Raw genomic sequence first — 42,651 nt, 5'->3', positions numbered from 1 at the left:
TCTGCGCTCGCCATGTCGGTGGCTCTAGTGGCTTCGGGTACTGCAGCGCTCTCGCTGGCATCCGTGAATGTCGCGGAAGCTGCCGTTGTGAGCCGTATCGACGTTCGCGGCAATACGCGTGTTGATGCGCAGTCCATTCGCGACAATATCGACATTCGTCCGGGTAAGGCCTTCACCAGCGCTGATATTGATGCTGCGGTGAAGCGTCTTTTCGCCATGGGCCTGTTTTCGGATGTTCGCATCAATCAGTCCGGCAGCACGCTCGTCGTGACCGTGAACGAACGTTCCGTGGTCAATAATGTCCTGTTCCAGGGCAACAAGAAGATCAAGGATCCTGATCTGACGCGCGCCGTCCAGCTGAAGCCGCGTTCGCCTTACGATGCGGCGACGATGGAATCGGACAAGGAAGCCATCAAGGCTGCCTATGCACATATCGGACGCAGCGATGCGACCGTGAATGCACGCACCGTCGATCTCGGTCAGGGTCGCGTCAACGTTGTCTATGAAGTCAACGAAGGCTCGCGCACCAAGATTTCCAATATCGAATTCGTCGGCAATCAGGCCTATAGCGGCCGTCGTCTGCGCGATGTCATCTCCACCAAGCGTTCGAACCCGCTGTCGTGGCTGACCCGTAATGACGTTTACGACGAAGGCCGTTTGCAGGCTGACGAAGAAACGCTGCGTCGCTTCTATTACAATCGCGGCTACGCGGATTTCCGCGTTGTTTCGTCGAATGCGGTTCTTGATCCGTCGACCAATGAATACACGATCACCATCACGGTCGATGAAGGTCAGCGTTATACCTTTGGTGATGTGAGCGTTGAAAGCACCGTTGATGGCGTTGATACCAACGCGCTCGGCGGTCTCGTGAAGACCCGTTCGGGTCGCGCTTATAGCGCCAAGGAAGTTGAAGATTCCGTTCTGGCTGTGACCGAAAGCGTTGCCGGTAGCGGTTATGCTTTTGCCAAGGTTGAGCCGCGCGGCGATCGTAACTTCGAAAACCGCACGATCTCGGTCGTTTACAGTGTCGATCAGGGTCCGCGCGCTTACATTCAGCGCATTGAAATCCGCGGCAACGACAAGACGCGCGACTACGTGATTCGTCGTGAGTTCGACATGAACGAAGGCGATGCCTTCAATCAGGTCATGGTGCAGCGCGCCAAGCGTCGTCTTGAAGCTCTGGATTTCTTCCAGACGGTCAATATCTCGACCGCTCCGGGCTCCGAGCCGGATCAGGTGATCCTGGTTGTCGACGTTGTGGAAAAGTCTACCGGTGAATTCTCCATCGGCGGCGGCTACACCACCGGCGGTGAAACGCCGGGTGCGTCGGTCGAAGGTGCGATCACCGAGCGTAACTTCCTCGGTCGCGGCCAGTATATCCGTCTTAGCGCCGGTGCCGGTCAGGACGATATGCGCAATTACGGCCTGTCCTTCACCGAGCCTTACTTCCTCGGCTATCGTATCTCCGCAGGTTTCGACGTGTTCCGTCGCAGCTATCGCGTGAACGACGACTACGATGTCGAGCAGACCGGTGGTACGATTCGTTTCGGCCTTCCGATCACCGAGAACTTCTCGGTTGGTCTCGCCTACAACCTGGTTCAGGAAAAGTATGACCTGTTCCGTGACAACATCGATAATTACTACGCTCCGGCTCTGGTCGAAGCAGCCGAAAACAGCCCATGGCTGCGTTCGTCTGTCAGCTACTCGCTGACGTATAATTCCATCGATGACCTGAAGAACCCGCATGACGGCCTCTATGGCAAGTTCACGCAGGAATTCGCGGGCCTTGGTGGCGATGCGAAGTTCATGAAGACGACCTTCAAGGGTAACTACTACAAGACGCTTGCTCAGGAAGCCGACATTGTCGGTATGCTGGGTGTCGGTGGTGGTTATATCCATGAATTTGGTAGCGACGGCGTCCGTATCTTCGATCTGTTCAAGAACAATTCGGACATCATTCGCGGCTTCAAGTTCAACGGTATTGGTCGTTACCAGGATTCGGCTAGCGGCCAGCGTTACTGGCTCGGTGGTACGACCTACATCAACGGTACGGCTGAAGTTCAGTTCCCGATGCCTGTTGTTCCTGAGAGCCTCGGCATTCGCGGTGCATTCTTCGCGGATGCGGCGATGCTCTACGGTGGTGCAGACGAACTGGGCGGCTCGCCGGTTTTGGGCGACGACAAGAAGCTTCGCGCTTCGGTCGGCCTCAGCCTGATGTGGGCTTCGCCGTTCGGTCCGCTGCGCTTTGACTATGCATTCCCGGTCGCGAAGGCTGATACCGATAAGGTTCAGAACTTCAACTTCGGTGTTTCGACCAAGTTCTAACCGATTTGCCTTTCCCCGGGGCGGCTACGCCCCGGGAGAGAAAGTGTACTGATGGCAGATCCTGTCTTTTTCTCGCCTTCTCGTGAACTCACGATTGGCGATGTGGCTGATTTCACCGGTGCAAGACTTCGTGACCCGAAGCTTGCACCGCGTTCTGTTGAGCGCCTGGCTTCCATGAAGGATGCCGGAGAGGGTTCGCTTATCTTCGTGGAAGGTAAAAAGAACGCCGAGGCGCTGGCCGGAATCAAGGCTGCTGGTGTTCTTTGCAAGGAAGACATTGCGCCAAGCGTGCCTTCGCATATGGCTGCGCTGATTACCCGCAACCCGCATCGCGATTTTTCGGCTGTCGGACGCATGTTGTTTCCAACGTCGGCCAAGCTGGAAAGCTGGTTTGGCGAAACTGGTATTTCCCCACAAGCATTCATTCATCCGTCGGCACATATCGAAGATGGCGCAACGATTGAAGCGGGTGCGGTGATCGGTAAGGGCGTAACCGTTGGTTCGGGCACCTTGATCGCTGCTACGGCTGTGATTGGTGAAAACTGCCAGATTGGACGCGACAGCTATGTTGCGCCGGGTGTGACCGTCCAATGCTCTTTCATCGGCAATCGCGTTTTGCTGCATCCGGGCGTGCGCATCGGCCAGGACGGTTTTGGCTATGTGCCCGGTGCTGCCGGTCTTGAAAAAGTCCCGCAAATCGGCCGTGTCATTATTCAGGACAATGTGGAGATCGGCGCCAATACGACGGTTGATCGTGGAGCGCTGACCGACACGGTGATCGGCGAGGGCTCCAAGATCGATAACCTTGTCCAGATTGCGCATAATGTGCGCGTCGGTCGGTTCTGTCTTATTGCCGCGCATTGCGGTATTTCCGGAAGCTGTGTGATCGGTGACGGGACCATGCTCGGTGGTCGCGTCGGTATTGCGGATCACCTTATTATCGGCTCGGGCGTGCAAATTGCAGCTGGGAGCGGCGTTATGAACGATATACCCGATGGAGAACGTTGGGGTGGTCTTCCCGCACGTCCTATCAAGCAGTGGTTCCGCGATATCGCGAACATTCGCAGCATCGGGCAATCAAGAAAGGAGCAATCCTCAGATGAGTGATACGGAACAGACGAAACTCGAAGCAGCAGATATTCAAGAACTTCTGGCCGTGCTTCCGCACCGTTATCCTTTTCTGCTGATCGATCGCGTCGTTAATATCAATGGCGATCTGTCGGCAACCGGCATCAAGAACGTCACGATCAATGAGCCGCATTTTACTGGACATTTTCCGGAAAAGCCGATCATGCCGGGCGTATTGATCATTGAGGCCATGGCGCAGACCGCCGGTGCAATCTCGCTGCTTCAGCGCAAGACTGGCCGCCCCGGCGTTGTCTATTTCATGACCATCGACAATGCGAAGTTCCGCCGTCCGGTCATTCCGGGTGACCGTCTGCTTCTGCATGTCAAAAAAGTGAAACAGCGCGCCAATATTTCGAAGTATGAATGCGTGGCTGAAGTTGATGGTGTGAAAGTTGCCGAAGCAGAAGTTGCGGCAATGATTAATGCCGGTGAAGAAAGCCAGTGAGCATTACAATGAAAGAAACAATCATTCACCCCACCGCTCTTGTTGAGCCGGGCGTGGAACTGGGCCAGGGTGTGTCTGTCGGGCCTTTCTGTCATATTCAATCGGGCGCCGTCATTGGCGACAATTCCGTTCTGATGAGCCATGTGGTTGTCACGGGCGGAACCACGCTTGGCGCGGGTGCGAAGGTCTATCCGCATGCTGTTCTCGGTTGCGATCCGCAGAACGGCAAGCACAAGGGTGGCCCAACGACACTCACGGTCGGCGCGAATTGCCTCATCCGTGAAGGCGTCACCATGCATCGCGGCTCGGACAGCGCGCGCGGCTATACTTCGGTGGGCAGCGATTGCACCTTCCTCGCTTATGCGCATGTGGCGCATGATTGCGATGTTGGCGATCACGTCACCTTCTCGAACAATGTCATGATCGGCGGTCACACGACCATCGAACACCACGCCATTCTGGGCGGCGGTGCGGCCGTGCATCAGTTCGTGCGTGTCGGCCATCATGCATTTGTCGGCGGTATGGCTGGCGTTGTGGGTGATGTTATTCCTTATGGCATGGTCATTGGCAATCACGCGCATCTGGGCGGCCTCAATATTGTCGGCATGAAGCGTTCCGGCATGCAGCGCGCGGAAATCCACATGCTGCGTCATGCCGTGCGCATGCTGTTCGATCGTACCAAGCCGGTTCGTGATCGCGCTGCCGACGTGCTGGCGGCGTTTCCTGAATCTCAGGCTGTTGCCGATATGATTACTTTCATCAGTGTCGACGCGAAACGCGCCTATACAACGCCACCACTCGACGCGGCTCATGGCGGAGTCGGGCATGACAGCGACGAAAGCTGAATCTTTGGCGCGTCCGCCCCTTGAGGGCGGGCGTGTCGGTATTATTGCGGGCAACGGCCTGTTGCCCATTGCGGTGGCCGAGGCGCTTCAGAGCGCCGGTACCCCCCCATTCATCGTCCCCCTGCGTGAAGAAGCCGACCGGGTGCTCTACAATTACGAGCATCAGGAAATTTCAATGGTCGAATTCGCAAAGCTGATTCGGTCCATGAAGGCTGCTGGCGTTTCGCAAGTCGTTCTCGCTGGCGGGGTGCGCAACAGGCCGCATCTTGGCGATTTGAAGCTCGATTGGCCGACATTGCGGGGCATTCCCTATGTGCTGCGGGCACTGGGGCAGGGTGACGACGCTTTGCTGCGCGCCTTTATAGGCCTGCTCGAATCATTCGGCTTCAAGGTCGTGGGCGCGCATGAAGTTGTGCCAGATCTTCTGTCTCCTTCGCCTGCTCGTATTCTCACCAAAGTTGCGCCCGATGCGCGCGAAACTGCGAATATGAAGCTGGCTATGGAGTCCGCTTTGCGGCTTGGCGATCTCGACGTCGGACAGGGTGCTGTTGCAACGGGCGGTCGTGTTGTGGCGCTGGAAGGCGCGGAAGGTACCGATCTGATGATCGAGCGCGTTCGTGAGCTGCGTGAAGCCGGGCGTATTCCCAAGCGTGGCGGGGTCCTTGTGAAAATGGCCAAACCTCGTCAGGATGAGCGGGCGGATTTGCCTGCCATCGGCATTTCCACTGTGCTGAATGCCAAACGTGCCGGTCTTGCAGGAATTGCAGTTGAGGCGGGGCGCACATTTATCCTAGGTTTCGGCGAAACCATTGCGGCTGCAAATGAAAGCGGTCTCTTCATAGAGACGATCAGTCGGGACAAAAAGGACGCTTAAGCTTGAGTAACACCAGCCGGCCATTGAAAATAGCAATCGTGGCCGGTGAAGAATCCGGCGATCTTCTCGGTGCGGATTTGATCGACGCTTTGCGTCAACAGACCGACAGGCTGGTCGATCTTGTCGGTGTCGGTGGCGACCACCTAGCTGCTCGTGGCCTTAAAACCTTCTTCGACCCTCATGAAATTGCTCTCATGGGGCTTGGCGCGGTCATCAAGAACCTGCCGGGACTGGTGTTGCGCATCCGACAGACGGCACGGCAGATCGTGGCGGAAAAGCCGGATTGCGTTTTGCTCATCGACAGTCCGGATTTCACTCATCGCGTGGCAAAGAAGATCAGAGCCGCCGCTCCGTCCATTCCGATTGTCAAATATATAGCTCCCAGCGTCTGGGCCTGGCGTCCGCAGCGTGCACGCGCCATGCGCGCCTATATCGACCATGTGCTCACGGTATTGCCGTTCGAGGTTGATGTGATGGAGCGGCTGAATGGCCCTCAGTCAACCTATGTCGGGCATCGTCTGTCGAGTTATGCGCCTATCCTCGATACGCGTGCTGCACAGCTGGCGCTTGAACCGCAGCGGTCTGAAGCCGGCAAACATACATTGCTTTTGCTGCCCGGTTCGCGTCGCACGGAAATCCAGATGCTGATGGAACCCTTCGGCAAGACAGTCGAAGAGCTTTCGTCGCGAGTTGAAAAGCTTGAGGTTATTCTGCCTACCTTGCCGCGTATCGAGGCAATGGTGCGTGAACTTTCGCGAGACTGGACAGTTAAGCCGTTGATCGTCGTCGGTGACGAAGAGAAATGGAAGGCTTTTGCGCGGGCCGATGCTGCGCTTGCCGCTTCCGGCACTGTTTCGCTGGAACTGGCGCTGTCACGCATTCCAAGCGTGCTTTCCTACAAGGCGGACTGGTTTGCGCGAAAATTTCTGGTGCCCAAGATCACGATCTGGAGCGCAGCGCTTCCTAACATCATCGCTGATGAACCGGTGGTGCCGGAGTTTTTCAATGAATTTGTCCGTCCGGGGATGTTGGCCCGCAATGTGGAGCGTTTGATGCGCCCCGGTTCGGCACGTCAGGCGCAGCTGGACGGCTTTGACGCGGTTGCTTCGGTCATGTCAACAGAGCGGCCTTCCGGCGAGATTGGAGCACGGGTTCTGCTTGATGTTATCGAAAGCGGTCGCAAGGGCTGAACGGTTTCGTCAATACGGGAACCGCTACGGATAAAAAGAAACCCCGGTCGCCATTGGCAACCGGGGTTTTGTTTTCAGCGTTTGTCGCGCTTATTTGCGCTTTGCAACCGGCACGTAGTCGCGTTCTGTGGCGCCCGTGTAGAGCTGGCGCGGACGGCCGATCTTCTGCTGCGGATCTTCGATCATTTCCTTCCACTGTGCGACCCAGCCGACGGTGCGGGCGAGTGCAAAGAGAACCGTGAACATTTCGGTCGGGAAGCCGAGAGCCTTCAGCGTGATACCGGAGTAGAAGTCGATATTCGGATAGAGCTTCTTCTCGATGAAATACTCGTCGGTCAGAGCGATCTTTTCCAGTTCCATTGCAACGTCGAGCAACGGATCGTCCTTGATGCCCAGTTCGCCCAGAACTTCATGGCAGGTCTTCTGCATGATCTTGGCGCGCGGATCGTAGTTCTTGTAAACGCGGTGACCGAAGCCCATCAGGCGGAACGGATCGTTCTTGTCCTTGGCGCGTGCGACGAACTCCGGAATGCGATCCACAGAGCCGATTTCAGCCAGCATGTTGAGCGCTGCTTCGTTCGCACCGCCATGGGCAGGGCCCCAGAGGCAGGCAACGCCAGCTGCGATGCAGGCGAATGGGTTGGCGCCCGACGAACCGGCAAGACGTACGGTCGATGTCGAAGCATTCTGCTCGTGATCGGCGTGCAGGATGAAGATGCGGTCCATGGCGCGGGCCAGAACCGGATTGACCTTGTAATCCTCGCAAGGAACGCCAAAGCACATGTGCAGGAAGTTCGATGCGAAATCGAGATCGTTCTTCGGGTACATGAACGGCTGGCCGATATGGTACTTATAAGCCATTGCAGCGAGCGTCGGCACCTTGGCGATCAGGCGGATCGAAGCGACCATGCGCTGATGTGGATCGGTAATGTCGGTCGAGTCGTGGTAGAAGGCGGACATGGCGCCAACACAGCCAACCATGACAGCCATTGGATGCGCGTCGCGGCGGAAGCCGGTGAAGAAGCGCGTCATCTGTTCGTGGATCATCGTGTGACGGGTCACGCGATAGTCGAAATCGGCCTTCTGGGTTGCCGTCGGCAGTTCACCGTAAAGCAGCAGGTAGCAGGTTTCGAGGAAGTCGCCGTGCTCGGCAAGCTGGTCAATCGGATAGCCGCGATAGAGCAGGGTGCCTTCGTCGCCATCGATATAGGTGATCTTGGACTCGCACGATGCGGTCGAGGTGAAACCTGGATCGTAAGTGAACGCATGCGAATTCTTGTAAAGCGGACCGATATCGACGACGTCCGGCCCGACAGTGCCTTGTCGCACAGGCAGATCGAACGTATTGCCGTCGAGAGTAAAGCTGGCTGTCTTAGCTGACATCATGTTTCCTTTCATGTCCACTTTGCCGCCTTAGGCGGCAGTATTGCATTCGCTGCTATAACTTGTCTCGTATCTCTTGGCGGGCACCCCAAAACAGCGGGATGCCCGATTTTTAACGCATTACGGCTACGATTTTGATCGCCAAACTATCCCAAACCGTCCGTGATGCAATGCGAAATTTGAACTATTTAAGCGAGTTATGTCACGTCAGCGTGAATGATAGCACCTTAACCGATTTGATCGCGAATACGGCCCAAAGACTCTTCACGACCCAGTACAAAAAGCACATCAAAGACGCCCGGTGAGGTAGCGCGACCGGTCAGGGCAGCACGCAGCGGTTGCGCAATCTTGCCCAGTTTCAGTCCGGTTTTTTCTGCATGGGCGCGAACCACCGCATCCAGTGATTCAATGACCCAATCTCCGGCAGCTTCCAGATCGGGCAGCACGGATTTCAAAACGGCGCGGCCCTCTTCGTTAAGCAGCGAGGCGGCCTTTTCGTCCAGATCGAGCGGGCGGGCTGCAAAGATGAACTTCGCGCCGTCTGCCAGTTCAACAAGCGTCTTGGCGCGGTCCTTGAGGCCCGACATGGCTGCGAGGAGCTGCGCGCTGCGCTTGTCGTCGAGCGCTGCGGCGAGTTCCTTGCCGCCTTCGATTTCCGGCAGGACAGCCACCAGAGCGTCGAACAGTGTCTTGTCGTCGCTGCCACGCATATAAAGACCGTTGATCGCTTCGAGCTTCTGGAAGTCGAAACGGGCAGCGCCCTTGTTGATGTCCGTCACGTCGAACCATTCGATCATTTGTTCGGTCGACATGATTTCGTCGTCACCATGGCTCCAGCCAAGACGGACGAGATAATTGCGGAGTGCTGCCGGCAGGTAGCCCATGGCGCGATAGGCATCGACGCCAAGAGCGCCGTGACGCTTGGAAAGCTTCGCGCCGTCCGCACCATGGATCAGCGGAATATGCGACATCTGCGGCACATCCCAACCCATGGCGTCGTAGATCACGGTCTGGCGCGCTGCATTCGTCAAATGATCGTCGCCGCGGATGATATGCGTGACGCCCATATCGTGGTCGTCAACGACAACCGCGTGCATATAGGTCGGTGTGCCGTCGGAGCGCAGAATGATGAAATCATCGAGATCCTTGTTGGGAAAGCGCACATCGCCCTGTACGGCGTCGCGTACGAGTGTTTCGCCTTCCTGCGGCGCCTTGATGCGAATGACAGGCTTTACACCTGCAGGCGCTTCGGACGGATCGCGGTCGCGCCAGCGGCCATCATAACGCGGCGGGCGGCCTTCGGCACGCGCCTTCTCGCGCATTTCTTCCAGCTCTTCCGGCGTCGTGTAGCAGTAATAGGCTTTGCCTAGAGCGACGAGTTCTTCGGCGACTTCGCGGTGACGTGGAGCGCGCTCGAACTGCGAGATCGCATCGCCTTCCCAGTCGAGACCAAGCCAGGTCAGACCGTCGAGAATGGCGGCAGTGGCTGCATCGGTGGAACGTTCACGGTCGGTGTCTTCAATACGCAGCAGCATCTTGCCGCCCGTGTGCTTGGCATAAAGCCAGTTGAACAGGGCAGTACGGGCACCGCCGATATGAAGATAACCCGTGGGCGAAGGGGCAAAACGGGTGACGACCGGTTTCGACATGGTAGCTCCACTTTATTGCGCGCCCGTCAAGACAGCGGCAATTGCCGGGGCAGGGGCGCAAAACTGAATTCCGATACTCGCTTCCAAAGAGCGAGAACGAGGATTTCTATAACGAAACCCTCTCGATTTCGACTGGCGTTCATGTAGCATAGGCAGCACTACGCGCAAGGGCTTCGCGTTTGTTTCGGCTCCTTGCGGCATTGTTCTTTTGGGGTATTTCGACAAAAAGACCTTTTTTGCAGTCAGGCGGGGGCATGACGCGCTTAGGTGATATGGCCAAGGCTTCGGATGAGGCCAATGAGCGGGCGCTTGTCAAAAGCCTGCCCGATGGCCTGACGCGTTCTTATCTTCCAGAACCGTGGCCTGAACTCACAACCGCGCCTGCCGATCATGATGATCAAGATCAGCCGCCTGACGCTCAACCAACCGGCTGGCGCGACACCGTTGCCGACATGGCGCGGAAAACTCCCGCTGCTTTCGCGGAAGCCATCCATCTCGAAACGGCGCGCGGAATTTTCTTTCTGCTGATTCCAATATTCAGTGGCCTCGGTGCGATTGTCTATTTCACCCTGCCTTTCGAACCTGATTGGACGCCCATTTTGGCCCTGCTGGCCGGGCTGGTTACCATTCGCATATTGGCGCGGAAGCAATTCTTTGCCGGGCAGGTGCTGACATTGGCAGTTGCTTTCCAGCTTGGTCTTGTGAGCGGCAAATGGGAAACCGTACGCATGGCAACGCCGATGCTCGGTTCCGATGTGTCGACGCGTGTCACTGGCCGGGTTGTTGCACTGGATGCACAGGATAATGGAAGCTGGCGTATCACGCTCGATTTGCTGTTAACAGAGCGCCCGACACTTCGCTTTTCACCGACACGTATTCGCATCAATGCGCGAGATATACCGGCGGATACATCGATCGGCGGCGGATTGACCGGCTTTGCGCGGTTGCGGGTGCCGTCAGGCCCGGTCCGTCCGGGCAATTACGACTTTTCCTTCCATGCCTATTTCAACGGTATCGGAGCAAACGGGTTCTTTCTGGGAAATCCGAAGACGGCAAATGTTCCGCCACAGACAAGCCTGACGGCAGAAATCAGCGAATGGATTGCCTTGCTCCGGGTGCGCGTGTCGGAACGGGTCGAGGAGGTGATCGGCGGCGAAGATGGCAATGTCACCGCCGCATTGATCGCCGGTACGCGCGGTGGCATCAGCGAGGAGACCAATGAGGACCTTCGCAAGGCCGGTCTGGCGCATATTCTCTCAATATCAGGTCTGCACATGGCGCTGGCGGCGGGTGTCGTGATGTTTGCTCTCAGGTCTGCCTTTGCGCTTTTTCCAGCCTTTAGCGTCCGACATCCGGTCAAGAAATATGCAGCTTTCCTGTCGTTGCTAAGCTGCACGTTTTATCTCGCCATGTCTGGTGCTGATGTTGCAGCCCAGCGCAGCTATGTGATGATCGCCGTCATGCTTAGCGCATTGCTGTTTGACCGTGCTGCACTCAGCATGCGCAATGTGGCAGTCGCCGGTATGGTGACAATAGCAATCTCACCGCATGAAATACTCGGGCCGAGTTTCCAGATGTCTTATTCGGCTACGGCAGCGTTGATTGCCGGCTATGCGTGGTGGGGAACGCGTAAAGCCAAAAAAATACAGGATGTGGAGAGGCGTGCGGCTTCGTCGGCAGCCGGATTGCCAATGAAGATCGTCAAATCAGCTATTGCCGCTGCCGGAACTTCGCTTGTGGCAGGAATTGCGAGCGGTATTTTCGCCGCCTACCATTTCAACAATACCGCGCCATTCGGGCTGATTGGCAATGTGCTGGCCGATCCGGTGATCGCCACACTGGTCATGCCCTTTTCCGTTCTGGGCCTCGTACTGATGCCACTTGGCCTTGATTGGCTGCCGTTGACCATTGCCGGGTCTGGTATCTGGATCGTCCGCACCCTTGCGAGCATGATCGCGTCATGGTCGCCTGATGGTAATCCCGGAGCAATGCCGATCACAGCGCTCGCATTCTGGACCATAGCGCTCGTGATCGCTGTATTGTTCACAACGCGATTCAAGATTCTGGCGTTACCATTTGTTTTAGCGGGATTTATTGCTTTCCTGCATGAGCCATTCCCGGATGTTGTGATATCCGAAGATGCAAAGCTGGTTGGGGTTCGTCTGCCCGATGGGCGTTTTGCTGTGAACCGCGACAGACCGTCAAAGTTCACAATAGACAACTGGAAAACAGCCTATCTCGCAACGCAATTTTTAATACCGCAACACGCAAAAGACAGGCTTCGCGGAATACCAACTGACGGCTTTATCTGCGAAGACGAACTCTGCACGATCACCCTGCGCGATGAGCGAGTACTGGCCTATACGGCTGACCCCGCAATTCAGGACATCGCGTGTGATGTGGGTGATGTCGTTATCCTCGCCATCGCCGGGAAAACACCGGGATGTGCGCATCAGGAGAAGCTCGTTATCAACCGCCGCGATCTGGCGTTGCGAGGCACAGTGGAGATGAGACTTGGCGACAAGAAAGACACGACCGGCAATTCTATCGTGGCTCTTGCTGGCGATCTGACGTCCGTAAACGACAGCACACCTCAGCGGCATAATTTTGCCGATCCACGTTATGACGACAGGCTCGCCTTCGCCATCGATGAGCCACGGCGTCCGTGGCATCTGTTCCGGCTCTATTCGCGCGCGGCACGTGGCTTACCTGATCAGGAATACAAGAAGAAGCAGCCTGCTCAAAAGGCAGAAACGCAATGCCCGGCCACTGACGATCAGGGGCCGGGCAGATGCGAATGATAATAGTGTTTTGAGCGCTTCGCGATTCAATTAGTCGGCGGATCAAGCCGTCATTTCACGCATGTCCGTCCGAAAACGCGGTTCCATTTTCGGATCTAACGATCAGTACCGGCGGATCAATCCGACCAGCTTGCCCTGCACGCGAACTCGGTCTGGGCCGAAGATACGTGTTTCATAAGCTGGGTTTGCGGCTTCAAGCGCAATAGATGCGCCCTTGCGGCGGAACCGCTTCAAAGTTGCTTCTTCATCATCAACCAGTGCGACAACGATTTCACCCGGATTGGCGATATCGCCGCGCTTGATGATCACCGTATCGCCATCGAAAATCCCGGCCTCGATCATCGAGTCGCCCTTGACCTCCAGCGCATAATGTTCGCCCGCGCCGATCATTTCCGGGGGGAGGCTGAGCGAATGCGTCTGGCTTTGAATGGCTGAGATCGGCACACCGGCGGCGATCCGCCCCATGACCGGCACCGATACGGTTGCCGAAACATCATCATTGGTCGCAACAGGTGCGGAGCGTAACGGCTGCACGGGTGCAGGAGGGGCTTTGCCCAGACTGCCTTCGATGACGCTTGGCGCAAATTTCTTCTGCGCGTTCAGTCCCGGTGCAATCGAATCCGGCAGGCGCAGCACTTCCAGCGCACGTGCCCGGTTCGGCAGCCTGCGAATGAAGCCCCGTTCTTCCAGAGCGGTGATCAGCCGATGAATGCCCGACTTGGAAGCAAGGTCGAGCGCTTCCTTCATTTCGTCAAAAGATGGCGGAATACCTGTTTCTTTCAGACGATCATGAATGAACAGCAGAAGCTCGTGCTGCTTACGGGTCAACATGCGCGACACCCTCCGACCAGATAAGAATCGAGAAAAACAAAACCAGAACGAACACTATATGTTCCAGTCTTGTTCTGCAATGGTTTTAAAATGATTAACGGGCTGGCGGCTTGTTGCCGGAATGTTCTCAGGGACCCGTGACGGGCCGGTCCTTATCCAAGGAAGCGTTTTATTTTCAATCCATTGTGGCTTTTGCTTAGCGTTGTTTCGAGGCAGCAAAAGTGACCATTCTGGTGCTTTTTAACGTAGCATAAGCACGCGGCACGAACTGCCCGCATCTGCTGCCGGGGCATTTTCGTCACGAATGAGCAGTGCATTGGAGCCGACGAGGGCTGTCAGCATGGACGAATCCTGTACTGGAAATGGTGTTGCCAGCAGCGTTCCATCGCTTTGCGATTCGACCGTGGCGCGTACAAAATCACGCCGATGGTCATTGGCAGGCATCGCCTGACCGAGCTTTGCGGGGCGGATATCTGCCGTGAGATCGGTGCCTGCAAGCTTCGCGATCAGCGGGCGAAGAAAAACGAGGCTGCAAACGAGGCTTGAAACCGGGTTTCCCGGCAGGCCGATCACATGGACGGTTCTGCCGTCGACAGTCTTGCGCCCATACATCAGCGGCTTGCCGGGACGCATGGCGATTTTCCAGAAACCGAGATCGACACTGCAATTGCGCAGAGCACCATGCATGTAATCGCGATCACCGACCGATGCGCCGCCAATGGTCACCAGAATATCGATTCCACTGTTCAGAGCGCTGGCAATAGCCGATTCAATCTGTGTCGGATCGTCCGGAATGATGCCCATATCTTCGGAGTAGCCGCCAGCGCGGCGCACGATTTCGGCAATGCCCACACTGTTCGAAGCGACGATCTGGTCCGGTCCGGGCGTGGCTCCCGGTGGGACAAGTTCATCGCCGGTAGCCAATATGGAAATGCGCAGTTTGCGAAACACATCGAGTGTTGGATTGCCGCTTGCAGCAGCCAATGACAGGGCGGGTGCGTCCAGTTCGCGACCGACCGGTATGACGGTCTTGCCCGGAGCAAAATCGAGACCGGCCCGGCGGATATGCCGTCCGGGTTCGATGCCTTCCAGAATGGTCAGCTGAGCCCCGGAACGTTCGGTATGTTCCTGAATGACAATCGTATCAGCGGCTTCAGGTATTGGCGCGCCGGTGAAAATGCGTACGGCCTGTCCGGGTAGCAGGGAGCCTTCGAAGCGCTTGCCAGCAGCGGATTCACCGATAATGCTCAATTGCAGGGGATAGGCGATTTCTGCCGGCGCTATCAGCGCATAGCCATCCATGGCCGAGCAGTCGAAAGGCGGTTGCAGGAAACGGGCCTCGACGGCGCGGGCAACAACGCGCCCGCCAGCTTCATTCAGCGTAAGAGTTTCAAGGCCATGCGGTTCTGCGGAGGAGAGTATACGCGCCAGAGCATCTTCGACCGGGAGAAGGGACATCGTATTTCCTCTCGAACTCAGTTTTGTGAGGCCGCTTCAGGCCTTCCAGTCGCCGGACTTGCCACCGCTCTTTTCCAAAACGCGAATATTGCCGATTTCCATATGGCGATCGACCGCCTTGGCCATGTCATAGATCGTCAGGCACGTCACGGAAACAGCCGTCAGCGCTTCCATTTCAACGCCGGTGCGGCCTTTCAGCTTGGCAAGCGCACGAACGCGCAAGCCCGGCAGCGCGTGGTCTGGTGCAATATCCACCGCGACCTTGGTCAACATGAGTGGATGGCAAAGCGGAATGAGGTCGGCGGTTCTTTTCGCAGCCATGATGCCTGCAAGACGCGCTGTGCCGATCACATCGCCCTTGGCTGCATCGCCCGCCAGAATGAGCGCCAGCGTTTCCGGTTTCATGGTCACGCTGCCTTCGGCAACGGCCTGCCGCTCTGTCTCGTCCTTTGAGCCAACATCCACCATATTGGCAGCGCCGGTCTGGTCGAGATGGGTGAGCTTGGCCGCATCCGAGGTCATGAGATTAAGCCTTGCCGGTCAGAAGCTCGCGCGTGGCGGCGGCAACATCGTCCTTGCGCATCAGGCTTTCGCCGATGAGGAACGTGCCGATGCCGGACTTTTCCAGACGCAGGCAGTCATCGTGGGTGAAGATGCCGCTTTCGCCAACCAGCAGACGGTCGTCAGGGGCCATTTTCGACAGACGTTCGGAAACGGCCAGGCTGACTTCAAACGTGCGTAGGTTGCGATTGTTAACGCCCAGCAGACGCGAAGAAAGCTTGAGCGCACGTTCCATTTCGGCCTCGTCATGCACTTCGATGAGCGCATCCATGCCGAGTTCGAAAGCGGTTTCTTCCAACGCTCTGGCCAGATCATCATCGACGCTTGCCAGAATGATCAGAATGCAGTCCGCGCCCCAGCTGCGTGCTTCGTAGACCTGATAGGTGTCGAACAGGAAATCCTTGCGCAAAGCAGGCAGGCTGCATGCTTCTCGCGCTGCCATCAGAAATTCCGGCGCACCCTGGAAGGATGGCGTATCGGTCAGAACTGAAAGGCAGGCAGCGCCGCCGTCTTCATAGGCTTTTGCCAGTACTGGCGGATTGAAATCCGGGCGGATCAGACCTTTGGACGGACTGGCCTTCTTGACTTCGGCGATCAGCGCAAACTTATCGGCTGCACGTTTGGCTTCAAGCGCCTTGAGAAAACCGCGGGGTGCGGCCTGATCCTTGGCGCGCGCCTTCAGGTCTTCAACCGTGTGACGCGCCTTGGCAGCAGCGATTTCCTCGCGCTTATAGACTTCGATCTTACGGAGAATGTCGGTGGACATGATGCGCTTCCTCTCGTCAGACTGTCTTGTCGTTTGAGACAGCGATTACTTTTTGCAAAACGGCCAATGCCGCGCCGCTATCAATGGAATGGGCTGCCTGAGCGATGCCGTCCTTCAGATCCTCCGCCTTGCCTGCGATCACGAGTGCTGCGGCGGAGTTGAGAAGAACGATATCGCGATAGGCGTTCTTGGCGCCTTCGAGAACGGCGATCAGCGCCTTGGCGTTTTCCGCAGCATCGCCACCTTTCAGCTCTTCCGGCTTGCAACGGCGCAAACCGACTTCCTCAGGCGTGATTGTGAACGTGCGGACAGTGCCGTTTTCAAGCGCTGCGATCTGCGTGGTGCCAGCGGTGGTCATCTCATCGAGACCGTCGCCGTAGACGACCCAGACGGCTTCCATGCCAAGCTCGTTGAGCACATGCGCCAGAGGCTCAACCCACTGGGCTGCGAATACGCCCAAAAGCTGGCGCTTCACGCTTGCCGGGTTGGCCAGCGGTCCAAGTATGTTGAAAATCGTGCGCGTTCCAAGCTCGACGCGGGAAGGGCCGACGTGGCGCATGGCGGAATGGTGCATCGGGGCGAACATGAAGCCGAGACCGGCTTCCCGGGCGCTACGGCCGATTGTTTCCGCATCGGCTTCGATATTGACGCCAAGTGCGGCGAGCGTGTCTGCAGCGCCGGAACGCGAGGACAGGGCGCGGTTGCCGTGCTTGGCGACCGGTACGCCAGCGCCAGCCACGACGAAGGCCGAGCACGAGGACACATTATAGGAACCGGACTGATCGCCGCCCGTGCCGACAATGTCGATGGCGTTTGAAGGGGCGACGACCGGCAGCATGCGTGACCGCATGGAAGCGACCGCGCCGACGATTTCCGGCACGGTTTCGCCGCGCACGCGCAAAGCCATCAGAAAGCCGCCGATCTGCGAAGGCGTTGCCTGACCGGACATCATGATGTCGAACGCGGCCTTGGAATCCTCCTGCGACAGTGGTTCGCCGGAGGCCGCTTTCGCGATGTATGGTTTCAGATCAGCCATTTTCTTTCTGCCGCTTGTTTATGTGAATTCTCGCGTTAGGGAGCTGTGCTCAGCAGAACCTAGAATGCGAGAGCATTGTTGATGACGGTCTGGTTGATCTTCACCGGATACTGCTTCTGCAATTCACCAACCATCTGTTCCAGCACATCGTCGGAAAGAGCGGTCGACAGATAGTTGCGCTGCTGTTCAGGAATGGTGTCCGGACCGGCGCTTGCTGGCTCGGTCACTTCCGTCACCTTGAAGAGAATCTGCGCGTCGTCGGAAGGCGCTGCCGCCGTGCCGGTGAAACCGTTCGGGCCGCGGAAAATCTGCGCTGCCGCAGCCGAGCCGATATCCGCATCGTTCGTCGAGCGGGTCACGCCACGCTTGGTCTGCTTTTCAAGGCCAAGCTCGGATGCAATCGCATCAAGCGTTGCGCCGCCATCGAGACGCTTCTTCAGGTCTTCGAGACGCTGATTGAGGCGCTTGACGGCTTCCTCACCCTTCCATGCAGCCACAACCTTGTCCTTGACTTCGTCGAGGGTACGGTCGCGGGCAGGGGTGACGCCATCGATCTGGTACCAGAGATAGCCGACATTGCCCATTGTCAGGGCGTCATTGTCAAAGCCCTGTTCCGCCTGGAAAGCAGCGGCCAGAAGCGCCTGTCCGTTCGGCAGTTCAACCGGCTTGCCGGATGGGTCATTGCCTTCGGCATCGACTGCATCGACGGTGACGGTCTTGACGCTCAGGCCCTTGGCGACATCGGCCATCGATGCACCATCGGAGCGCTGCTGCTCGTAGGAATCGTGAATGCCGCTGATGCTGCTTGCCGCGATGTTGTTGGCAAGGGTCGTGCGGATTTCAGCTTCGACTTCCGAGAGCGGCTTGACATGCGCCGGGTCGATCTTGGTAACGCGAAGAATGACCGGGCCAAAACCGCCCTTGACGACAGGGCTTACGCCGTTTTCCGCCAGCGCAAAGGCTGCATCGGCGATGGTCTGGTCAGGAATGGCGCTTTTCTCGAAGGTGCCGAGCTTCAGATCGTCTTCGGTCTTGCCCTGTTCCTTGCCTATGTCGAGGAAGCTCGTGCCAGCGGCAATCTTTTCCTGCGCTGCATTGGCTGCGGCTTCATCCGCAAAGCTGATCTGCTCGATGGTGCGCTGCTCGATCGTGCCGTAGCGCGCCTTGTTCTTCTCGTAATATTCGTTGATTTCTTCCTGCGTCACGGCAGCCGGATCGGCAATGTCGGCTGGCTCCAGCTTGACATAGGTGACCTTGCGGTATTCAGGCGCCTTGTACTCATCCTTATGCGCATCGAAATAGGCCTTGAGGGCGTCGTCCGACGGGGCAGGGATCGCGTCTGATTTTTCCACAGGAATGGTGATGTAGTCGACGCTGCGGCTTTCGCCCTGATAAAACGCCAGTGCCTTGAGCATCGCATCAGGCATCTTGATGCCATCGGTCGCCGCTTCGACCATCTGCTGGCGGCGGGCAACCTTGGCGCGATTTTCGAGATAATCCTGGGCGCGAATGCCAGACTGGCGCAAAACCGCATCGAACTGCGCGCGGTTGAAGTTGCCGCTGGCGTCCTGGAATGCCGGGTCTTCCGCCGTCAGACGGGCGATGCCGTCCTTCGACAGGCCGAGCTGCATGTTGCGTGCGCCTTCATCGAGCACGACGCCGGCTGCGAGCTGCGCCAGAACCTGGTTTTCAACACCGATGGATTTTGCCTGTTCCCGCGTCAGACGCTGGCGGAACTGCTGAGACAGGCGCATGACCTGCTGTTCATAAGCGAAGCGGTAGTCGGTCGCGCTGACTTCGGAACCGCCTGCTGTCAGCGCGGCATTGCCTGTCATGCCACCGCGGAAAACATCCGCGATACCCCAGACGCCGAAGCTCAGGACGAGCACACCAAGCAGAAGCTTGGAGATCCAGGAGCGAGAGGCAGAGCGCAGGCTGTCGAGCATGGGAAACCCTTCGATTATGATATAAAGCTCGGCTTTGGTTGAGTTGAGCCAGTCATTGAATTGAACCGTTCAGGGGATAACCCCAAGCAAGCCCCATATGCAAGGTCTCATTGAGGCTCTGCAACCAAGAACATTTGCATTGCGACACGAATATGCTTAGTCAGTGGCAAAATTCGGCGCAGCCATGCGTTATTCGCTGGAAGCGCCTGCCGTTTACAAAGGCGAGGAGAATACAATGACTCCGGGTATCCGTCCGTTGGTCGCTGGCAACTGGAAGATGAATGGCACGGGAGAATCTCTCACCGAACTGCGCGCAATTGCAGCCGGTCTGAGCTCCGATTTCGGCAGAAAACTCGATGCGGTGATCTGTGTGCCTGCCACTCTTTTGTCACGCGCTGCCGAAACGCTCTCTGGCGAAACCACGGTCGGCCTCGGCGGACAGGACAGCCACTCGAAGGTTTCCGGCGCGCATACCGGCGATATTTCGGCTGAAATGCTGAAAGAAGCGGGCGCAACCCATGTCATCATCGGTCATTCCGAGCGCCGCACCGATCACTGCGAAACCAACGATGTTGTGAAGGCAAAGACCGAAGCCGCCTGGGCGGCAGGTCTTGTGACCATCGTTTGCGTCGGCGAAACGGCTGACGAACGCAAATCGGAACGCACGCTCGAAGTCATCGGCTCGCAGCTTGCAGGTTCTCTGCCGGATGGCTTGACTGCCGAAAACACCATCATTGCCTATGAGCCGGTTTGGGCGATTGGCACGGGCCTGACACCGACGGTGCAGGATGTCCGCGCCGCTCATGCCTTCATGCGCGAGCAGCTGACCGAGCGCTTCGGAGCCAAGGGCGCGCATCTGCGTCTTCTCTATGGCGGTTCGGTCAAGCCTTCCAACTCCACCGAACTGCTTGGCATTGCCGATGTGGACGGTGCACTTGTTGGCGGTGCGAGCTTGAAGGCGACCGACTTCCTCGCCATATGCGAGACCTATCGCAACCTTTAAGCGGCGCCTTGCCCTGCTGTGCTCTAACTTGGGCGGCGGGGCTTGGATTATCACGCAATAGCGTGTAAAGAGCCGCATCTATTCTGTCTGCAGTCTGGACATGTTCATGTGATGTGTCCTGAAATTGCTTTAGTTCAGGGACGTAAAGACCGTTACCCATGCAAACCGTACTCATTGTCATTCATTTGTTGATCGTGCTGGCGCTTGTCGGCGTTGTGCTTATCCAGCGCTCTGAAGGCGGCGGCCTTGGCATTGGCGGCGGTTCTGGCTTCATGACGGCGCGGGGTGCCGCCAATGCGCTCACCCGTACGACTGCCATTCTGGCAATCGGCTTTTTCGCGACGTCGCTGGTTCTCGGCATCATGGCGCGTTATGGCGAACGCCCGACCGATATTCTGAACCGTATTCCGGCAGCATCCGGCAGCCAGACGGCTCCGGCAGGCGGCAACGGCGCTGGCGGCGGCATTCTCAATCAGCTTGGCGGCGAGTCTTCGCGCACCGACACGAATGGGACTGCGCCTGCTGCACCGGGCGCTGCTCCAGCCGCTCCGACGGGAACCACCGCACCGCAGGCACCGGCTACGCCGGAAGCTCCGGCCAACCCGGTTCCGAGCTCACAGTAAAAAGAGCTCTATGAATCAAGAGATTGTGAAACCGGCCCAATGGGCCGGTTTTCTTTTTGTTAACCGTCAAATTGCAAAGTGTTGCAAGCAGGCAATAGGCTTTCACGAATCGCATTGCACAACCGTTGCAACGAATTGAGTCGTACCTGCGTTTACAGTATGGAAAGCGAAAGCTTGGTCGCAGAGTTGCGGCAGCTATTTTCCGCTTGTGCTTGAATTTTCGGGAACTGATCATGTTTTCACGTCGTATTCTTATGGCTGGCATTGCAAGCCTTTGCGTTGGAGTTTCCGCGCCGGCTTTTGCCGCTTCGCCGGTCGGTGCCGAGGCACAGCTGAATGAAGTCGCTGCCGCTAACGTGCAGCAGGTTGCGCTTTCGAGCGACGCCAAGGCCAATCCGGACAAGCCGAAGAAGAAGAAAAAGAGCGCTTCCAACGGCAATGCCGGTGTGAAGGCCAACAAGTACAATATCGATCCCAAGTTCCGCGCGCAGGAAGTGGCCTTCACGGGCTACAAGCCGGGCACCATCGTGATCGATCCGAAGCAGCGCTTCCTCTATTATGTGGAAACCTCGACGACGGCGCGCCGCTATGGCATCGCAGTTGGCAAGCAGGGTCTGGAGTTCAAGGGTTCCGCTACGATCAACGCCAAGCGTGAATGGCCGCGCTGGATCCCGACCAAGGAAATGGTCGAGCGTGATCCGGGCCATTACGGTCGCTTCAAGAACGGTATGGATGGCGGTCCGGGCAATCCGCTCGGCTCGCGCGCCATGTATCTGTTCCAGGGCAACAAGGACACCTATGTCCGTATTCACGGCACGGTTCAGCCATGGACTATCGGCAGCTCCGCTTCGAACGGCTGCTTCCGCATGATCAATGAAGACGTCATGGATCTCTACGAGCGCGTCGGTCTCGGCACCGAAGTCGTCGTTCTCTGATCCATATCGACGATCTGAAAAATGGCCGGGCTTTTGGGCCCGGTTTTTCTTTGGCCGTTCTATCCATAACGCTATGCCTCGGTTGAGGCCTTATCTGTGGATTTCGGGCTTCGGCATGGAAATGTCGGGCAGGGGCCATTAAGACGTTACTACGTATTCGCTCCGGAGGTCGTGCTCCGGTCATATTCAGCGTATGGCGTTCACATTCGTGCAATACGCTGAGGGTCTCGTGTCGCTCTCCAAACGTTCTGTTTTGGGGTGGCATGTCTGTGTTCAACAACGATTACCGCATCGCTTCGGTGAAAAATCACTTCGAGGCGCATTTTTTTGTGGCGGAATCAATTAAGAAAGTCTAACGAGATAAGCCCATGGCGCGATATGTTTTCATCACTGGCGGCGTGGTTTCTTCCCTTGGAAAAGGCATAGCTGCTGCAGCACTGGCTGCACTCCTTCAGGCACGCGGTTACCGCGTGCGTATCCGTAAACTCGACCCTTATCTGAACGTCGATCCCGGCACGATGTCGCCTTACCAGCATGGTGAGGTGTTCGTCACTGACGATGGTGCCGAAACCGACCTCGATCTCGGTCATTATGAGCGGTTCACCGGTCGTCCTGCCAACAAGCAGGACAATATCACCACCGGTCGCATCTACCGTAACATCATCGAAAAAGAACGCCGCGGCGACTATCTCGGCGCGACGGTTCAGGTCATTCCGCACGTTACCGACGAGATCAAGAACTTTGTTCTCGAAGGCAACGAGGATTATGATTTCGTCCTGTGCGAAATCGGCGGCACTGTTGGCGACATCGAAGCCATGCCGTTCCTCGAAGCGATCCGTCAGCTTGGCAATGAATTGCCGCGCGGAGCAGCCGTTTACATCCATCTGACGCTGATGCCGTATATCCCGGCAGCGGGCGAACTCAAGACCAAGCCGACGCAGCATTCGGTCAAGGAACTGCGGTCCATCGGTATTGCTCCGGATATTCTTCTGGTGCGTGCGGACCGTGAAATTCCGGAATCTGAACGCCGCAAGCTGTCTCTGTTCTGTAACGTGCGTGAAAGCGCCGTTATCCAGGCGCTCGACGTGGCAACGATCTATGATGTGCCGATTGCTTACCACAAGGAAGGCCTCGATTCGGAAGTCCTTTCGGCATTCGGTATCGACCCGGCTCCAAAGCCGCGTATCGATCGCTGGGAAGAAGTTTCCCATCGCCTGCACAATCCGGAAGGCGAAGTCACCATCGCTATCGTCGGCAAATATACGGGTCTGAAGGACGCGTATAAGTCGCTGATCGAAGCGCTTTATCACGGTGGCCTCGCCAACAAGGTGAAGGTCAATCTCGACTGGATCGAAGCCGAAGTCTTTGAAAGTGAAGATCCGGCTCCGCATCTTGAAAAGGTACACGGCATTCTGGTGCCGGGTGGCTTTGGCGAGCGTGGCGCAGAAGGCAAGATTCTTGCGGCGAAGTTTGCTCGTGAGCGGAAGGTTCCGTATTTCGGCATTTGCTTCGGCATGCAGATGGCCTGCATCGAGGCAGCCCGCAATCTGGTTGGCATCGAAAACGCGTCTTCGACCGAGTTCGGCCCGACCAAGGAGCCGGTTGTCGGTCTCATGACCGAATGGCTCAAGGGCAACATGCTCGAGAAGCGCGCAGCAGCGGGCGATCTTGGTGGCACGATGCGTCTTGGCGCCTATGAAGCAGCCCTTGCTCCGGGTTCCAAGATTGCGGAAATCTACGGTTCGACCGATATTTTCGAGCGTCACCGTCACCGCTACGAAGTCAATGTCGACTATAAGGCGCGTCTCGAAGAGGCTGGCCTCAATTTCGCAGGCATGTCGCCGGATGGCGTTCTGCCGGAAACCGTCGAATACCCGGACCATCCATGGTTCATCGGCGTTCAGTACCATCCGGAACTGAAGTCCCGTCCGTTCGAACCGCATCCGCTCTTCGCTTCGTTCATCGAAGCGGCGATTGAACAAAGCCGTCTGGTTTGATGCATGAATAGTGATCTCGCGCGCAACGCTCGTTCGGTCGACCATCTGGTTCTGCCGGTTGAACAACTGGACGAAGCGCGCGCGAGACTTTCCCTCTTGGGATTTACAGTGGCCCCGAATGCCCGGCATCCATTCGGCACCGCCAATGTGTGCAGCTTTTTTGCTGACGACACCTATCTGGAAATGCTGGCAGTCGACCGCGAACCGCTTTATGTGGCCGCCGCCCGTCGCTCGAACAGTTTCATTCTCCGCGATCAAGCCTACCGCTTTCGCAGCGGACAGGACGGCTTTTCAGGAATAGCCTTCAAGACCGATGATGCCCGCACCGATCATGCCGAGTTCAAAAGGCGTGGGGTTTCAGGTGGCCGTATGGTCGAGTTTTCCCGCGCGTTTCTCAGCCGGGAAGGCAAGCGCGAGATCGCGAGTTTCCGTCTGGCTTTTGCTGCGGATCTGCGCGCGCCCGATGCATTTTTCTTCTGTTGCCAGCGATTGGCCTATCCGAAAACGGATCGTTCGCATCTGATTGCGCATGAGAATGGTGTCTCCGGCCTGCGCAAAATCCTGATCTGCGAGGAAAATCCGGCAGAGTTTTCGGAATTGCTGCAAGGTGTGTTTCATGCGCCTGCGCGCAAGCACGACGGTGGTTCTCTGGAAATCACCGCTGGCAATGCCGATATAGAGATCCTTCCTTCCAAACAGTTTGAACAGAGCTTTGGATGGTTGCCAGAACTGCATGGCCGTGGTTTGCGGCTTGCGGGACTGGTCTTCACGGTTGCTTCACTTTTGACAGTCGAGCAGCTTCTTGACCGCAATGGTGTCACGTTTCTGAAAAGAGATGGCCGTATCATCGTTTCTCCGGCTAAGGGCCAGGGTACGTTGTTCGTATTTGAAGGTGTTGAGTAAATGACGACCGCCAATTCCTCCGTCAAAGTCGGTAATGTTACCTTCTCCAACAGCGCGCGTTTCGCGCTGATCGCTGGCCCATGCCAGATGGAAACGCGGGAGCATGCCTTCGACATGGCGGGCCGCTTGAAGGAAATCACCGACAAGCTGGGTATCGGTCTCGTCTACAAGTCCAGCTTCGACAAGGCCAACCGCACGTCGTTGAAAGCGGAGCGCGGTATCGGTCTCGAAAAGGCGCTGGAGGTTTTTACCGATCTGAAAAAGGAATTCGGCTTTCCGGTTCTGACCGATATTCACACGGAAGAACAATGCGCTGCCGTCGCACCGGTTGTTGATGTGCTTCAGATTCCGGCTTTCCTCTGCCGTCAGACCGATCTGCTGATCGCCGCCGCAAAGACGGGCCGCGTGGTCAATGTCAAGAAGGGTCAGTTCCTGGCCCCCTGGGACATGAAAAATGTTCTGGCCAAGATCACCGAAAGCGGCAACCCGAATGTGCTCGCTACCGAGCGCGGCGCGTCTTTCGGCTATAATACGCTGGTTTCCGACATGCGCTCGCTGCCGATCATGGCTGGCCTTGGCGCGCCGGTGGTGTTCGATGCGACCCATTCGGTACAGCAGCCGGGCGGGCAGGGCGGTTCGTCAGGCGGACAGCGCGAATTTGTGGAAACACTGGCTCGCGCAGCAGTGGCTGTCGGCGTGGCCGGCCTCTTCATTGAAACCCATCAGGATCCCGACAATGCGCCGTCGGACGGACCGAATATGGTACCGATCGACAAGATGCCAGCATTGCTGGAAAAGCTGGTGGCTTTCGACCGGATTGCCAAGGGGCATTAAAATACCAAGCGAATTGTGAAAGGCGGGGGATTTTCCTCCGCCTTTTGTTTCGCTAAGGATGTGCCCACATCGGATTTGTTCAGCAGCTTCGCGGATAAGCGGAGCGATCTATAGGGAAGGACTGGCTCCTATGACTGCAATTATCGACATCGTCGGCCGCGAAATTCTTGACAGCCGCGGCAACCCGACCGTCGAAGTGGACGTAGTGCTTGAAGATGGCTCTTTTGGCCGCGCCGCTGTTCCATCCGGCGCATCGACCGGCGCCCATGAGGCCGTCGAGCTGCGCGATGGCGGCAGCCGCTATCTCGGCAAGGGCGTGGAAAAGGCTGTTGAAGCCGTGAATGGCAAGATTTTCGACGCCATTGCAGGTCTCGATGCTGAAAGCCAGCTGCTCATCGACCAGACGCTGATTGACCTTGATGGCACTGCCAACAAGGGCAATCTTGGTGCCAACGCCATTCTCGGCGTGTCGCTGGCTGTTGCCAAGGCTGCCGCTCAGGCAACCGGCCTGCCGCTCTATCGCTATGTTGGCGGTGCGAATGCACATGTTCTTCCAGTGCCGATGATGAATATCATCAATGGCGGCGCACATGCCGACAACCCCATCGACTTTCAGGAATTCATGATTCTGCCGGTTGGCGCATCGTCGATCCGTGAAGCCGTGCGTTATGGCTCGGAAGTCTTTCACACACTGAAGAAGCGCCTCAAGGACGCTGGCCACAACACCAATGTCGGCGACGAAGGCGGCTTCGCTCCGAACCTCAAGAGCGCCCAGGCTGCCCTCGATTTCGTTATGGAATCGATCGAAAAGGCTGGCTTCAAGCCGGGTGAAGACATTGCCATCGGCCTTGATTGCGCATCGACCGAGTTCTTCAAGGACGGCAACTACGTCTATGAAGGTGAACGCAAGACCCGCGATCCGAAGGCGCAGGCCAAGTATTTGGCCAAGCTCGTTGCTGATTATCCGATCGTCAGCATTGAAGACGGCATGGCCGAAGACGATTGGGAAGGCTGGAAGTACCTGACCGATCTCGTTGGCAACAAGTGCCAGCTGGTGGGCGACGATCTGTTTGTCACCAACTCGGCCCGTCTGCGCGATGGTATCCGCATGGGCGTTGCCAATTCGATCCTCGTGAAGGTCAACCAGATCGGCTCGCTGTCGGAAACGCTCGATGCCGTCGAAACCGCACACAAGGCCGGTTACACCGCCGTCATGTCGCACCGTTCGGGCGAAACCGAAGATTCGACCATTGCCGATCTGGCGGTTGCCACGAATTGCGGTCAGATCAAGACCGGTTCGCTGGCCCGTTCGGATCGTACGGCGAAGTACAACCAGCTCATCCGTATCGAAGAAGAACTCGGCAAGCAGGCTCGCTATGCAGGCCGCAGCGCGCTGAAATTCCTTTAATCGGATCGCCAACGCTTTTGATGAAAGGCGGGCCCCGTGCCCGCCTTTTTCGTTGCCCCTGACTGAGGCCGCATCGATATGTCATTCCGTCCTGGTTTTGACTCTTCCCAATTATATTGATATCAATGTTATTGTCGTTGCCATGGGCTGGCCCTGAAGTGGGAGCAGAATGGCAGACATGAAGCGGCTCAATCCCATACCGACCCGAGCCGTATTGGGGGGGAAACAAAGGGAGAGAGAAAATGGCTTATATTGAAGGTTTCGTCGTCGCCGTTCCGAAGGCGAATAAGGAAATCTATCGCAAACATGCCGCGACTGCTGCCGAACTGTTCAAGGAGTTTGGCGTCACGCGCATGGTCGAGGCATGGGGTGATGATGTCCCCGATGGCAAGGTGACCGACTTCCGCCGGGCCGTGCAGGCAACGGACGATGAGGAGGTGGTTTTCTCCTGGTTCGAGTATCCCGACAAGGCCACGCGCGATGCGGCCAATCAGAAGATGATGAGCGATCCGCGTATGGCGGCGATGGGCAGCGAGATGCCTTTCGATGGCAAGCGCATGATCATGGGCGGGTTCTCAACGATTCTCGATGTGTGATCGTTTGGACGTCTGACAAGAAATAAATCGGCAATCAGGGATTGATGATGATTGCCGATTTCCCTCTTTAAGAGTGAAATTAGAAAAATACACCGTCTTGTGAACACCTAATCTGTTTCACAAAAATAGGGTTAATCTTTCCCTGACATATGGCTGCGGTAAAGCTCTGTTAAGCAAAATAATGCTTCATGGTGGAATTCGGATTGGCGGTTACAGCTTGAGATTCGCTACCGTCAAAAACATCCGGGAAGGAAGCCGCAATGTGGACCAAGCAGAAACGTAAATCGATCCGTGGGCGCTTTATTTTGCCCATCCTGACGGCTGCGTTTCTCAGCTATTTCGGCTTCCACGCCTATCACGGCGAATTCGGGCTTTACGCCCGTATCCAGCTTGAAGAGCAAAAAGCGAACCTGACAAAGCAGCTCGAAAAAATCAGCGGTGAGCGTGCCGCTCTCGAAAAGCGCGTCGGGCTTCTGCGTGACGGATCCATTGAAAAGGATATGCTTGACGAGCAGGCGCGCAGAGCGCTTAATCTCTCCCATCCCGATGAAGTGACAATTATTACCTCTCGGGAAGACAGATCGAATTAACTGAATTCCGGTTAATTGTCTTTTTGTGATATGTTTTTAAGGGCTTGGTAGCATAGCAGCTATGCTCTGGGTGCATATTGTATCTTGTAATATGCCCGTATAACGTCACAATATAACGACAATCTTAGGGAGCGAGATATGGCACCGAGGGCTAAAAGGGCGCCTGCTGGCAAAACGCAGACGTCTTCCGTCACTACCCCCAAGGCACCTGCGCCTGTAAACTTCACCAAGGAGCAGGAGCTGCACGCCTATCGCGAGATGCTGATGATCCGGCGTTTCGAAGAAAAAGCCGGCCAGCTTTATGGCATGGGCTTCATTGGTGGCTTCTGCCATCTCTATATCGGACAGGAAGCTGTCGTCGTTGGCATGCAGACCGCGCTGAAGGAAGGTGACCAGATCATCACGTCCTATCGCGACCATGGTCACATGCTGGCAACAGGCATGGAAGCGCGCGGCGTTATGGCCGAGCTGACCGGACGCCGTGGAGGCTACTCCAAGGGCAAGGGTGGCTCCATGCACATGTTCTCCAAGGAAAAGGGCTTTTACGGCGGTCACGGTATCGTCGGCGCTCAGGTTCCGCTTGGTACCGGTCTTGCCTTTGCGAACAAGTATCGCGGCAATGACAACATTTCCGTCACCTATTTCGGCGATGGCGCTGCCAATCAGGGCCAGGTCTACGAAGCCTTCAATATGGCATCGCTGTGGAAGCTTCCGGTGATCTACGTCATCGAAAACAACCGTTACGCCATGGGCACCTCGGTTTCGCGTTCTTCCGCTGAGACTGATTTCTCCAAGCGCGGCGTTTCGTTCAACGTTCCGGGCATCAAGGTTGACGGCATGGATGTTCGCGCCGTTGCTGCCGCTGCCGCACTCGCTGCCGAGTGGACGCGTTCCGGCAAGGGTCCGCTGATTCTCGAAATGGAAACCTATCGCTATCGCGGTCACTCCATGTCCGATCCTGCGAAGTATCGCTCGAAGGACGAAGTGCAGAAGATGCGTTCGGAGCATGATCCAATCGAGCAGGTCAAACAGCGCCTGATTGAAAAGAACTGGGCCACCGAAGAAGAGCTGAAGGAAATCGACAAGGAAGTCCGCGACATCGTCGCTGATTCGGCCGATTTCGCTCAAAACGATCCGGAGCCGGATGTTTCCGAGCTCTACACGGATATTCTGCTCTAATTCGGGAAAGGTGTTGTCATGCCCGTAGAAATTCTCATGCCCGCCCTTTCTCCGACCATGGAAGAAGGCACGCTTTCCAAGTGGGTGAAAAAGGAAGGCGACAAGGTTACGTCCGGTGACGTGATTGCCGAGATCGAAACCGACAAGGCGACGATGGAAGTCGAAGCTGTCGATGAAGGCATCATCGGCAAGATCCTCATCGCAGAAGGCACCGAAGGCGTGAAGGTCAATACGCCGATTGCTGTGCTTCTCGGCGACGGTGAAAGCGCTTCCGATATCGGTTCGGCTCCAGCTGCCAAGGTTGAAGCGCCGAAAGAAGAAGTCAAGGAAGCTCCGAAGGCCGAAGACAAGCCAGCTGCCAGCGTCCCTGCTGCGCCGAAGGTTGAAGTCGCTTCCGATCCGGATATTCCGGCCGGCACGGAAATGGTTTCGATGACCGTGCGTGAAGCACTGCGCGACGCCATGGCCGAAGAAATGCGCCGTGACGAAAACGTCTTCATCATGGGTGAAGAAGTTGCCGAATATCAGGGCGCTTACAAGATCACCCAGGGTCTTCTGGACGAATTCGGCCCGCGCCGTGTTGTCGATACGCCGATTACCGAGCATGGCTTTGCCGGTGTGGGCGTTGGTGCGGCTATGGCTGGCCTCAAGCCAATCGTTGAATTCATGACCTTCAACTTCGCCATGCAGGCGATTGACCAGATCGTGAATTCGGCTGCCAAGACGCTCTACATGTCGGGCGGCCAGATGGGCGCCCCGATGGTGTTCCGCGGTCCTTCGGGCGCTGCTGCACGCGTCGCTGCACAGCATTCGCAGTGCTATGCCGCATGGTACAGCCAGATTCCGGGCCTCAAGGTCGTTATGCCTTACTCGGCTGCTGATGCGAAGGGTCTTCTCAAGGCTGCAATCCGCGATCCGAACCCGGTCATCTTCCTCGAAAACGAAATCCTCTACGGTCATCATTTCGAAGTGCCGAAGCTGGATGATTTCGTTCTGCCGATTGGCAAGGCCCGCATTCACAAGCAGGGCAAGGACGCGACCATCGTTTCGTTCGGCATCGGCATGACCTATGCGGTCAAGGCTGCTGAAGAACTGGCGGAGCAGGGTATCGATGTTGAAGTCATCGATCTGCGCACCATTCGCCCAATGGATATTCCGACGGTCGTGGAATCGGTCAAGAAGACCGGTCGCCTCGTCACCGTTGAAGAAGGCTATCCGCAGTCGTCCGTTGGTACCGAAATCGCCACCCGGGTCATGCAGCAGGCCTTCGATTATCTCGATGCGCCTATCCTGACCATTGCGGGCAAGGACGTTCCGATGCCTTACGCCGCAAATCTCGAAAAGCTGGCGCTGCCGAATGTGGCCGAAGTCGTGGAAGCGGTGAAAGCCGTGACCTACTCCGCTTAACGAAAGGGTCTGGACATGCCGATCAATATCACCATGCCAGCGCTTTCTCCCACGATGGAAGAAGGCAACCTGTCGAAATGGCTGGTTAAGGAAGGCGACAAGGTTACATCCGGCGATGTGATTGCCGAGATCGAAACCGACAAGGCCACGATGGAAGTCGAGGCTGTTGACGAAGGCACCGTTGCCAAGCTGGTTATTCCGGCTGGCACCGAAGGCGTCAAGGTCAACGCGCTGATCGCCATTCTGGCCGCTGACGGCGAAGACGTCGCGGAAGCAGCAAAGGGCGGCGGCGCTGCCGCTCCCAAGGCTGAAGCAAAAGCCGAGGCTCCAAAGGAAGAGCCAAAGGTCGAAGCCAAGAAGGACGCTGCTCCTGCTGCAGCTCCGGCAGCCGCTGCGCCCGCACAGGCACCTGCGAAGGGCGAACGCGTTTTCGCTTCTCCGCTTGCTCGCCGTATTGCCAAGGACGCCGGCGTCGATATCGCCGCCGTGAAGGGCACCGGTCCACATGGCCGCGTCGTTCAGCGCGATGTGGAATCCGCTATTCAGTCGGGCGGTGCGAAAGCAGCCGCAGCTGCGCCGCAGGCTGCTGCCAGCGCTCCCGCTGCCAAGCCGATGTCGGACGATGCTGTTCTCAAGCTGTTCGAGGAAGGTTCTTACGAAATCGTGCCGCATGACGGCATGCGCAAGACCATTGCTCGTCGTCTGGTGGAATCGAAGCAGACCGTTCCGCATTTCTACCTGACGATCGATTGCGAACTCGATGCGCTTCTGGCGCTTCGCGCGCAGATCAACGCGGCTTCGCCGATGATCAAGACAGAGAAGGGCGAGGTTCCGGCCTACAAGCTCTCCGTCAACGACATGATCATCAAGGCTACGGCTCTGGCGCTTCGCGATCTCCCGGAAGCCAATGTTTCCTGGACCGAAGGCGGCATGATCAAGCACAAGCGTTCGGATGTCGGCGTTGCCGTCTCCATTCCGGGCGGCCTGATTACGCCAATCGTCCGTCACGCGGAAAACAAGACGCTGTCCGCCATCTCCAACGAGATGAAGGATCTGGCCAAGCGCGCGCGTGATCGCAAGCTGAAGCCAGAGGAATATCAGGGTGGTTCGACCTCGGTCTCCAACCTCGGCATGTTCGGCGTCAAGGATTTTGCCGCCATCATCAACCCGCCGCATGCGACCATTTTCGCAATCGGCGCCGGTGAAGAACGCGTCGTGGTGAAGAAGGGCGAGATGAAAGTGGCGACAGTCATGTCGGTCACGCTTTCCACCGATCACCGCGCAGTCGATGGCGCTCTTGCCGCCGAACTGGCGCAGGCCTTCAAGCGCCACATCGAAAATCCGATGGGCATGCTGGTCTGATGGAATTGAAGCCGCGCCCTTCTTTTTAGAGGGGCGCGGCCTTTCCGCTTTCAGGAATAAGGGCAAGAACTATGGCCGACATTTACGACGTTATTGTTATTGGATCGGGACCGGGCGGTTATGTAACGGCGATCCGTGCTGCGCAGCTGGGCCTCAAGACGGCAATCGTCGAGCGCGAGCATCTGGGTGGCATCTGCCTCAACTGGGGCTGTATTCCGACCAAGGCGCTGCTGCGTTCGGCGGAGATTCTGCATTTCGGTGAACATGCCAAGGACTACGGTCTGAAGCTGGAAGGCACTATCACGCCTGACGTGAAAGCTGTTGTGCAGCGTTCGCGCGGCGTTTCGGCACGTCTTAACGGCGGCGTCGCCTTCCTTATGAAGAAGAACAAGATCGATGTGATCTGGGGCGAAGCTAAGCTCGTCAAGGGTGCTTCCGGCTCCAATCCCGCCGAGATCACCGTCGGCAAGACCTCGAAGCAGCCAATGCTGCCGCAGAACCCAGTGCCGAAGGGCGTGCTGGGCGAGGGCAGCTACAAGGCCAAGCACATCATCGTCGCGACTGGTGCGCGTCCGCGTGCGCTGCCTGGCATCGAGCCGGACGGCAAGCTGATCTGGACCTATTTCGAAGCCATGGTGCCGCAGGATTTGCCAAAGTCGATGCTGGTCATGGGTTCAGGCGCAATCGGCATCGAATTCGCGTCGTTCTATCACGACATGGGCGTCGATGTGACGGTTGTGGAAGTGATGCCGCAGATCATGCCGGTGGAAGATGCGGAAATCTCCGCCATCGCTCGCAAGCAGCTTGAAAAGCGCGGCCTCAAGATCATCACCGACGCCAAGGTTACGAAAGTGGAGAAGGGCGCCAACAACGTCACGGCCTCCATCGAAACCAAGGACGGCAAGGTGCAGAAGCTGACTGTCGACCGGATGATTTCGGCTGTTGGCGTTCAGGGCAATATCGAGAATCTCGGCCTTGAAGCGCTCGGCGTGAAGACGGATCGCGGCTGCATTGTCATTGATGGCTATGGCAAGACCAATGTCGAAGGCATCTACGCCATTGGCGACGTTGCCGGTCCGCCGATGCTGGCGCACAAGGCCGAGCATGAAGGCACGATCTGCGTCGAAAAGATTGCAGGCGTTCCGAATGTGCATTCGCTCGACAAGGGCAAGATCCCGGGCTGCACCTATTGCAACCCACAGGTTGCTTCGGTTGGCCTGACGGAAGCCAAGGCCAAGGAACAGGGTTTCGACATTCGTGTCGGTCGTTATTCCTTCACGGCCAACGGCAAGGCGATTGCTCTCGGCGAAGATCAGGGTCTGGTCAAGACGATCTTCGACAAGAAGACAGGCCAGCTTCTGGGCGCGCATATGGTTGGCGCGGAAGTCACCGAGCTTATCCAGGGCTTCGTGATTGCCATGAACCTTGAGACCACCGAAGAAGAGCTGATGCATTCGGTCTTCCCTCATCCGACCCTTTCGGAGATGATGAAGGAAAGCGTACTCGACGCTTATGGCCGTGTGCTGAACGCATAATCCCGAAAAGTTGCAGACTTTTCGGATAGGATTGTGCGGGTGAATACCGCTTAAACAGCAGGAGTTGCGCACATTCCGCTGATCGAAAATGGAGAGCCATGGCGGCGTGCCGCCTGGCCGATCATAAAATGGTGTACTGTCATTGGTCTGGCGCTGGGATTTGTAGCTGGCGTCTTGAGTCTGCTCGGCGGTAACACCATATCGGTCAACGGATTGGCGCTCGCTGGCTGGTACGGTGTCTGGACGCTTACTTTGGCGCTTGGCGTTGGCGGCTTGGTCTTCGGCCTGATCTGGGCTCTGGTTTTCAGGGCTCTCGGCATGGCTGCGCGGCGATGAGTAGCAAATGGTCCAAGTTGACAGGTCTGTGGTCAGGGCTTAGGACCGGACCGAATTAAGGAGCGTTCCACATTCTCTTGGGAACAGGCTCCGGATAGGCAGGAAACAGCATGGTTACAGTTCTCAATACGGTCAACCAGAGCGGACGTCTGCGGCACCCGGAAAAGGCGCACCGCCCGGACAATGAAGTCCTGAAGAAGCCAGACTGGATTCGCGTCAAGGCTCCGGTCTCGCGCGGCTATAATGAAACGCGCGAAATTGTGCGTTCCAACAAGCTCGTGACCGTCTGTGAAGAAGCTGGCTGCCCGAATATCGGCGAGTGCTGGGAAAAGAAGCACGCCACTTTCATGATCATGGGCGAAATCTGCACACGCGCCTGCGCGTTCTGCAATGTTTCGACCGGCATTCCGACGCCGCTTGATCCGAATGAACCGGAAAATGTCGCCAAGGCCGTCAAGCAGATGGGTCTGACGCATGTGGTTATCACCTCAGTGGATCGCGACGATCTGGCTGATGGGGGCGCACAGCATTTCGCCGACGTTATTCTTGCTATCCGCGCCGCTGCGCCTGCAACGACCATCGAAATTCTGACGCCGGACTTCCTGCGCAAGGAAGGCGCATTGGAAATCGTCGTCAAGGCACGCCCGGACGTGTTCAACCACAATCTGGAAACTGTGCCGTCGCGTTACCTGAAGGTTCGTCCTGGTGCACGCTATTTCCACTCGATCCGCCTGTTGCAGCGCGTCAAGGAACTCGATCCGACCATTTTCACCAAGTCTGGCATCATGGTTGGCCTCGGCGAAGAGCGGAATGAAATCTTGCAGCTGATGGACGATCTTCGTTCGGCTGACGTGGATTTCATGACCATCGGCCAGTATCTGCAGCCGACCCGCAAGCACCATCCGGTTATTCGCTTTGTGACGCCGGACGAATTCAAGTCGTTCGAAACCATCGGCAAGACCAAGGGCTTCCTGCTGGTCGCCTCCAGCCCTCTGACGCGTTCTTCGCATCACGCTGGCGACGATTTTGCAAAGCTAAAAGCTGCCCGCGAAACGCAGATTGCGAACCGGGCATCGTAAAACATGCCGCAATTTACGACCGTCAGACGGGTGCATCACCGGGCCGATCAGATGTTCGCGCTCGTGGCGGATGTCGAGAAATACCCGGAGTTTCTGCCAATGTGCGAAGCCTTGTCGATCCGCTCCCGCAAGGAGCGTGACGGCAAGGCTTTGCTGATTGCTGACATGACGGTCGGGTACAAGCTGATCCGCGAGACCTTCACAAGTCAGGTGCTGTTGAAGCCAGACGATAGCGTCATCGACGTCAAATATCTCGACGGCCCGTTCCGCTATCTCGATAATCGCTGGACGTTCAAGTCTGTCGAGGACGAAGCCTATTGCGACGTCGAATTCTTCATCGATTATGAATTTAAGAGCCGCACACTCGGCCTGCTGATGGGCACGATGTTCGATCTGGCCTTCAAGAAATTCTCTGAAGCCTTCGAAAAGCGCGCCGACCAGATCTACGGTCTCTAATCAAACGGCGCTTACTGCGCCGTATAGCCCCCATCCACCATCAGTGACGATCCTGTGATGAACGAAGCCTCGTCGCTGGCGAGGAACAGAACGGCGCTTGCTACTTCCTCGGCGCGGCCGAGGCGGCCCATCGGGTGCAGGGCAACCAGAGCGTCCTTCTTATCGTCCGGAACATCTTTCAGAAGCGGTGTGTCGATATAGCCGGGGCAGACGGCATTCACGCGGATATTCTGCGTCCCATAATCGATAGCCAGCGTCTGGGTCAGAAGCTTCACACCGCCCTTTGCCGCGGCATAGGCCGTCACGCCTGACTTGCCGACATGGCTGTGGATCGATCCGCAATTGACGATGACGCCGCCACCTTGCGAACGCATCTGGTCGATTGCGTATTTATCGCAGAGGTAAACGCCGGTCAGATTGATGTCGATGGTCTTCTGCCAGGCGCTTTCGTCAAGCTCGTCGATGGGGCCGTCCGCCGCAATACCGGCATTGGCGAACATGATGTCGAGACGACCGTAATTTTCCACTGTTCGGGCAATAAGCTCCTGAACAGCTTTGGTTTTTGTTACATCGGTCTTGATGAAAATGGCCTGCTGGTGTGTTCCGGCAAGTTCGTCGGCCAGTTGCTGGCCGTGATCGGCATAATCGGCAATGACGACATTGGCGCCTTCACGTATAAAAGCCCGGACCGTCGCTTCCCCAATACCACTTGCCCCGCCCGTTACGATGGCCACTTTGCCTTTGAAACGCATTGCCTATGTTCCTCATCTTGAACTGATAAGCAGAGGATAGGGCGGCAGTGTGGAAAGTACATGTGTTGGCTTATGCCTCGCGCAAATTTGTCAGTACCAGTTCCAGCGCGGCAAGAACCGTTGCATGGCGAATTTCCGCCCGGCTTTTTGGGCCGAAACGGCATTCGCGGTGCAGCGTTGGCTGGCCGTTGCGCGCGGAGGCTATATGGACAAGTCCAACAGGCTTTTCGTCCGAGCCGCCGCCGGGGCCCGCAACGCCGGTGACTGCAATGCTGATGCCTGCGCGCGAATGCTTCAGCGCGCCTTCGGCCATGGCAATCGCCACTTCCTTCGAGACAGCGCCGACCTGACCGATCAGTTCCATCGGCACGCTGATCATTTCATTCTTGGCTTCATTGGAATAGGTGACGAAGCCACGATCCACTACATCGGACGAACCGGCAATGTCGGTCAAGGCGCCAGCAATCAGCCCGCCGGTGCAGGATTCCGCGGTCGCAATCATCAGACCAGCCTTGCGGCAGGCTTCCAGCACTGCGATTGCTTCCCTCTCTGCGACGAGTTCGCTCATTCCGGCACCTCACCGGGATAAATGACAGTCGCCGTGGCAATGGCGGCAATGCCTTCACGGCGACCGACAAAGCCGAGCTTTTCGTTGGTCGTGGCCTTGATCGATACGCGGTCGGCGGCAATGCCCAACATATCGCAGAGTGCTTCCGTCATGGCAGCGCGATGTGGCCCGACCTTCGGCGCTTCGCTGATCAGTGTCACATCGACATTGGCGATGCGTCCGCCAGCCTCGCGAACAATCTTGGCTGCATGCTCGATGAAGATGCGCGAGGCCGCGCCCTTCCATTGCGGGTCCGATGGCGGGAAATGTGTACCGATATCGCCTGCGCCGCGCGTGGCGAGCAGGGCGTCGGTGAGGGCGTGAAGCGCCACATCGGCATCGGAATGGCCGTTGAGCTTTGCTTCATGCGGGATTTTCACGCCGCAGAGCGTGACATGGTCGCCCGGCTCGAAGGAATGTACGTCATAGCCATTGCCCGTGCGAATATCCGGAAAGGCGGCGTGGTCTTGCCGCAGGCGCTTGTCTGCCATTTCAATGTCCTTTGCCCAGGTAAGCTTTGTGTTGTCGGCTGAGCCTTCGATGATGCGCACGGCGAGGCCCTGCCATTCGGCAATGGCGGCATCGTCCGTGAAATCCGTGCGACGGATGGCGAAGGCTTTTTCGTGTGCGTCGAGTATAGGCGCATAGGGAAATGTCTGCGGGGTCTGCGCCGCAAATAGACCTGCGCGGGGTACAGTGGTCTTGACCGTTCCGTCTATGGCCGATTGTTTCAGTGTGTCTGAAACGGCCAGCGCGGGGAGGACGCCTTCCTCCGGTGTCAGGTTACCGACGATCCGTTCGAGCAGTCCCTGCGTGATGAAGGGGCGCACGCCGTCATGGATCATCACATAATGCGGCGCGTGGTCCTTGAGGGCGAGGAGCCCTAGTCGCGTGGATTCCTGCCGTGTCGGGCCACCAGTCACGACGATGACGTCTTCGTGGCTCTCCGGTACGGCGCGTTCATAAAGCAGGTGATCGTCCGGATGGATGACGACAACGATCTTGTCGACCAGCGGACAGTCGATAAAGGCGCGCAACGTCCGTGCGAGCACGGCTTCGCCGCCGATGCGCCGAAATTGCTTCGGCCCTTCGACGCTTTGCCCCGCCCGTTCGCCCCGGCCGGCTGCCACAATGACCGCTGCTGTTTTCGAAATGATCTTCGCCTTTGCCAAAGTTGGTCGCTTGGAAGCCGAATAATGCCTTGCATCGACAAATGCCAGACTGCAATTGATTTATTGCATATTCGAGAAGCATGCCCGCCAAAAGCGGAAGCTGTTTTTGGAGTAAAGATACGCATAAAAACAATAAGTTAAAGCGTACTTCTCAAATGGCGCAAAATGCAACGCTATCTGCGTGCTTTTCCTTGCGTTCAAAAGACGAACTGATTAAAGTGTGTGCGTTATGCATCATGCACATGAAATAGGCATTTATTTGTGACTTCTATCGATCAGCCCTTGGATATCCGTGGCGTGGTGCTCAAGAATCGCGTTTTTCTGGCGCCGATGTCTGGCGTCTCCGATTTGCCATTTCGCAAGCGCGCAGCTGCTGCCGGAGCGGGAATGGTCGTTTCGGAAATGGTCGCCAGCGCGGAACTTTGCAATCGTCACAAGGAAAGTCTGCTGCGCCTGTCGGGCGAAGGTCTGGGCACGCATGTGGTTCAGCTTGCCGGGCGCGAAGCGCATTGGATGGGCGAGGCTGCCAAGATCGCCGCAGGCGAGGGCGCGGATATCATCGATATTAATATGGGCTGCCCGGCCAAGAAAGTAACCGGCGGCTATTCCGGATCGGCGCTGATGCGAGATCTGGATCACGCCATGACGCTTGTCGAGGCGACTGTGGCTGCTGTGAAGGTGCCGGTCACGCTGAAGATGCGGCTTGGCTGGGACGAAAACAGCATCAATGCGCCGGAACTGGCCAAGCGTGCCGAAGATGCGGGTATTGCAATGGTCACCGTGCATGGACGTACACGCTGCCAGTTCTATGAAGGTCATGCCGACTGGGACGCCATTCGCGCCGTGCGCGATGCGGTGAAAATTCCGCTCGTCGCCAATGGTGATGTGTCGTCGCGTGAAGACGCTGAAGAGATTCGCCGCCGGTCCGGTGCGGATGCGGTGATGGTTGGACGGGCTACCTATGGACAGCCATGGCTGCCGGGTCTGATTGCGGGCAGTTCACCATCGGCGCAATCCGAAACAGAGATTATCGATTATATTATAATGCATTACGAAGATATGCTCGACCATTATGGTAGCAAAACGGGTATTCGCCATGCGCGCAAGCATCTTGGCTGGTATCTGGATCGTCATGCCGGAGAGGCTTTGACCTCAGCGGATAAGGCGGAAGTTATGACGCTGACCGATCCCGCAAAGGTTGTTGACGCGCTGCGCCGGATTTTCGCGACGCGGACGACTGATGCGCCAGAGTTGAAATCGGCGTTCAGAAAGGTCGCCTGATGCGCGAAAGAGAAGAAAAGGGCAGCATCCCTTCAGTTATTCTGGATGCGATCAGCCAGCCGGTCATTATGGTCGGGCCTGACAATCACATTGTCTATGCCAATCTGGACGGCGAGCAGTTTTTCCGCTCCGGTTCGTCCATCTTGGCGCGCAACCGGCTGGAGAGCTTTCTGCCTTTCGGCAGCCCGCTTCTGGCTCTCATCGATCAGGTTCGTGCCAGCCAGATGCCGGTCAATGAATATCGCGTTGATATTTCCTCACCGCGTCTTGGTGCTGAACGCATCGTTGATCTTTATGTTGCGCCCGTCATTGAAATGCCAGGCGCTGTGGTCATCCTGTTCAAGGAAAAGACCATGGCGGAAAAGATCGACCGCCAGATGACCCATCGCGGCGCTGCCCGCTCGGTTACCGGTCTTGCCTCGATGCTGGCGCATGAGATCAAGAACCCGCTATCGGGTATTCGCGGCGCGGCGCAGTTGCTCGAACAGGTGGTCGGCGATGAGGATCGTGCATTGGCGCGGCTCATCACCGATGAAACCGACCGTATCGTGTCACTGGTAGACCGGATGGAGGTTTTCTCCGACGAGCGACCCATCGAGCGCACCGCGGTGAATATTCACGCGGTTCTGGACCATGTGAAGGCCGTGGCGCGCAATGGTTTTGCCCGCCATATCCGTTTCGCGGAAGATTACGATCCGTCACTGCCACCGGTTTTCGCCAATCGCGACCAACTTGTGCAGGTGTTTCTCAATCTGGTGAAGAATGCAGCTGAGGCCATTGGCGACCGCGACCACGGAGAAATTCTTCTTTCGACGGCCTATCGTCCGGGTATTCGCCTTCAGGTGCCAGGTGCGCGCGACCGCGTGGCGCTGCCGCTGGAATTCTGCGTTCACGACAATGGACCCGGCGTGCCGCAGGATATGCTGCCGCATCTCTTCGATCCGTTTGTGACGACCAAGACCAACGGTTCGGGCCTTGGATTGGCCCTGGTGGCAAAAATCATCGGCGATCATGGCGGCATCATCGAATGCGACAGCCATCCGTCGCGCACCACTTTTCGCATTCTTATGCCTGCCTGGAAAAGCTCGGATGTTGCTTCCCGGCCAAGCAAATTCACGACTGATTATACCGGAGACGACGCATGATAGCAGGACGCCCGACGGGTACCGTATTGGTGGCGGATGACGATGCGGCGATCCGCACTGTGCTCAATCAGGCACTCTCCCGGGCCGGTTACGATGTGCGAGTGACGTCGAATGCCGCGTCCTTGTGGCGTTGGGTGGCGGCTGGCGATGGCGATCTGGTGATCACCGATGTGATGATGCCGGACGAAAATGCTTTCGACCTTCTGCCGCGCATCAAGAAGATGCGGCCTGATCTACCGATTGTGGTGATGAGCGCCCAGAATACGTTCATGACGGCCATTCGCGCCTCGGAAGCCGGCGCTTATGAATATCTGCCGAAACCGTTCGACCTGACGGAACTGATCAATATTGTCGGTCGCGCTCTGTCCGAACCAAAGAATAAGCCGATTGCCACGCTCCACGACGAGCCCGGCGAGAATATGCCGCTTGTCGGCCGTTCGCCTGCGATGCAGGAAATCTATCGCGTTCTGGCGCGTATGATGCAGACCGACCTGACCATGATGGTGACAGGCGAATCCGGCACCGGCAAGGAGCTGGTCGCCCGCGCGCTGCATGAATATGGCCGCCGCCGCAAGGGACCGTTCGTTGCGATCAATATGGCTGCCATCCCGCGCGATCTGATCGAATCGGAACTGTTCGGCCACGAGAAGGGCGCTTTTACGGGCGCACAGAATCGCTCGAGTGGTCGCTTCGAACAGGCCAATGGCGGCACGCTTTTCCTCGATGAAATCGGCGATATGCCGATGGAAGCGCAAACGCGCCTGCTTCGCGTGTTGCAGCAGGGCGAATATATGACAGTCGGCGGACGCACGCCCATCAAGACCGACGTGCGCATTGTGGCCGCGACCAACAAGGATCTGCGCCAGCTGATTGCTCAGGGCCTGTTCCGCGAAGACCTCTATTACCGTTTGAATGTGGTGCCGTTGCGGCTGCCGCCGCTACGTGAGCGCAGTGAGGACGTGCCCGATCTGGTGCGTCATTTCTTTAAGCGCGCTGCTGAAGAGGGCTTGCCTGAAAAGCGCATTACCAATGCCGGTCTCGACATGATGCGCCGCTATCCATGGCCGGGCAATGTGCGCGAACTGGAAAATCTGGTGCGCAGGCTGGCGGCGCTCTATCCGCAGGAAGAAATCTCGCCGGAAATCATCGAAACCGAGTTGAAGGCGGAACTGTCGAAGCCCGACACGATTCCAGCGGTAACGGGCGATGCGGAGAATGTCACGATTTCGCAAGCGGTCGAGCAAAACATGCAGCGTTATTTCGCTTCATTCGGTGCCGACTTGCCGCCACCGGGGCTTTATCACCGTGTGCTGGCTGAGCTTGAATATCCGCTGATCCTGGCCTGCCTGACGGCAACGCGCGGCAACCAGATCAAGGCAGCGGATCTGCTTGGCCTCAACCGCAATACACTGCGCAAGAAAATCCGCGAGCTCGGCGTGAATATTTATCGCGGCGGCAAGGGAAACTAAGTCCGTTCGCTGATCTTTACGTTGTGATTTATTATATTTGCTCTTGTTAGAGCCATCGTCGCCTCGACGTGGGAAGCGACGATGGCTTTTTCAATTCAGATCGACCGCGTATTAATGCCGGATCGGCTTCTTAACAGGCTTTCTGACAGGCTTTTTCGCGCGTTTTTTGGGGGCTGGCTTTTTTGCCTTAGCCTTTTTGATTACCTTGACCTGATGGACAAGACCGGAGGAAATGTGGCTTTGGGCAGCAAATGCAGTGGGAGCGCCAAGAAAGGAAAGCGCGATTGCTGCGGCAAATATTTTCTTCATAATCAGTATCCTCATTGATTTCAGTAAATCAATAATACATCTACAGATTGTTCTGTTTGGGGCTAGAATGTAAATGAATGTTTCTATATGAGTATTTCGTCTATATTTCCGATGCTGATAAATGAAATATAGCTTGTTTTGAAAAAACGAAAATCTTTCGTCATCCATCAATCGAATCAAATATCGGAAACATCAGTCGGAAGTATCTCTGATGAGGTGGTATTTCTTCGCTGAGACGAATTACCAATGACACGATGCGTAAATTCGTTAGCGATCCGACGGTTAGTGCTGTAACGCAGCTAAATGGCGTTCATGAAAAATATGGCGATGACCATTAGGCCGTGCACTCATAAATAGGCTAGCTATTTGAATGGATTGGTTATTGAAAGGCCTCGGATTTGGAGGTCTTTGATGTCACGTCGCCGCTATGAACTC

Annotated in this window: 38 protein-coding genes; 27 read left to right on the top strand and 11 right to left on the bottom strand. The window is 56.9% G+C overall.

The window, feature by feature from the left end; genetic code table 11:
* The 6 genes from bamA to lpxB all read left to right on the top strand — a co-directional run.
* Window positions 1-2,325 (top strand): outer membrane protein assembly factor BamA (gene bamA / locus ACTJKP_RS22160; protein ID WP_440632191.1); only part of this gene is annotated, 2,325 nt, incomplete at its 5' end.
* A 51-nt stretch (window positions 2,326-2,376) separates the two neighbouring features.
* Window positions 2,377-3,432 (top strand): UDP-3-O-(3-hydroxymyristoyl)glucosamine N-acyltransferase, encoded by a 1,056-nt coding sequence (gene lpxD, locus ACTJKP_RS22155; RefSeq protein WP_440632190.1) that lies wholly within the window; start codon window positions 2,377-2,379, stop codon window positions 3,430-3,432.
* On the top strand, window positions 3,425-3,898 hold the full coding sequence (gene fabZ, locus ACTJKP_RS22150; RefSeq protein WP_440632189.1) for a 3-hydroxyacyl-ACP dehydratase FabZ: 474 nt from the start codon (window positions 3,425-3,427) through the stop codon (window positions 3,896-3,898). Before lpxD ends, fabZ begins: the two co-directional genes overlap by 8 nt.
* An 8-nt stretch (window positions 3,899-3,906) precedes the next feature.
* The gene (lpxA, locus tag ACTJKP_RS22145; protein WP_078340384.1) at window positions 3,907-4,743 is read left to right on the top strand and encodes an acyl-ACP--UDP-N-acetylglucosamine O-acyltransferase; all 837 of its coding nucleotides are present in this window, start codon (window positions 3,907-3,909) and stop codon (window positions 4,741-4,743) included.
* The gene (locus ACTJKP_RS22140; protein WP_078340385.1) at window positions 4,724-5,617 is read left to right on the top strand and encodes an LpxI family protein; all 894 of its coding nucleotides are present in this window, start codon (window positions 4,724-4,726) and stop codon (window positions 5,615-5,617) included. The genes lpxA and ACTJKP_RS22140 overlap by 20 nt, the downstream gene beginning before the upstream one ends.
* 2 nt (window positions 5,618-5,619) lie before the next feature.
* Entirely contained in the window at window positions 5,620-6,807 is a 1,188-nt protein-coding gene (lpxB, locus tag ACTJKP_RS22135) for a lipid-A-disaccharide synthase (RefSeq protein ID WP_440632188.1), read from the top strand.
* A 90-nt stretch (window positions 6,808-6,897) separates the two neighbouring features.
* On the opposite strand, the gene gltA is transcribed toward lpxB, so the two are convergent.
* Together gltA and gltX are read right to left on the bottom strand one after the other, a co-directional pair.
* Window positions 6,898-8,190, bottom strand: a complete 1,293-nt coding sequence (gene gltA, locus ACTJKP_RS22130) for a citrate synthase (protein ID WP_078340455.1) — start codon at window positions 8,188-8,190, stop codon at window positions 6,898-6,900.
* Between the two features lie 227 nt (window positions 8,191-8,417).
* Window positions 8,418-9,839 carry a glutamate--tRNA ligase gene (gltX, locus tag ACTJKP_RS22125; protein ID WP_440632187.1) on the bottom strand — a complete coding sequence of 474 codons (1,422 nt, stop codon included), beginning with the start codon at window positions 9,837-9,839 and terminating at the stop codon, window positions 8,418-8,420.
* Window positions 9,840-10,093: 254 nt separating this feature from the next.
* Between gltX and ACTJKP_RS22120 the strand changes: the two genes are divergently transcribed.
* Window positions 10,094-12,640 carry a ComEC/Rec2 family competence protein gene (locus tag ACTJKP_RS22120; RefSeq protein WP_440632186.1) on the top strand — a complete coding sequence of 849 codons (2,547 nt, stop codon included), beginning with the start codon at window positions 10,094-10,096 and terminating at the stop codon, window positions 12,638-12,640.
* 102 nt (window positions 12,641-12,742) lie between these two features.
* On the opposite strand, the gene lexA is transcribed toward ACTJKP_RS22120, so the two are convergent.
* From lexA to ACTJKP_RS22090, 6 genes are all read right to left on the bottom strand, one after another.
* Window positions 12,743-13,471: a transcriptional repressor LexA gene (gene lexA, locus ACTJKP_RS22115; protein ID WP_078340389.1), complete on the bottom strand. Its 729-nt coding sequence runs from the start codon at window positions 13,469-13,471 to the stop codon at window positions 12,743-12,745.
* Between the two features lie 240 nt (window positions 13,472-13,711).
* Window positions 13,712-14,929, bottom strand: a complete 1,218-nt coding sequence (locus tag ACTJKP_RS22110; RefSeq protein WP_440632185.1) for a molybdopterin molybdotransferase MoeA — start codon at window positions 14,927-14,929, stop codon at window positions 13,712-13,714.
* Window positions 14,930-14,965: 36 nt separating this feature from the next.
* Complete coding sequence (gene moaC / locus ACTJKP_RS22105) at window positions 14,966-15,451, bottom strand: cyclic pyranopterin monophosphate synthase MoaC (protein ID WP_440632184.1); 486 nt, start codon at window positions 15,449-15,451, stop codon at window positions 14,966-14,968.
* Between the two features lie 4 nt (window positions 15,452-15,455).
* Entirely contained in the window at window positions 15,456-16,256 is an 801-nt protein-coding gene (gene trpC / locus ACTJKP_RS22100) for an indole-3-glycerol phosphate synthase TrpC (protein WP_440632183.1), read from the bottom strand.
* 16 nt (window positions 16,257-16,272) lie between these two features.
* Window positions 16,273-17,292 carry an anthranilate phosphoribosyltransferase gene (trpD, locus tag ACTJKP_RS22095; RefSeq protein WP_078340393.1) on the bottom strand — a complete coding sequence of 340 codons (1,020 nt, stop codon included), beginning with the start codon at window positions 17,290-17,292 and terminating at the stop codon, window positions 16,273-16,275.
* A gap of 59 nt (window positions 17,293-17,351) precedes the next feature.
* Window positions 17,352-19,238: a peptidyl-prolyl cis-trans isomerase gene (locus ACTJKP_RS22090; protein WP_440632182.1), complete on the bottom strand. Its 1,887-nt coding sequence runs from the start codon at window positions 19,236-19,238 to the stop codon at window positions 17,352-17,354.
* Between the two features lie 235 nt (window positions 19,239-19,473).
* On the opposite strand from ACTJKP_RS22090, the gene tpiA reads away from it, so the two are divergent.
* The 16 genes from tpiA (at window position 19,474) to ACTJKP_RS22010 (ending at window position 35,481) form a co-directional block, all read left to right on the top strand.
* Entirely contained in the window at window positions 19,474-20,241 is a 768-nt protein-coding gene (tpiA, locus tag ACTJKP_RS22085; protein WP_078340456.1) for a triose-phosphate isomerase, read from the top strand.
* A gap of 158 nt (window positions 20,242-20,399) precedes the next feature.
* Complete coding sequence (gene secG / locus ACTJKP_RS22080) at window positions 20,400-20,864, top strand: preprotein translocase subunit SecG (protein WP_182521853.1); 465 nt, start codon at window positions 20,400-20,402, stop codon at window positions 20,862-20,864.
* A 233-nt stretch (window positions 20,865-21,097) separates the two neighbouring features.
* Window positions 21,098-21,799 (top strand): L,D-transpeptidase, encoded by a 702-nt coding sequence (locus tag ACTJKP_RS22075; protein WP_440632181.1) that lies wholly within the window; start codon window positions 21,098-21,100, stop codon window positions 21,797-21,799.
* 368 nt (window positions 21,800-22,167) lie between these two features.
* Window positions 22,168-23,796, top strand: a complete 1,629-nt coding sequence (locus ACTJKP_RS22070; protein ID WP_440632180.1) for a CTP synthase — start codon at window positions 22,168-22,170, stop codon at window positions 23,794-23,796.
* A gap of 3 nt (window positions 23,797-23,799) precedes the next feature.
* On the top strand, window positions 23,800-24,699 hold the full coding sequence (locus tag ACTJKP_RS22065) for a VOC family protein (protein ID WP_440632179.1): 900 nt from the start codon (window positions 23,800-23,802) through the stop codon (window positions 24,697-24,699).
* On the top strand, window positions 24,700-25,533 hold the full coding sequence (gene kdsA, locus ACTJKP_RS22060) for a 3-deoxy-8-phosphooctulonate synthase (protein WP_182521856.1): 834 nt from the start codon (window positions 24,700-24,702) through the stop codon (window positions 25,531-25,533).
* A gap of 130 nt (window positions 25,534-25,663) precedes the next feature.
* Window positions 25,664-26,941: a phosphopyruvate hydratase gene (eno, locus tag ACTJKP_RS22055; RefSeq protein ID WP_182521857.1), complete on the top strand. Its 1,278-nt coding sequence runs from the start codon at window positions 25,664-25,666 to the stop codon at window positions 26,939-26,941.
* 242 nt (window positions 26,942-27,183) lie between these two features.
* Window positions 27,184-27,537 carry a DUF1428 domain-containing protein gene (locus ACTJKP_RS22050; RefSeq protein ID WP_078340401.1) on the top strand — a complete coding sequence of 118 codons (354 nt, stop codon included), beginning with the start codon at window positions 27,184-27,186 and terminating at the stop codon, window positions 27,535-27,537.
* 260 nt (window positions 27,538-27,797) lie between these two features.
* Window positions 27,798-28,127 carry an FtsB family cell division protein gene (locus tag ACTJKP_RS22045; protein WP_078340402.1) on the top strand — a complete coding sequence of 110 codons (330 nt, stop codon included), beginning with the start codon at window positions 27,798-27,800 and terminating at the stop codon, window positions 28,125-28,127.
* A 138-nt stretch (window positions 28,128-28,265) separates the two neighbouring features.
* A complete protein-coding gene (gene pdhA / locus ACTJKP_RS22040; RefSeq protein WP_078340403.1) occupies window positions 28,266-29,306 on the top strand; it encodes a pyruvate dehydrogenase (acetyl-transferring) E1 component subunit alpha in 1,041 nt (346 codons plus the stop codon).
* Between the two features lie 18 nt (window positions 29,307-29,324).
* Window positions 29,325-30,713, top strand: a complete 1,389-nt coding sequence (locus ACTJKP_RS22035; protein ID WP_440632178.1) for a pyruvate dehydrogenase complex E1 component subunit beta — start codon at window positions 29,325-29,327, stop codon at window positions 30,711-30,713.
* Between the two features lie 15 nt (window positions 30,714-30,728).
* The gene (locus ACTJKP_RS22030) at window positions 30,729-32,075 is read left to right on the top strand and encodes a pyruvate dehydrogenase complex dihydrolipoamide acetyltransferase (protein WP_440632177.1); all 1,347 of its coding nucleotides are present in this window, start codon (window positions 30,729-30,731) and stop codon (window positions 32,073-32,075) included.
* A gap of 71 nt (window positions 32,076-32,146) precedes the next feature.
* Window positions 32,147-33,610, top strand: a complete 1,464-nt coding sequence (gene lpdA / locus ACTJKP_RS22025; protein WP_440632176.1) for a dihydrolipoyl dehydrogenase — start codon at window positions 32,147-32,149, stop codon at window positions 33,608-33,610.
* A gap of 174 nt (window positions 33,611-33,784) precedes the next feature.
* Entirely contained in the window at window positions 33,785-33,946 is a 162-nt protein-coding gene (locus ACTJKP_RS22020; RefSeq protein WP_176168365.1) for a hypothetical protein, read from the top strand.
* 110 nt (window positions 33,947-34,056) lie between these two features.
* Entirely contained in the window at window positions 34,057-35,025 is a 969-nt protein-coding gene (gene lipA / locus ACTJKP_RS22015) for a lipoyl synthase (protein ID WP_078340407.1), read from the top strand.
* A 3-nt stretch (window positions 35,026-35,028) separates the two neighbouring features.
* Window positions 35,029-35,481 carry a type II toxin-antitoxin system RatA family toxin gene (locus tag ACTJKP_RS22010; RefSeq protein ID WP_138786789.1) on the top strand — a complete coding sequence of 151 codons (453 nt, stop codon included), beginning with the start codon at window positions 35,029-35,031 and terminating at the stop codon, window positions 35,479-35,481.
* An 11-nt stretch (window positions 35,482-35,492) separates the two neighbouring features.
* Here the strand turns inward: ACTJKP_RS22010 and ACTJKP_RS22005 are convergent, their stop codons facing one another.
* The 3 genes from ACTJKP_RS22005 to ACTJKP_RS21995 all read right to left on the bottom strand — a co-directional run bounded on the left by ACTJKP_RS22005 (window position 35,493) and on the right by ACTJKP_RS21995 (window position 38,012).
* Window positions 35,493-36,233 carry an SDR family NAD(P)-dependent oxidoreductase gene (locus tag ACTJKP_RS22005; RefSeq protein ID WP_440632174.1) on the bottom strand — a complete coding sequence of 247 codons (741 nt, stop codon included), beginning with the start codon at window positions 36,231-36,233 and terminating at the stop codon, window positions 35,493-35,495.
* A 70-nt stretch (window positions 36,234-36,303) separates the two neighbouring features.
* Window positions 36,304-36,801 (bottom strand): CinA family protein, encoded by a 498-nt coding sequence (locus tag ACTJKP_RS22000; protein WP_440632173.1) that lies wholly within the window; start codon window positions 36,799-36,801, stop codon window positions 36,304-36,306.
* Window positions 36,798-38,012 carry a bifunctional 2-C-methyl-D-erythritol 4-phosphate cytidylyltransferase/2-C-methyl-D-erythritol 2,4-cyclodiphosphate synthase gene (locus tag ACTJKP_RS21995; RefSeq protein ID WP_440632172.1) on the bottom strand — a complete coding sequence of 405 codons (1,215 nt, stop codon included), beginning with the start codon at window positions 38,010-38,012 and terminating at the stop codon, window positions 36,798-36,800. Before ACTJKP_RS21995 ends, ACTJKP_RS22000 begins: the two co-directional genes overlap by 4 nt.
* 261 nt (window positions 38,013-38,273) lie before the next feature.
* On the opposite strand from ACTJKP_RS21995, the gene dusB reads away from it, so the two are divergent.
* The 4 genes from dusB (at window position 38,274) to ACTJKP_RS21975 (ending at window position 42,234) form a co-directional block, all read left to right on the top strand.
* Window positions 38,274-39,293 (top strand): tRNA dihydrouridine synthase DusB, encoded by a 1,020-nt coding sequence (dusB, locus tag ACTJKP_RS21990; RefSeq protein ID WP_440632171.1) that lies wholly within the window; start codon window positions 38,274-38,276, stop codon window positions 39,291-39,293.
* Window positions 39,293-40,438 (top strand): two-component system sensor histidine kinase NtrB, encoded by a 1,146-nt coding sequence (locus ACTJKP_RS21985; RefSeq protein WP_440632170.1) that lies wholly within the window; start codon window positions 39,293-39,295, stop codon window positions 40,436-40,438. Before dusB ends, ACTJKP_RS21985 begins: the two co-directional genes overlap by 1 nt.
* Window positions 40,435-41,907, top strand: a complete 1,473-nt coding sequence (ntrC, locus tag ACTJKP_RS21980) for a nitrogen regulation protein NR(I) (RefSeq protein WP_440632169.1) — start codon at window positions 40,435-40,437, stop codon at window positions 41,905-41,907. The genes ACTJKP_RS21985 and ntrC overlap by 4 nt, the downstream gene beginning before the upstream one ends.
* Window positions 41,908-41,988: 81 nt before the next feature.
* A complete protein-coding gene (locus ACTJKP_RS21975; protein WP_440632168.1) occupies window positions 41,989-42,234 on the top strand; it encodes a hypothetical protein in 246 nt (81 codons plus the stop codon).
* Window positions 42,235-42,651 lie beyond the last annotated feature (417 nt).

Origin of the sequence: Brucella sp. 22210 (genome assembly GCF_052045675.1) — a bacterium.
Taxonomy (GTDB): domain Bacteria; phylum Pseudomonadota; class Alphaproteobacteria; order Rhizobiales; family Rhizobiaceae; genus Brucella.
This window is presented reverse-complemented; position numbering and strand designations above follow the sequence as displayed.

What these genes read in the sequence shown, in the direction of transcription:
- lipA (WP_078340407.1), top strand. Translation starts at nt 34,057, where the DNA reads ATGGTTACAGTTCTCAATACGGTCAACCAGAGCGGACGTCTGCGGCAC.
- ACTJKP_RS22045 (WP_078340402.1), top strand. Translation starts at nt 27,798, where the DNA reads ATGTGGACCAAGCAGAAACGTAAATCGATCCGTGGGCGCTTTATTTTG.
- tpiA (WP_078340456.1), top strand. Translation starts at nt 19,474, where the DNA reads ATGACTCCGGGTATCCGTCCGTTGGTCGCTGGCAACTGGAAGATGAAT.
- ACTJKP_RS22090 (WP_440632182.1), bottom strand. Translation starts at nt 19,238, where the DNA reads ATGCTCGACAGCCTGCGCTCTGCCTCTCGCTCCTGGATCTCCAAGCTT.
- ACTJKP_RS22010 (WP_138786789.1), top strand. Translation starts at nt 35,029, where the DNA reads ATGCCGCAATTTACGACCGTCAGACGGGTGCATCACCGGGCCGATCAG.
- ACTJKP_RS22035 (WP_440632178.1), top strand. Translation starts at nt 29,325, where the DNA reads ATGCCCGTAGAAATTCTCATGCCCGCCCTTTCTCCGACCATGGAAGAA.
- gltA (WP_078340455.1), bottom strand. Translation starts at nt 8,190, where the DNA reads ATGTCAGCTAAGACAGCCAGCTTTACTCTCGACGGCAATACGTTCGAT.
- gltX (WP_440632187.1), bottom strand. Translation starts at nt 9,839, where the DNA reads ATGTCGAAACCGGTCGTCACCCGTTTTGCCCCTTCGCCCACGGGTTAT.
- ACTJKP_RS22140 (WP_078340385.1), top strand. Translation starts at nt 4,724, where the DNA reads ATGACAGCGACGAAAGCTGAATCTTTGGCGCGTCCGCCCCTTGAGGGC.
- trpC (WP_440632183.1), bottom strand. Translation starts at nt 16,256, where the DNA reads ATGTCCACCGACATTCTCCGTAAGATCGAAGTCTATAAGCGCGAGGAA.
- ACTJKP_RS22120 (WP_440632186.1), top strand. Translation starts at nt 10,094, where the DNA reads ATGACGCGCTTAGGTGATATGGCCAAGGCTTCGGATGAGGCCAATGAG.
- moaC (WP_440632184.1), bottom strand. Translation starts at nt 15,451, where the DNA reads ATGACCTCGGATGCGGCCAAGCTCACCCATCTCGACCAGACCGGCGCT.
- ACTJKP_RS21975 (WP_440632168.1), top strand. Translation starts at nt 41,989, where the DNA reads ATGGCTTTTTCAATTCAGATCGACCGCGTATTAATGCCGGATCGGCTT.
- trpD (WP_078340393.1), bottom strand. Translation starts at nt 17,292, where the DNA reads ATGGCTGATCTGAAACCATACATCGCGAAAGCGGCCTCCGGCGAACCA.
- lpdA (WP_440632176.1), top strand. Translation starts at nt 32,147, where the DNA reads ATGGCCGACATTTACGACGTTATTGTTATTGGATCGGGACCGGGCGGT.
- ACTJKP_RS22110 (WP_440632185.1), bottom strand. Translation starts at nt 14,929, where the DNA reads ATGTCCCTTCTCCCGGTCGAAGATGCTCTGGCGCGTATACTCTCCTCC.
- ntrC (WP_440632169.1), top strand. Translation starts at nt 40,435, where the DNA reads ATGATAGCAGGACGCCCGACGGGTACCGTATTGGTGGCGGATGACGAT.
- ACTJKP_RS22050 (WP_078340401.1), top strand. Translation starts at nt 27,184, where the DNA reads ATGGCTTATATTGAAGGTTTCGTCGTCGCCGTTCCGAAGGCGAATAAG.
- kdsA (WP_182521856.1), top strand. Translation starts at nt 24,700, where the DNA reads ATGACGACCGCCAATTCCTCCGTCAAAGTCGGTAATGTTACCTTCTCC.
- fabZ (WP_440632189.1), top strand. Translation starts at nt 3,425, where the DNA reads ATGAGTGATACGGAACAGACGAAACTCGAAGCAGCAGATATTCAAGAA.
- ACTJKP_RS22000 (WP_440632173.1), bottom strand. Translation starts at nt 36,801, where the DNA reads ATGAGCGAACTCGTCGCAGAGAGGGAAGCAATCGCAGTGCTGGAAGCC.
- lexA (WP_078340389.1), bottom strand. Translation starts at nt 13,471, where the DNA reads ATGTTGACCCGTAAGCAGCACGAGCTTCTGCTGTTCATTCATGATCGT.
- lpxA (WP_078340384.1), top strand. Translation starts at nt 3,907, where the DNA reads ATGAAAGAAACAATCATTCACCCCACCGCTCTTGTTGAGCCGGGCGTG.
- ACTJKP_RS21985 (WP_440632170.1), top strand. Translation starts at nt 39,293, where the DNA reads ATGCGCGAAAGAGAAGAAAAGGGCAGCATCCCTTCAGTTATTCTGGAT.
- ACTJKP_RS22065 (WP_440632179.1), top strand. Translation starts at nt 23,800, where the DNA reads ATGAATAGTGATCTCGCGCGCAACGCTCGTTCGGTCGACCATCTGGTT.
- ACTJKP_RS22005 (WP_440632174.1), bottom strand. Translation starts at nt 36,233, where the DNA reads ATGCGTTTCAAAGGCAAAGTGGCCATCGTAACGGGCGGGGCAAGTGGT.
- secG (WP_182521853.1), top strand. Translation starts at nt 20,400, where the DNA reads ATGCAAACCGTACTCATTGTCATTCATTTGTTGATCGTGCTGGCGCTT.
- eno (WP_182521857.1), top strand. Translation starts at nt 25,664, where the DNA reads ATGACTGCAATTATCGACATCGTCGGCCGCGAAATTCTTGACAGCCGC.
- pdhA (WP_078340403.1), top strand. Translation starts at nt 28,266, where the DNA reads ATGGCACCGAGGGCTAAAAGGGCGCCTGCTGGCAAAACGCAGACGTCT.
- ACTJKP_RS22075 (WP_440632181.1), top strand. Translation starts at nt 21,098, where the DNA reads ATGTTTTCACGTCGTATTCTTATGGCTGGCATTGCAAGCCTTTGCGTT.
- ACTJKP_RS22030 (WP_440632177.1), top strand. Translation starts at nt 30,729, where the DNA reads ATGCCGATCAATATCACCATGCCAGCGCTTTCTCCCACGATGGAAGAA.
- lpxD (WP_440632190.1), top strand. Translation starts at nt 2,377, where the DNA reads ATGGCAGATCCTGTCTTTTTCTCGCCTTCTCGTGAACTCACGATTGGC.
- ACTJKP_RS22070 (WP_440632180.1), top strand. Translation starts at nt 22,168, where the DNA reads ATGGCGCGATATGTTTTCATCACTGGCGGCGTGGTTTCTTCCCTTGGA.